Raw genomic sequence first — 57671 nt, forward strand, 5'->3', positions numbered from 1 at the left:
GCGACGAATGATGCAAGTGTGCGAATGCCACAGGTCCGCTTGACAACGGATTTAAAATAGCTTCGGATGATAGCTATTAATAGTGATGACCGGCACGCGGCCGGCAGCAGGTGACGGAGAAAAGTGATGAACAAGGCATTTGGATCCGGGGCGGCAGTTGCCGGCGTCAAGACTGGCGCCCAGCATGTCGCCGCTGTGCGCGACGGCCGTGCGGTCTATCTCGACGGCAAGAAGGTCGATGACGTCTCGACCCATCCGGCCTATCGCCATGCGGTCGCCTCGGCTGGCGCGCTGTATGACTATCAGGCCGACCCCGCCAATATCGAACGCATGACCTTCGATATCGGTGGCGGCCGCCGCGTCAATCGCGCCTGGCAATTGCCGACGAGCTACGCGGAACTGGTCGAACGCCGCAAGGCGCTGGTGGAATGGGCCGAACTGTCCGGCGGCTTCCTCGGCCGCTCGCCCGATCACGTGGCCTCGTCCATGTCCGGCATGATGATGGGCATCGAGGTGTTCGACAATTACGATCCGAAACGCGCGCAGGCGTTCCGCGACTGGTACGACTACGCCCGCAAGAGCGACCTGTTCCTGACCTATGTGATCAACAACGTGCAGGGCGATCGCTCCAAGGCGTTCGGCGATCAGGGCAAGAATGCGCAGGACATGGTGGCGCGCATCGTCGACGAGGATGCGTCGGGCATCACCATCCGCGGCGCAAAACTGTTCGCCACGTCAGCCATCATGGCCAATGAGATCTTCGTCGGCTCCGGCCAGCCGCTGCGGCCGGGCGAGGAGCATCTGGCGTTCTCCTGCGCGCTGCCGATGGGGACCAAGGGCCTCAAGATGCTGTCGCGCAAGAGCTTCGAGGCGCATGCCTTGAGCGAATACGACAACCCGCTGGCCTATCGCTATGACGAGAACGACGCGCTGGTGTTCTTCGACGACGTGAAAGTGCCGTGGGAGCGCGTGTTCCTGCTGCGCAACACCGATATGTGCCGCGCCCAGCTCCATGACACACCGGCGCATGTGTATCAGAACTATCAGGCGCAGATCCGCCTCTCGGTGAAGCTGCGTTTCCTGGTCGGCCTCGCGCGCGGCATCGCCAAGACCATCGGCACCATCAATTTCCCGCCCGTGGTCGATACGCTCGGCAAGCTCGCCTCGCAGGCGGCGCTGATCGAGGGCATGGTGCTCGGCATGGAAGCCGGCGGCGCGATGCGCGGCGATTATTTCCTCCCCAACAAGCATCTGCTCTATGCGGCGCAGGTGCAGTCGCAGGAGATGTATCCGCAGATCATCAGCGCCATCCGCGAACTTGCCGGTGGCGCGCTGTTGATGTTGCCGTCCTCGGTGGATGACTTCAGCAATCCGGAGATCGCGGACATTATCGGGCTGACCCAAATCTCGCCGGCGATGTCGGGCCAGGACCGCGTCAAGCTGTTGAAGCTGACCTGGGACGCCGTCGGCTCCGAATTCGCCTCGCGCCATCTGCAATATGAGATGTTCTATGCCGGTGCCCAGTTCGTCACCCGCGGCCACAGCTACCGCACCTATGACTGGGAGCGCGCGGCGGGCATGGCGGAGAAGATGACGGCGAAATACGATCTGCCGGAGTTCAAGGGCAGCAACTAAAGCGCAGTCGCTTCCTTAACCTCTCCCCGTCCTTTACGGGGAGAGGTCGCCGCGTCTTCGCGGCGGGTGAGGGGCCATTCTCGGTGTTCAATGCAAGCGCAGTATGTGCAGTTCGGAGAACGTGCCGATCTGCGAGGGATTAATTGCGGCGAGTCTTGTGCCCTGCCCCTCACCCTACCCCTCTCCCCGTGCAGAACGGGGAGAGGGAGCTTGCAGCGCTTGTCGCGACTCCAGCGTAAATCCAATCAATGCGCCGCCGCGCCCGAGAAATCCCGCGGCAATCTCGTCTCTGCCACGCGCACATTCCGCATACCCGCTGGCGTGTTCCGGCTGCGGCCGACAAAGCGCGGCACGGCGTCGGTGATCACGGCGCTGACGGCGGGCACGTCGCCATTCACGAGCGCCGACAGCGCATCGTCCTGCGAGCCGCCGGCACAGGCGTCGATCAGCACCACGTCGGCATCCTTGCCGGGTTTCAGGAACCCACTGTTGAGCCGGTAGACCGTTGCATTGTTCCCCGTCGCCGCGGCGATCGCCTGTTCCGGCGGCATGCCGCCGAGACTCGCCAGATGGCTGATGGTGTAGAACATGCCGAGCGGCATGATCCCGCTGCCGGTCGGCGTATCCGTCGCGATCAGCAGGCGCTCCGGCTGTTTGGCCTCGTCGAGCAGCTTCGCCGTCAGAAGGGCGGTGCGCAGATTGCCGGCGGTGCAGAGCTGTAGCGCGATGTCGCTCTCATTGACGAGCCGCGCAAAGCCGGCTTCCGGCATCGCCACCGGTCCGCCATTGACGTGAAACGACACGCTCGGATTCGATTTCAGCACATGTTCGGCCCAGATGCCGGACGAGCCGGGGATCGATGAGCCGCCGGTATGCATGGTGGTGACCATGCCGAGCTTGCGTGCGGCGAGCATCAAGGGCGCATAGTCGAACGGTGTCTCGAATGCGCCGAAGCCGGCCTTGGCAAGCCACAAGCCGGCCTTCACCAGTTCTTCCAGATCGGCCTCTGTCAGTCCCGGCTCGAGGATGATCGAGCCGGCATGCACGCGCATGCCGCCGGGGCGATAGTCGAGGAAACAGGCACGTGCGGCGAGCGCCAGCGCCTTGACGCCCGCAGGATCCTTGGGGCGGCCGGGCACGTGCACTTCCGACGCCGTGATGGACGTTGTCGTGCCGCCATGCACGTAGCTTTCGAGATAGCCGACCACGCGCTGCCTTGGCGTGTAATCGCCGAAGGTGATGTGGACGTGGCTGTCGATCAGGCCGGGGATCGCCGTGGTGCCGGCGGCGTCGATCACCACATCGGCCGATGACACCTGGTCCGATGACAGCGTGCCGATCGCGCTGATGCGGCCGTCCTGCATCAGGATGCCGTCGCCGTCGGCGAACGGCGCCTTGAGATCACCGGTGACGATGGTGCCGATATTGACGATGGCCGTTTTCATACCCGTCTCCGCAATCTCAAGGCCGTCCAAGGCCGCACAAAGCCGCAGCCTAGCGCAAGCCGTCCTTGCCGCCGATATCCCTGGCATTCAACCCGCCGACCCGCGCATTGAGCCGCCCGCGATTGGCGAGACAGACGATCAGCGCGACTTCATCAGTGGCAGGCGCATCGGGTGGCAGCGTCACCGAGATGCCGTCGTAATGCGAGCGGACATAGAGCGCGTCCTTGTGCGCCAGGGGAACGTCGATCAGGCAGCCGGGAGCGGCGAGCTTGGTGAAGGAGGGGATCCACGCTTCGGCGCCGCCCACGGCCTCGCGCAGCGGCGTCGCGAAAGTCGTGGTCAGCATCGCATTGGCATGTTCGAGTTCGCCGCCGAGGCCAACGACGCCGCCTTTGCCGTAGCTCTCCACCTTGTACGATCCCATCGCCTCGACGGCGAGCTTCGCCAGCACGGCGCCGACATCGACGCTGGCGGCAATTGCCTCGGCGAGGTCTTCGACATAGCGTCCGGCATAGGGATTGGCGACGATGGCCACGGCGGCGACGCGGCGCAGCGGCTGGTCATGCCGGTGGCCGGCCTCGACCTCCTTGTGGTCGGTGAAGCAGAGCAGGCGCCTGATATCGAGTTTCATGATGTTCTCCCGTCAGATTTGGCGCCGATCCTGACCCAGTAAATGCATTTGATCAATAGCTTCGTTAAGAAGGTATGCAGAATCGCTTGACGAAGCAGGGGGCGCCAGCCAATCCTGTAGCGGATCGTTCACTGGGAAGCGGTATGTCTCGTTCCAAGGTTGCGCCGCTCTCCAAGACGCCGGCACTGCGTAAATCCGAAAAGCCCGCGGTGAAGACGGGAGCCAAAGCCGCGCTCAAGGCCAAACTTCCGGCCCCGGCGCTGACCACCTCGCGCAAGGCGCTGCTGGTCGATGGCTCCGATCATGCATTCCGGCAACTCGTGCACACATTGCTGGCGTTCCTCGCGCGTCACGAGACCGTGCGTGAGGGGCATGCCGCCGCGATCGGCTTGGCGGGGATCGAATACACCGTGCTGATCTCGGTCAAATATCTGGCCGCTGAAGGCGACGTCAGCGTGCGCGAACTCGCAGCGCATCTGCATCTCAGCGGCGCTTTCGTCACCACGGTGTCCAACAAGCTGCAGCAGATGGGATTGCTCGACAAGCTCGTCGATCCCGCCGATCGCCGGCGTCTGCGTCTCATGGTGACACAGGCCGGCGATGCGCTGCTCGCAAGCCTCAATCCGACGCAGCGTCAGGTCAACGACGTGCAATTCGATTGTCTCAACGCGGACGAATTTCATCAATTGCTGGGGAGCGTCGAGCGACTCGTCGAATCCAGCGAGCGCGCCATTGCGCTGCAACGCTATCTGCAGCCGCGTGGTCTGGATACTCCGGCGCCATCTGATGGCGGCGACAAACCGGCACGCCGCAAAAAGATATAAATCTGCGGTCTTTGGTACGAATCGAACCCGAATGCTGCGGCACCGGTATGGATTGCCGATATCGGGCGATTGAATCGGGTGCGACGACATGAGACATAATGTCACTCAGTCGCTGCGAGGAAGACATGTCCCAGCTTGATGCATCCCCAACGCCGCAACCGGCGCCGTCACAACCTGTTGCACCGACACCTGCGCAACCGGCTGCGCAACCGCCCGCACAGCCTGCGGCGTTGACGCCAGCACAGCAGGCGTGGCGTCGTCTTGCGATTCCGCTGCTGGCCGTTGCTGCCGCGGTTGTCTTCATCGTTCTGGCCACCACCCGCTGGGACATCTGGATGGGCAACCGCGCGGTGCAAACCACCAACGATGCCTATATCCGCGCGCAGACGACGCGGCTGTCGAGCCGCGTGGCCGGTGCCGTGAAAGCCGTGCCGGTGAACGACTTCCAGCACGTCAAAGCCGGCGATCTGCTGATCCAGATCGATCCCGCGGATTACGAGGCGCAGGTAGCGCAAGCCGAAGCCGGCGTCGCCGGTGCGCAGGCGGCGCTGGACAATCTCGCCAACCAGGTCGAGCTGCAATACGCCACCATCGCGCAGGCCGAGGCGCAGCGCGTGTCGGCGCAGGCGATGGAAGTGCAGGCGCAACAGGAGCGGGAACGTCAGGCTTCGCTGACGCAGACCGAAGCCGGCACGCGGCAGCGCTTCGAGCAGGCGACCGCCGCCTATGCCAAGGCGCAGGCCGATGTAAAGGCGAGCGGGGCCGTCATCGCCGCCCAGAAGCATCAGCTCGAAGTCCTTGCCGGCACGCGCAAGCAGCGCGCCGCCGATCTGCTCGGCGCCAAGGCGACCCTCGATGCCGCCAGACTACGCCTCGGTTATACGAAGATCGTCGCGCCCTTCGATGGCGTGGTCAGCGAGCGTCAGGTGCAGCCGGGCGATTATGTGAATATCGGCTCCAGCCTGATCAGCATCGTGCCGCTGCCCGACGTCTATGTCATCGCCAATTTCAAGGAAACGCAGCTCACGCGTGTGAAGCCCGGCCAGCCCGTCGATATCGTGGTCGATACGTTCTCGGCGGAGACCCTGCGCGGCCGTGTCGAGCGGGTCTCGCCGGCGTCGGGATCGCAATTCGCTTTGCTGCCGCCGGATAACGCCACCGGCAACTTCACCAAGGTCGTGCAGCGCGTGCCGGTCCGCATCACGCTCGACAAGGGACAGCCGCTGCTCGACCGGTTGCTGCCGGGCATGTCGGTAACCGCCAGCATCAACACCGACGCGCCGGCGGCCGGCAATGGCGGAAAGTAAGGTCATCGAAAGCGGCCCGGTCTCGACCGGGGGCGTTTCGCACCATCCGATCTTTGCGGTCGGCGCGGTGCTGCTCGGCGCATTCCTCGCCAATTTCGATACGCGTATCTTCTCCATCGGCCTCGCCGATCTGCGCGGGGCGCTGGGGCTGAGTTTCGACGAAGGCGCGTGGCTCTCCACCGCCGGCACCGCGTCGCAGATCTTCATCGCGCCGGCGGTGGCCTGGATGGCCACCGTGTTCGGGCTCCGCCGCGTGCTCGGCATTCCCGCTCTGGTCTATGCGGCGATCTCGCTGGTGATCCCGCTGGTGCGCGACTACAATCTGCTGCTGGTGCTGAACATCGTGCACGGCATGCTGCTTGGCACCTTCGTGCCGGCAACGCTGCTGATCATCTTTCGCAATCTGCCGATGAAGTGGTGGCTACCGGCCATTGCGATCTATTCCATTCGCGTCGGCTTCTCGCTCAATTCCGGCACCGCGCTGGTCGGCTTCTATGTCAGCCACATCGGCTGGCAATGGATGTTCTGGCAGGATGTCATCATCGCGCCGCTGCTGGCGCTGTTCGTCTGGCTCGGCACACCGCGCGAGCCGATCAACCGCTTCGTGCTGTGCGAGGCGGATTGGGGCGGCATGCTCTTGCTCGGCACCGGCATGGCGATGATCTATGCCGGGCTCGATCAGGGCAACCGGCTGGACTGGCTGGGTTCGGGTACCGTGGTGGCGCTGCTTGGCGGCGGCACGGTCCTGACCGTCGGCTTCTTCATCAATGAGTCGGTGGTCAAACGGCCATGGGCGCATGCCGAGGTGCTGCTGTCGCGCAATATCGGTCTCGCGCTGCTGACGATCATTCTCTACACCATGACCAGCCTGTCCAATTCATCGTTGGCGCCGAATTTTCTCACCAACATCGCGCTGTTGCGGCCGGAGCAGTCCGGCATGTTGTTTCTGCTCTATGCCGTCGTGCCGATGATCGTGCTGGTGCCGCTGTCGATCTGGCTCATTCGCTACTACGACGTGAAGCTGACGCTGATCATTGGCCTTGCGGCATTCGCCGCCGCCGCCCTCCTGGGCACGCAGCTCACCCATGAATGGGCGCTTGGCGATTTCATCCCGATGGTGATGTTGCAGTCGCTTGGGCAGAGCTTCACGCTGCTGCCCATCGTGATCATCGCACTGTCGAATTCCGATCCGTCGCGTGCCACCGCCTTTGCGGCCTATATCCAGGTCTTCCGACTCGGCGGCGCCGAGATCGGCATCGCGCTGATGGGCACCTGGCTGCGCGTGCGCGAGCAGATCCATTCGAATCTGCTCGGCCAGCATGTCGCCAGCGGCGATGCCGATGTCGTCGGCATTCTTGCCAAACTCACCGGCCGCTTCGCCAGCCATGGTGAGGGTCTCGCACAAGCGCGCGGCATCGGCACGCTCGCAAGCCTCGTGCAGCGCGAGGCCAATACGCTGGCCTATATCGACGGCTTTTGGCTCACCTTCTGGTTCGCGATGGCAGCGCTGATCGTCGTGTCGCTGATCGGTAATGCGCCGAAGGGCCCGTTCACGCCGAAGCCGCGGGGGTGAGGGGACGAGGCGACCTCACTCGTCATTCCGGGGCGTGCGTCGCCGGCGAAGCCGGCAGAGCACGAACCCGGAATCTCGGACTGTTTTGCGCTGAACATGCTGGGATTCCGGGTTCGCCTGCGCGAAGGCGCGCAGTCGCCCCGGAATGACGTGTGTGGGGCGGCAAGACAGCGCCAAACATTTTTTCCTATATCCCGTTGACACCATCCCTATCAGGTTTATATTCCCCTTCGTCCTGCCCCACCGAGAGGGGCGATCGCGATCGTCACGTTCGCGGGGCAGGATGCGGTGGACGCCGGAGATGCGGCGTCACGCGGTTCATGGGTGACGTCTGTCTTCGGGCAGGACGGATCTGCGCCAGCACTGCCACTGGCAAGGAGACGGCCGACCTTCGGATGGAAAGACCCCTGGACAGTGTGACGGACGACCAAATCGAAACGCGTTCGGCCAAGTGCTTTGCGGCTACCCTGTCCCTCCGCCCGGGACATTAATTTTGGTGATGGGACCGTTCGCCATGGCAGATGTGCAGGCAACCGAAAAAACACCGTAGGCGGAACGTCGGGCACTTGCTCGGCGCCTCCGAAAGTCCTGATGCACTCTAAATTGCGGAGTACCGCATTCGCATCAGGCCCAAGGGTGCAACGGGCACCCGGCGTTCCGCACGCCCTCTCACAAGGGGGCGGGAATGCAAACCACGACGGCGCCCCCGCGCCGCAAACAATGGGGGCGATGACGCATGTCTGGAGAGAAGTGGCTGTTTGACAGTTGAATCTGTGAATGACGCGCAGGCGTTTGTGGCATCCCTCCCCCTTGCGGGGAGGGTCGGCCGAACGAGGCGATGCGCAGCATCGACGAAGTGGAGGCCGGGGTGGGGGTGCCACGAGCGACGCCCTCACGTGGGGCACCCCACCCGTCACGTTTGTTCGCTTCGCTCTCAAACGCGCCACCCTCCCCGCTGCGCGCGGCTTCGCCGCGCTTGAGGGAGGGAGAAGAATCAATCCTGCAGCTCGTTCACCTTGCTCACCCAGATACGCACGTCAGTGAGCACCTGCGGCAGCACGTCCTTGACCTCCTGCACGGTCATGCCGGCCTTGATGCGGGGATCGTAGAGGATGTTGAGGATGTACTGGTCGTAGACGTCGAAGAAGCCCATCTGGACGTTGTCGTTGAACATCGTCCACGGCACCGTACTGGTATCGTTGATCGGGCCCAGCGACTGCAGCAATTCCTCATAGGCGCAATCGAGAAAGACGAAGTCGCCATTGTCGACGGTGAGGATCACGTCGGAGCGTTCGATCTCAAAGGCCTCGTTCTTGCGGAAGCCGGACAGGCATTGCGGGTCCAGGGAGTCGCGGATCTCGTTGGCCCGGTCGGTGCCATAGAAGGTCGAGATGGTGCGATAGAGATCGCGGTCGCGCACCAGCTTCACCAGTACATTGGCGTCGTCGCGGTTGTCCGCCATGGCGATGTTGAGATGCTGCACCCGGCGCGCGATGTCGGTCACAACCTTGGCGATTTGAGCCTTGCGGTCGGCACGGCCCTCGGCGAAGACCCGCACCGGAAGCTCATATTTGCGGATGCGGTCGACGCGGCCGGCGAGGTGATACTCGGCGCCAAAGGCGGTCTTGAAAAAACCGTCGATGATCTCGCTGTCGGTAAAGGTCTTCTTCTCGGTGCGCTGGCGCGCGGTAACGGCGGGCGGCTCGCTCGCACCGGCATAAGACGGCTGCGGCACGAAGGCGGTCAAAGACGCTAGCGCCAGCAGCGCGGCAATCGTCCGGACGAGGAATCGATCTGGTGTCGGGGCGGGCATTATTACTCAAGTTCTCGCAATGCGCGTATTTGCGCAAGCGTTCAGTGCCGCCCCCGCGGACAATTCGAAGGCTTCCCGCAGGAAGCCTTCGTTCTCAGGTCAAGCTCAGTTCTTGACGATGACCGTCGCGCCGACCGAGACGCGGTTATAGAGATCGGTGACATCGTCATTGGTCATGCGGAAGCATCCCGAGGACACGGCCTGCCCGATGGTCTCCGGCTCGTTCGAGCCGTGGATGCGATACAGCGTCGAGCCGAGATACATGGCGCGGGCGCCGAGCGGGTTGTCGATGCCGCCGGGCATGTGGCGGGGCAGGTCGGGCCGGCGGGCGAGCATCTGGGCCGGCGGGGTCCAGCTCGGCCATTCCTTCTTGGCGGTGACGCGGTGGACGCCGCCCCAGCGGAAGCCGTCGCGGCCGACGCCGATGCCGTAGCGCAGCGCCTGGCCGCCCGGCTGCACGAGATAGAGCCGGCGCTCGGCGGTGTTCACGACGATGGTCCCCGGGGCGTAATTGCTGTGGAAGCCGACGGTCTGGCGCTGGATCGGGCCGGAGCTATTGCCGCCGCCATTGCCGAAATTGGAGAAGAAGTTGGAGAGCGACGGGCCGTCGTCGACCTCGAAGTCCTGCGCCGGCGGTTGGTTGCGAACGCGTGCATCGGCAGGAAACGCAATTGTGGTGAACGCGGCTGCGGCAAAAAAGAGAGCAAAAAGGCGCTTCATCATGGTCCTCGCCAGAAAAAATTGAGGCCCAAGACAGGCCATAAATCGCCCCGATCCGCAACCCACGGCCGTGTGAGGACAGCCCGGATGGAGCGATAATAACCGGCGTTCAGCCCGCCCCGCGGCCCTCACAACGAAGCCTTGCGTTCCGACCCTTTGACGGGCCCTCCGAACAATGGTTCATCAGCCCCCGAGATCAAGAAACCGAGATACGACCCTGAATCAAACGGAGTGAGACGATGAACGGTGCGGAAAGCCTGGTGCGGACATTGGTGGCGGGCAATGTGGATGTCTGCTTTGCCAATCCGGGAACGTCGGAAATGCATTTCGTTGCGGCGCTCGACCGCGTCGAAGGCATGCGCTGCGTGCTCGGCCTGTTCGAAGGCGTCGTCACCGGCGCGGCGGATGGCTACTTCCGTATGAAGGGCACCCCGGCCTCGACGCTGCTGCATCTCGGTCCCGGCCTCGCCAATGGCCTTGCCAACCTGCACAATGCCAAGAAGGCCAATTCGGGCATCGTCAACATCGTCGGCCAGCATGCCGTCTATCACATCGAATACAACGCGCCGCTGACCTCGGACATCGAGGGCCTCGCCCGTCCGATGTCGCAGTGGGTGCACACCTCGCCGGATTCCAAGTCGGTGGCCAAGGACGGCGCCGCAGCAATTGCTGCCGCCAAGGATCGCCAGATCGCGACGCTGATCCTGCCCGCTGACACCGCATGGGGCGCGGCCGATGGTGTGGCGCCGGTGCCTGCCGAGAAGCAGAGCGCCGGCTATTCGGCACAGGCCGTCGAGACTGCCGCCAGGATCATGAAGGACGGTGGCGCCTCGACCCTGCTGCTGATGACCGGCCAGGGGCTGACCGAAAAGGGCCTGGCGCTGGCCGAGCAGATCGCCGGCAAGACCGGCTGCAAGGTGATGGGCCAGACCTACAATCCGCGCATGGCGCGCGGCCGTGGCCGCTTCTCCATCGATCGCATTCCCTATGTGATCGAAGCCGCACTTCCGCTGCTGAAGGACTTCAAGAACATCGTGCTGGTGGAAGCCAACGATCCCGTCGCCTTCTTCGCCTATCCGAACAAGCCGAGCATGCTGAAGCCGGAAGGCTGCGAAGTGCATCGCATCACCGCCGGCGGCGAGAACTCGATCGCTGCGCTCGAAGCACTGGCCGGCGCGCTCGGCGCCAAGCCGTCGGATGTGAAGCCGCAGAAGCTCGCCGAACTGGTGAAGCCGACCGGCGCGCTGAACCACACCACGATTGCGCAGGCGATTGCCTATGCGATCCCGGAAAACGCCATCATGGTCGATGAGTCGTTGACCACCGGTCGCGGATTCTTCCCGCCGACCGCAGCGGCCGCGCCGCATGACTGGCTGCAGAACATGGGTGGCTCGATCGGCTTCTCGACCCCGGTCGCCACCGGCGCCGCCGTGGCCTGCCCGGACCGCAAGGTGATCTGCATGGTCGGTGACGGCAGCGCGATGTACACGCTGCAGTCGCTGTGGACCCAGGCCCGCGAAGAGCTCGACATCACCACCATCGTGTTCGCCAACCGCAAATATCAAATCCTGCTCGGCGAATTCGCCGGCGTCGATGCCGGCGAGCCCGGCCAGCGCGCCCTCGATATGCTCAACCTCGATCGCCCGACGCTCGACTGGGTGTCGCTCGCCAAGGGCATGGGCGTCCCCGGCGTCTCGGTGTCGAACGTCGACGACTTCAACAAGGCGCTCGCCAACGCGATCGCTGCGAAGGGTCCGAAGCTGATCGAAGTGGTGATGTGAGCAGCGGCTGAGCCGTAGCTGGCAAAATACCCCGCTACCAAGTGGGGTCCCTGCCAAATAGAGAAAGGCTCCGGATCACTCCGGAGCCTTTTTTCGGCGCAACTCCACGCAGCGCTTTCTCCGGTAGGGATTGTGCTCTGCAACCTGGGCGCATCGGGAACAATAGTTGTGAACATCGCGTTGCAGAGGGACAGCTACCGCACAGACAAGTTATTTCAGCGCACTCATAAGATCAGATGGCAAAAAATCGTTGGGACGACGAACAGATTGAAATTTTGAAAGGGCTTATCGCGCGTAAAGTATCGCTGGCCAGAGCCGCGGTGATCATGAAACGACCGCAGAGTTCCGTACAGATCCAGGCGCGCCGACTGGGAGCACCGTTCCCCGGTGTTCGAGCGACCAAGGCGCGGTTGAAGGCCCAAATCGATGAAGCCGAGAAGAAAGCGTTGCGGTGAAAAGCGCGATTGAGCTTGTGGTTGCCGCCTATGTCGACACAAACCAGCTAAGTGCGTTGCAAGATCTCAAGGTGCATCGCGAAACGCTGGCGGCGTCCGTCCGCAACAGAATGGACTTCAATTTCGGCGTACTGCTCGGGCAGCTCGACGACGACATCCGCGAAATCGAAGCCGGTATTCGCCGATTGCGTGCTTCGATGGAAGCGCGGCCAGCGGTCGAGTCCTAAGCTGGTGCGCGTCGGTTACGTTGCCAAGTCCTCCGTCTGTTCGCTCCAGCGCAGATAGTCGCGTGGTGAAATTCCCATCGAGCGACGGAACATGGCGCTGAAGGCACTTGGACTATCATAGCCGAGATCGAGCGCTACATTGGTCACCGGTTCGCGCATGGTCAGGCGCGACAGCGCTTCCATCAATCGCACCTGCTGGCGCCATTCGGCGAAGCTCATGCCGGTCTCGCGGCGAAACAGCCGTGTCAGCGTCCGTCGGCCGAGGCCGCCGATCTGCGACCAGGATTCCAGATCCTGATTGTTGCCGGGCTCGCGCAGGATCGCTTCACAGATACGCGCGAGGCGGCGGTCCTGCGGCATTGGCGCGCGCAGCGGTACGGCGGGCATGCGCCCGATTTCGGCAAGCATCAAATTCATGATTTGCCCTTCGCGGCCATCCATATCGTATTCGGTCGGGAAGGTGACGGCCTCGTTGAGCAGCGCGCGTACCAGCGACGACACTTCCATCAATTGACACGAGGTCGGCAGGCCGACCGTCGCGTCGGGTTCGACATAGAGCGTACGCAGCTGCACGGTGCCCCAGCAGCGGCTTTGATGGACAACGCCGGGCGGGATCCACAGCGCGTGCTGCGGCGATACGGTCCAGCTGCCGGTCTCGGTGATCACGGTCATGACCCCGGTCAGGCCGTGGAGAAATTGCGCGCGGCGGTGGCTGTGCCGGACGCCGACGCCGCCCGAGGAGAATTCAGCGGCCATCGCAACCACCGGGCGCTGTGCGGCCTGGAGTGCGTCGGCGCGGCGGCCGCTGGCCTCGAAGCCGGAAAAACTCACCATGGCCGGCGGCGCGACGCGCTGGCGCGGCGTGTTGCACGAAATTGAAGAGATATGGCCCATACGCGACAAATCCTGACCCTGTGAAGACGGAGATGATGCGCCGACATCGTACCCTAGGATAGAGGTTTTGAGCGCATCGTTCCGGACGTTGCCATTCTCAAAGCAGGCTTCATGCCACTAGCAGAAACACACGCAGGAATTTGATGACCCGCATTACTCTCATGACAACCCTGTCCAACACGATGGGCTTCCTAGAGGACCATCTGAAGCGGGCGGTTCCCGGCGCAGTCGTGACCACTTGGCCGGAAAACGGCGCGCTGGACGGGGAAGTCGTGGTCTGCTGGAAGCCGCCCGCGGGCGTGATGGCGACCATGCCGAACTTGCGGCTGATCCATTCGATTGCGGCTGGCGTGGACAATGTGCTGTCAGACACGGCACTGCCGAAGCTGCCGCTCTGCCGGATCGTCGATCCGCTGCTGGGCAAGGCGATGGCCGAATATGTGCTGTGGGGCACGCTGTATTTTCATCGCGAATTCGACCGCGTCTCCATCAATGCCCGCAATGGGCACTGGCATCGCTACGATCAGGTCGCGGCCGCCGACAAGCGCGTCGGCATTCTCGGCCTCGGCACCCTCGGAATCCAGGCTGCCACGCTGCTGAAATCGGTCGGCTACAAGGTCTCCGGCTGGTCGCGCTCCGCAAAACAGGTCGAGGGTGTGGACGTCTTCGCCGGAGACGCCGCGCTCGACGATTTCCTGGCGCAGACCGACATCCTGGTCTGCCTGCTGCCGCTAACGCAGAGCACGATGGGAATCCTGAATGCCGACCGCTTCGCCCGCCTCCCGAAAGGGGCGGCACTTATTCTCTGCAGCCGAGGCGAGCATCTGAACGTTCCAGACCTCGTTGCCTCATTGCGATCGGGTCATCTGCGCGGCGCGATTCTTGACGTGTTCGACAAAGAGCCACTGCAGCCCGACAATCCGCTGTGGACGGAGCCGGGTATTCTGGTGACGCCGCATATGGCCGGATTGGCCAAACCGCGCGTCATTGCCGACCAGATTGCCGAGAATATCCGCCGTCTCAAGGCCGGAGAGATTCTACTCAACCGCGTCGATCCGGCACTGGGATACTGAATGCCTGCTCATTCACGGAACATGTTCGGTTCTCAGACAATGCCGGCCCGATCGCGATGATGATCGGCCCGGCGACGGCGGCGGCTTGAATTTTGCAAGCTCATCCTTGCGCGTCAGTGCAACCCTGACGTTCAACCCTCTGGATCCATCGGGAGAGCTGAATGAATCGACGTGAGTTTGCGAAATTGCTGGGTCTGAGCGCTACGGCGCTGTCGGGCATCCCGCTCGGCATCACCCGCGCCACGGGGCAGACCAGAGGCGGTACGCTCAATACGATCATTCAGCCCGAACCGCCGATCCTGGTCACGGCGATCAATCAGCAACAGCCGACCCTCACCGTCGGCGGCAAACTCTATGAGAGCCTGCTGCGTTACGATTTCGATCTCAAGCCGATTCCCGGCCTCGCCAAATCCTGGGAGGTTTCGCCGGACGGGCTGACCTACACATTCAAGCTGTTCCCGAACATCACGTTTCACGACGGCAAGCCGCTGACGTCGGAAGACGTGATTTTCACCATGACCAAGGTGCTGATGGAAACCCATGCGCGCGGTCGCGTGACATTTGCGCGTATTGCGAAGGCGGAAGCGCCCGATCCACTGACGGTGATCTTCACGCTGAAGTCGCCCTTCGCGCCGTTCCTGACGTCGCTGGATTGCACCACGGCGCCGATCCTGCCGAAGCACATCTATGAGGGGACCGACTATCGCAAGAATCCCGCCAATGCGCAGGCAATCGGCTGCGGTCCGTTCAAGCTCAAGGAATGGGTCAAGGGATCGCACATTCATTTTGTCCGGCACGAAGGTTATCATCGGCCGGGCGAGCCCTGTCTCGACGAAATCATCTATCGCGCGATCCCCGATGGTGCGTCGCGTACCGTGGCGCTCGAGCAGGGCAAGGTGCAGCTGACGCAGTGGGGCGATATCGAATTCTTCGAGGTGCCGCGGCTGTCGAAACTGCCGAATTACGAGGTGTCCACCAAGGGCTACGAGTTCTTTGCGCCGCATCAATGGATTGAACTCAATAATCGCATCAAGCCGATGGACGACAAGCGTTTTCGTCAGGCCGTGATGCATGCGATAGACCGCAAGGCGATGCTGCAGCGAATCTATTTCGGGCTTGGCAAGCTGGCGACCGGCCCCATCTCGTCGAAGACACGGTTCTACGACAAGAACGTCAAAACTTACGACTACTCCGTCGACAAGGCGAAAGCGCTGCTCGACGAGATGGGCCTGAAGCCGGGCTCTGACGGCAAGCGCGTCACGCTGCGCTATCTGATCTCGCCGGTCAGCGAGGCCAATACGCGCGCCGCCGAGTTCCTGCGCCAGTCACTCGGGCGCGTCGGCATCGATCTGCAATTGCAGACAACCGATATCGCCGGCTGGGCGCAAAAGTTCGCCGATTGGGATTACGATATGACCGCCAACCTGGTCTACCAGTTCGGCGATCCCGCACTCGGTGTGGCGCGCACTTACATCACATCGAATATCAAGAAGGGCATCCTGTTCTCGAACACCGCCGGTTATTCCAATCCGGAAGTTGATCGCCTGTTCGAAGAAGCAGCCGTGGCGACATCCGATGACAAGCGGCAGGAGCTTTATAGTCAGGTCCAGAGAATTCTCGTTGAGGATGTTCCGGTGGTCTGGACGTTCGAGCAGGACTATCCGAACTTCATCGACAAGCGGCTGAAGAACGTGTTGTCGACGGCGATCGGGGTGCACGAGACATTCGGGGCGGTGAGTTTCGGATGACGTTGAACGCTTTAAATATCTTTGCTACAAAGGAATTAAGATGAACAGACGTGAATTCGCGAAGCTATTGGGTTTGAGTGCGACGGCGCTTTCGGGAATTCCTCTCGGCGTCACCCGCGCCGTCGGTCAGACCAAGGGCGGCACGCTCAATACGATCATCCAGCCCGAGCCGCCGATCCTGGTGACGGCGCTCAACCAGCAGCAGCCGACACTGACGCTGGGCGGCAAGATCTATGAGAGCCTGCTCCGCTACGGCGCCGATCTCAAGCCGCTGCCTGGTCTCGCTGAGTCCTGGACCGTTTCACCCGATGGCCTCGTCTATACGTTCAAGCTGTTTCCAGGCATCACCTTCCATGACGGCAAGCCGCTGACCTCGGAAGACGTGGTGTTCTCGGTGACCAAGGTCCTCGTTGAAACCCATGCGCGTGCGCGCGGCACCTTCCTGCGCATCGAAAAGGCTGAAGCGCCCGATCCACTCACAGTGGTGTTCACGCTGAAGGCGCCGTTCGCGCCGTTCCTCAATTCGTTCGATTGCACCACAGCGCCGATCGTGCCGAAGCACATCTATGACGGCACCGATTTTCGCAAGAACCCTGCCAATGCGCAGGCGATCGGCTCGGGCCCGTTCAAGCTCAAGGAATGGGTCAAGGGCTCACACGTTCATCTCGTCAAGCACGAGGGTTATTACCGCAAGGGCGAGCCGCACCTCGACGAAATTATCTACCGCGTCATTCCGGACGGCGCATCGCGCGCCGTCGCGCTCGAACAGGGCAAAGTCCAATTGACGCAGTGGACCGACGTCGAACTGTTCGACGTCGCGCGTCTCTCGAAGCTGCCCAATGTCGAAATGACCACCAAGGGCTACGAGTTCTTTGCGCCGCATTTCTGGCTAGAGTTCAATCTTCGCACTAAGCCGATGGACGACAAGCGCTTCCGTCAGGCTGTGATGTTCGCGGTCGATCGCAAAGCGCTGCTGCAACGCGTGTTCTTCAATCTCGGGAAGGTGGCGACCGGACCCGTTTCGTCGAAGACCCGGTTCTACGAAAAAGATGTCAAGCAGTACGACTACTCGCTGGACAAGGCGAAAGCCCTGCTCGACGAGATGGGCCTGAAGCCCGGTGCTGACGGCAAGCGTGTCAGCATCAAATTCCTGGTTCCGCCCTATGGCGAAATCTGGCAGCGCTCGGCCGAATTCTTCAAGCAATCGCTCGGTCGTGTCGGCATCGATCTGCAACTGGAAAATCTCGATCTCGCCGGCTGGGCCGAGCGTACCAGCAACTGGAATTACGAGATGACCTGTAATCTGCTTTACCAATTCGGCGATCCGGCGCTGGGCGTGTCGCGCAGTTACATCACGGCGAATATCCGCAAGGGTATTCTGTTCTCAAATATCGCGGGCTATTCCAATCCGGAAGTAGACCGGCTATTCGAGGAAGCCGCCGTGGCGACCTCTGACGCAAAACGTCAGGAACTCTACACGGCCGTGCAGAAAATTGTCGTAGAAGAAGTCCCGATCGCATGGATGGTCGAGCAAGACTTCCCCAACTTCATCGACAAGCGGTTGAAGAACGTCATCACCACCGGCATCGGTGTGCACGAGACTTTTGGAGCCGTGACGCTCGGTTGAAGCCGAAGTTACTGAAAGTCGCTTGATGGCTTGGCTGTAGCCGGACGTGCAAGCGTCCGGCTACAGCCACTGTCAGGCGTCAATGTTTAAAGGAAGAGGCTATGAATAGACGTGAATTCGCGAAGCTGATGGGCGTGAGCGCGGTTGCGCTCTCGGGTATCCCCCTCGGCATCACCCGTGCCGCTGGCCAGACCAAAGGCGGCACGTTGAACACGATCATTCAGCCAGAGCCTCCGATTCTCGTCACTGCACTGAACCAGCAGCAGCCAACGCTGACCCTGGGCGGCAAGATCTATGAGAGCCTGCTGCGTTACAGCCCCGATCTCAAGCCGCTTCCCGGTCTCGCACAGTCGTGGGAAGTGTCGCCGGACGGCCTGACCTATACGTTCAAGCTGTTTCCGGGCATCACCTTCCACGACGGCAAGCCGCTGACGGCGGACGACGTCATCTTCTCGATGACCAAGCTGCTGCCGGAGACCCATGCGCGTGCGCGCGGGATTTACTCGCGTATCGAAAAAGCAGACGCGCCGGATCCGCTCACCGTGGTGTTCAAGTTGAAGTCGACCTTTGCACCGTTCCTGACCGCGCTCGACTGCACCACCGGTCCAATCGTGCCCAAGCATATCTATGACGGCACCGAATATCGCAAGAACCCGGCCAATGCACAGGCGATCGGCTCAGGCCCGTTCAAGCTCAAGGAATGGGTGAAGGGCTCGCATGTTCATCTCATCAAGCACGAAGGCTATTACCGCAAGGATCAGCCGTATCTCGACGAAATCATCTATCGCATCATTCCCGACTCAGCTTCGCGCGCTGTCGCGCTGGAACAGGGCAAGATCCAGCTGACGCAGTGGAACGACATCGAAATGTTCGATGTCGCGCGGCTGTCGAAGCTGCCGAATTTCGAGATGACCACCAAGGGCTACGAATATTTCGCCCCGCACCAGTGGCTCGAGCTCAACAACCGCATCAAGCCGATGGACGACAAACGTTTCCGTCAGGCTATTGCCTATGCGCTCGATCTGAAATCGATGGCACAGCGCGTTTACTTTGGTCTGCCCAAGGTTGCGACCGGTCCGGTGTCGTCGGCGACCAGGTTCTACGAGAAAGACGTCAAGCGTTACGATTACTCGCTGGACAAGGCGAAGGCGCTGCTCGACGAGATGGGGCTCAAGCCGGGTGCCGGCGGCAAACGCGTCACCATCAAGTATCTCACCCCGCCTTATGGTGAAATCTATCAGCGCGCGGCCGAGTTCATTCGCCAGTCGCTCGGCCGCGTCGGCATCGATGTGCAGATCGAGAACACCGACGTCGGTGGCTGGGCGGAGAAGTTCAGCAACTGGGACTACGAGATGACCGGCAATCTGGTCTATCAGTTCGGCGATCCCGCGCTCGGCGTGTCGCGCACCTACATCTCGTCGAATATCAAGAAGGGCATCCTATTCTCGAACACGGCAGGCTATTCCAATCCGGAAGTCGACCGTCTGTTCGAAGAGGCTGCAACCTCGACCTCCGAGGCCAAGCGTCAGGAACTCTACAGCCAGGTGCAGAAGATCCTGGTCGAGGACGTGCCGGTGGTCTGGATGTTCGAGCAGGCCTATCCCACCTTCATCGACAAGCGCCTCAAGAACGTGACTACAACAGCGATCGGCGTGCATGAATCGTTCAGCGACGTGAGCTTCGGATGACGGTGGTATCGGTCAATGCAAAAGGCGGTCGCGTGTTCGCGATCGCCCTCGCGCTTGCGGGGTGGTTTGTCAAATTCGTAGCCGTCGTCTTGGTCATTGCGACCTTCAACTTTATTCTCGTTCATGCCGCACCTGGCGATCCCGCGCAGGTGATTGCCGGCCAGAGCGGCGCCTCCGACGAAAAGCTTCTGGCGCAGCTGCGCGCTGAATATGGGCTCGATAAACCCTATCCAATTCAGCTCGCCACCTATCTGAAGCGCGTCGTGACGCTCGACCTGGGCTATTCCTATCGCCAGCAGCGCACCGTAGCATCGCTCATTCTCGAGCGCTTGCCAGCGACGCTGCTGCTGACAGCGACGGCTTTCACCCTCGCGTTGCTGTCCGGGATCATTCTGGGCACACTGGCCGGTGTTCGTGCTGGCAAGTGGTCAGATACGTTGCTGACGATCGTGTCGTTGCTCCTGTATGCGACGCCGGTGTTCTGGCTTGGCCTGATGCTGGTGTTGCTGTTCTCGGTGCAACTCGATTGGCTGCCGGCCTTCGGCTATGTCACCATCGGCGTGCCGATGACGACACTGCAGCGCATGGGCGATATCGGGATGCATCTGATCCTGCCGGCAGTGTCGCTCGCAGCGGTGTATCTCGCGATCTACACGCGCCTGATGCGTTCGTCGGTGCTCGATGTGACCCATCAGGATTTCATCAAGACCGCCAAGGCCAAGGGCCTGAAGCAGGGCCGCATCATCATTCGCCATATCCTGCGCAATGCGATGCTGCCCATCGTGACTGTCGCAGGTATGCAGGCCGGTGCGCTGGTTGGCGGTGCGGTGGTGATCGAGACCGTGTTCGCCTGGCCGGGTCTCGGCCGTCTCATCTATGACGCGCTGTTGCAGCGCGACTATCCGGTGTTGCTGGGCGTGTTCCTGGTGATGTCGGTGATCGTGATTGCGCTCAATCTTCTCACCGATGCGATCTACCGGGTGATCGATCCACGCGTCTCCGTGCGTGCGGCATCGTGAACGGGATTATATGATGTCTACGCTCAAATCGTTTCTCCGCCATCCCACCGGGATGATTGGTCTGATCGTCCTCCTCGCGGTGGTCCTCCTCGCGGTGTCGGCCCCGTGGCTGTTTCCCGACGACCCTTGGGACATGGTTGGCGCGCCGTTCCAGCCGCCGTTCAGCGAAGGGCTTTGGCTTGGCTCCGACATGCTTGGCCGTGACGTGGCTGCCGGCATCGCGCATGGCGCCCGCATCTCGCTGATCATCGGCGTCATCTCGACGCTAACCTCCCTGGTCATCGGTGTCACCATCGGCGCAACCGCCGGCTATTTCGGCGGCAAGGTTGATGAGGTGATGATGCGTATCACCGAGCTGTTCCAGACCATTCCGGGCTTCATTCTCGCAATCCTGCTGGTCGCGACCATCGGGCCGAAAATCTCCAATATCATCTTCGCGATCGGCATCGTCAGCTGGCCGCCACTGGCACGCCTGACGCGCGCCGAGTTCATGCGGCTGCGTGGGCGTGAATTCGTTCAGGCTGCGGTCTGCCAGGGCCAGCGTCCGCTGACCGTGGTGCTGCGCCGCATCCTGCCGAACGCGATCTCGCCGATTATCGTCACCGGATCGCTTGCGGTCGCCAGCGCCATCCTGATCGAGAGCGCGTTGAGCTTCATGGGTCTCGGCGATCCCAATCTGATGTCGTGGGGCTTCATGATCGGCGCTGCGCGCACCGTGATCCGGCAGGCGTGGTGGATGAGCGTGTTTCCCGGTCTAGCCATCCTGCTCACGGTGCTCGCCATCAATCTCGTGGGTGAAGGTCTCAATGACACGCTGAACCCCCGTATCTCACGCAAGCGATAGTATCCATGACCGACAAAACACTGCTTGCCATCGAGAACGTCTCTATCAGCCTGCCGCCGGGCGCAGATCGTCCTTTTGCCATCGAAGACGTATCGCTCACCGTCAACCGCAACGAAATCGTCTGTCTGGTCGGCGAGTCCGGCTCCGGCAAGTCGATGACCGCGCATGCGATCCTGCGACTGCTGCCCGACCGAACGGGCGTTGCGCAGGGCAGCATCAGCTTCAATGGTAACGACATCGCCAAGGCCGATGAGCCGACAATGCGCAAGCTGCGCGGCGGCGCGATCTCGATGATTTTCCAGGAGCCACTCAGCGCGCTCAATCCGCTGGCCCGTGTCGGCCAGCAGATTGCGGAATCGATCATCACACACACCAAGCCGACGCCGTCCAAGGAGGCGGTGGATGCGCGCGTGCAGGAACTGATCCGCGACGTCGGTTTGCCGGATCCGGTGGCGCTCGCGCGCAGCTTTCCGTTCCAGCTCTCGGGTGGCCAGCGCCAGCGCATCATGATCGCGATGGCAATGGCCAACAATCCGGCGCTGCTGCTGGCCGACGAGCCGACCACCGCGCTCGACGTGACCACGCAGAAGCAGATTCTGGCGCTGGTGAAGAAGCTGCAGTCGGAGCGCGGCATGGGCGTGCTGCTGATCACCCACGATTTTGGCGTTGTTGCCGATGTCGCTGATCGCGTCGTGGTCATGCGCAACGGCCGTGTCGTTGAGCAGGGCACCGTCGACGAGGTCCTGCGTAATCCGAAGGACGATTACACCAAGAGCCTGATCGCCGCCGTCCCCGGCGCGCGCTCGCTGACCAAAGCCGATCGCAAGATCACCGGTGAGCCGTTGCTCGATGCGGTCGGGCTGAACAAGACCTTCATCACCAAGCAGGGCATGTTCCTGCCGCCGCGCCGGACCGATGCAGTACAGAATATCTCGCTCGGTCTGAAGGCGCGCGAGACCGTGGCCATCGTCGGCGAGTCCGGTTCGGGCAAGTCCACGCTGGGTCGGTTGATCATGCGGCTGATCGAGCCTGATACCGGCTCGGTGCATTTCGATGGCAAGGATCTGCTATCACAGCGCGGGGAGAAATTGCGCCAGATGCGCCGCAAGATTCAGATCGTGTTCCAGGATCCCTTCGCGGCTCTCGATCCGCGGCAGAAGGTCGGCGACGCGATTGCCGGCGGCCCGATTGCCTATGGCACGCCCTCCAAGGAAGCCATGGCCGATGCCAAGCGCCTGTTGGCCCGCGTTGGCCTACAGGAGAGCGCAGCCAACCGCTATCCGCACGAATTCTCCGGCGGTCAGCGCCAGCGCATCTGTATCGCGCGTGCGCTGGCCCTGAAGCCTTCGGTGCTGGTCGCAGATGAAGCCGTCTCGGCGCTCGACGTGTCGGTGCAGGCGCAGGTGCTGCAGCTTCTCGCCGAACTGCGCGAGGAGATGAACCTCGCCATGATCTTCATCACTCATGACTTGCGTGTCGCCGCTGAAATCGCCGACCGCATCGTGGTGATGCGGCGCGGCGAGATCGTCGAGCAGGGCGAGACGCAGAAGATCTTCCAGAACCCCAGCGACGCCTATACGCGCGCACTGCTGGATGCGATCCCCGGCCGCGCGATGTTCGCCGGTCCGGGTGCCAGGCAGGCGGAAGTCGTTTCCGTATAAAATCAAGCCCGCCAGACTCTGCGTCTGGCGGGCTTCGTAATTCTACCAGGTCAATCCAGCTTGACGTTGGCCTCGGTCACGACCTTGCGCCAGCGCGCCACCTCGGCCGACACCATCTTGCCGAAGTCGGCACCGGCCACATCGGGCACATCGGAGCCGTTGCGTTCCCACGCTTCCTTGATCGCCGGCACCTGCAATGCAGCTTTCAATTCCTTCGCCATGCGCTCGACCACGTCGGGCGGCGTGCCCTTGGGGGCGAACAGCCCGTACCAGGTGGCGACTTCATAATTCGGCAAACCGGCTTCCGCCGCGGTCGGCAGATCGGGGAAGGCTGCCACGCGCTTCGGAGCGGCAATCGCCAGCGCGCGGAGTTGCCCCGCGCGGATTGGCGCGGCGGACGAGCCGAGACCGTCGAACACGACGGGGACGTGACCGGCGATCAGGTCCTGCATTGCCGGTCCGGCGCCGCGATAGGGCACGTGCTGGATCTTGGTCTGGGTCAGGATCTTGAACAGCTCGCCGGCCAGGTGATGCGTCGTGCCGGCGCCGGCCGATCCATAAGAGAGCTTGTCCGGGTTGGCCTTCGCATAGGCGATGAATTCACCCAGTGTCTTGGCGGCGACCTTGTCTGGATTGACCACGATAACCTGCGGTGGTCGTGCGATCAGCGCCACCGGGATGAAGTCTTTCTCGATGTCATAATCGAGGGTGGGATAGAGCGACGGGGCGATCGCGTGATGCGCGGCGCCCATGAAGAAGGTGTAGCCGTCAGGCGCCGCCTTGGCAGCCGCCGAAGCGCCAACCGTGCCCCCGGCACCGGCGCGGTTTTCGATGATGACGCGCTTGCCGAGCTGGGTGTCGAGCTGCGCCGCCAGCGGCCGCGCAAAGGCATCGGTGCCACCACCGGCGGCGAAGGGAACGATGAAGGTGACTTGTTTCTGCGGCCACTGGGCGTGCGCGCCGGTCGTGATCGCAGAACAGCTCGCCATGACGGCAAGCAAGGCAACGTGAACGGCTTTGATCCGCACGGAATCCTCCCGATTTTATTGCGTCATTGGGGACGCTTGGTCTTATGTTCTGCGAGATAAGGCGCGGATGCAAGGTATCCGGCGCCGGTACAACTCACACTATAGTCGGTATGGTTACGCCAATGGAACCGGACAAGGCCGACAGTTGGGGCCTTTCGCCGCTGGCCACCCGCGGCTAGGCGCCGGCGGCCATTTTTTCCGCGGCGATCATCTCGATATGCGGAACTGCATCGACGAGCTCGCGGGTATAGGAGGTTTTCGGGCTGTCGAACAGCTGATGACTCTCGCCTTCTTCGACGATGGCGCCGTTGCGCAGCACGATGGTCCGCTGACACATCATGCGCACGACGTTGAGATCGTGGCTGACGAACAGGAAGGCGAGATTGTCTTCGCGGCGCAGACGGTCAAGGAGCTGCAACACCACCGCCTGAACGGAGACGTCGAGCGCGGCCGTCGGCTCGTCCAGCACCAGAAGCTTCGGCCGGCAGGCAATCGCGCGCGCGATGCCGATGCGGGCTTTCTGGCCGCCCGATAGCTGGTGCGGAAACCGTTCCAGCAGATTGGCGGGGAGGCCGACGCGGTGAGCGCATTCGCCGACGCGTTGGCGCAGCTCCGCCCCATTGCGCATGCCGAGCAGGCGGATCAGCGGATGCGCGATACAATCGAAGGCGTTGAAACGCGGATTAAGGCTGTCGTTCGGATCCTGGAAGACAATCTGGATCTCGCGGCGCTGCGGCGCCTGGTGGAATTCGCGCGCGGGAATATGGCTGATTGACTGCCCATTGAAATTGATGACGCCTTCGGTCTGATCGAGCAAACGGCAGATCATGCGCGAGGTCGTACTCTTGCCGGAGCCGGATTCGCCGACAAGTCCAACGCTTTCGCCAGGCGCAATCGCCATCGAGAAATTCTCGACGCCAACAGTGCCGTCGTCGAAACGTTTGACGAGATCGAGAACTTCCAGCAGCGGCGGCGTGCCATGCGCCGGCTTTGGCGGCGGAGCGAGGGGGACGGCCGGTACCAGCAGCTTCTCGTCGTCGGTCACGAGATCCTCGACCCGCGAGGTTGCGGTTGGCGACGCTGCGACGAGCCGCTTGGTGTAGGGATGCTGCGGCGACCGGAACAGCGTCAGGGCGTCGGCCTCCTCGACCAGTCTGCCCTGTTCCATCACCACGACGCGGCGGCAATAGCGGGCGGCGAGGCCGAGATCGTGGGTGATGAGGATCGTCGCCATACCCCGCTCGGCGGCGATGCTGGCGAGGAGATCCATCACTACCTTTTGCGTGGTGACATCGAGGCCGGTGGTCGGCTCGTCGGCGATCAGCAGCGCCGGATTGCTGGAGATCGCCATGGCGATCATGACGCGTTGGCACATGCCGCCAGAGAGCTCGTGCGGATACGCGTTCATCCGCTTCTCTGGATCGCGGATTTTCACCGCCCGCAGCAATTCGAGGGATTGCGCGCGTGCCTCGGAGGCGGAGATCTTGCGATGCGCCAGAATGGCATCGGCGATCTGCTGGCCGATGGCGCGGATCGGGTTCAGCGCGCCGCGCGGATTCTGGAAGATCATGGCCATCGCCGAGCCGTGCATCTCGCGCAGGCTGGCGCTGGTCATCTTGGTGATGTCGCGATCACGGAAACTGATGCGGCCGCCGGAAATTTTACCCGATGTATCCAGCAGGCGCGTCATCGCAAAACCCGTGACGGATTTTCCGGAGCCGCTCTCACCGACGATCCCCAGCGTTTCGCCCTCGGCAAGCGACAACGAAATTCCGCGCACGGCCTCAACCGGGCCGCGGCGCGTTGAAAAGGTGACCTGAAGATTCTCGATATCGAGCAGCGGTTTTGGTGTCGTCATCACGTTCGCTGTCTCGGATCAAGAATATCACGCAGCCCGTCGCCGAGCAGATTGAAGCAAAGCACGGCGAGCATCAGCGCCAGGCCGGGAAACGCGACCAGCCACCATTTGCCGGTGGAGATGAAACGCGCGCCTTCAGCGACCATAATGCCCCATTCAGGCGTCGGCGGCTTGACGCCGAGCCCGATAAACGAGAGGCCGGCAGCATTGATGATGGCCCAGCCGAGATTGAGCGACATCTGCACTACCATCGCAGGCAGCACATTGGGCAACAGAAAGCGCAGCACCACCGAGACATGGCTGTCGCCGCAAGCGCGAGCGGCCTCGACCCAGCCGAGGTTGCGGCGCACGTTCACTTCTGCGCGTGCAAAGCGGATATAGAACGGCAGGTTGATGATTGCGGTGGCGATCACGATGTTCTCGACGCGATTGCCGAGGGCAGCGACCATGGCCATGGCCAGCACGAATAGCGGGAATGCCATCAGCACGTCGACGAAGCGGCCAACAGCGCGATCCAGCTTGCCGCCCGAATAGCCGCAGAGGGCGCCGATGACAGCGCCCAGCGCAAAGGAGATGCCAACCGCAGAGACGGCGATGGCGAGGTCGAGCTGTGCGGCGACGATGATGCGGCTGAACACATCGCGGCCAAGCTGGTCGGTGCCGGCCCAATGCGCAGCACTCGGCGGCATCAGCGCATTCTGAACGTTCGATGCGATGGGATCATAGGGTACGATCCACGGACCGAAGATGCCGACAAAGATCAGCAGCGCGGCGCCGATGGCGGCGATGCCGGTAATGGGATTGCCGCGCAGGATGAAGGCGGCGTGTTGAAGTGTTGCGCTGCTCATCCGATGGAAATCCTGGGGTCGGCGATGCCATAGAGCACATCGACGACGAGATTGACGATAACGAAGACCGACGCCATCAACAGCACGAAGCCCTGCACCGGTGCATAGTCCGACGACAGCAGCGCATCGAGCGCGTAGGAGGCGACGCCTGGCCAGGAAAACACTTTCTCCACCAGCACATTGGCGCCGAGCATGGTCGAGAACACGATGCCGGCAATGGTGATGACAGGCAGGATCGCATTACGCAGCGCATAGGTGACGATGATGCGCCACCATGACAGCCCGACAGAACGCGCAGTGCGAACGAAGTCGCTGCCGAGCGAGGCCAGCATCGAGGCGCGGGTGATACGCGCCAATGGCGCGATAACAAACAGCGCCATTGTACAGGCCGGCAGGATCAATTGCTTGAATGCGGCCCACCAGCCATCGAAGTCGCCGGCGAGCGCAAAGTCGATCAACAGGAAGCCGGTATGTGCGGGCGGCAGCGTCGTGAAGATATCGACGCGCCCGGTCGGATCGGGCGACACGCCGAACAGATAATAGAAGATATAGATCAGCAGCAGGCCCGACACGAAGGTCGGGACACAGACCCCGAGAGCGCAGAAGAGCCTCACGCCGTGATCGACCAGCGATCCTGGTTTCAGCGCTGCAAGGACACCCAGCGGGATTGCGAGAACAAGTGCGATCAGGAGTGCCGAGAAGGTCAGTTCGAGGGAGGCGGGCAGGCGCTCACGCAGGTCCTTGGTCACGTTCTGGCCCGTCATCAGCGAACGGCCGAGATTGCCGCGGCCGACGTCATAGAGATACAGGAAAAGTTGCTGCGGTACCGGCTTGTCGAGACCCATCTCCTTGCGGATCGTCTCGATCTCTTCCTTGCCGGAATTGGGCCCGGAAGCAAAGAATACTGCGGGGTCGCCGGGCAATACGCGCATCAGCAGGAAGGTGAAGATCAGCACGCCGAACAATGCAGGAAGCGAGGATGCGAAGCGTCGCGCTGCACGGATGGCCGTTGCGCCCAGTGTCGTCATGATCGGTTACTCGAAGCCAAGGGCAGCTCGCTGCAGTTAAGTTCGCAAGCTGCGTAGATCCGAAGCGCCGCTGAGGGGCGCTTCGGGATTCGCTCGCATGGTGCTGCTCGGAAAATCACTTCCGGCTGAGGTCGCGGTAATCGACCTGGCGATGGAACTGATAGGTGTAGCCCGTCAGGTTCGAGGCCATCACCGCGTCCTGGCTCGGCTGCCACAGCGGAATCTGGGGCATCAGGTCGAAATTCATCGCGTTCAGCACCTTGCCGTCGGCTTCGTACTTGGCCTTGTCAGCCTCGAAACGAGCCTTCTGCGCGACCGCGGTCAGTTCGGCATTGTCGATAGAGCTGTAGTTCCAGCGCTGATTGCCGGTGTAGAAGTTGCGGTAGAAGTAGTCGGTCGACGGCAGCCAGGCGACGATGCCTTCGGTGAAGAAGGGCAGCTTCTTCTCGGTGATCTGCGTCGACATCTGCGCATCTGGCAGCTTCTGGATATCGACCTTGATACCGATCTTGGCGAGCGATTCCTTCAGCAGTGCGGCCATCGGCTCAGCCGTGGCCGACTGGCCGACATTGAAGCTGAACGTGGTCGAGAAACCGTCCGGATAGCCTGCAGCCTTCAGATAGGCCTTGGCCTTTTCGAGGTCGAGCTTGATCGGCTGCTTGATCGGAAATGCACCGCTCGGCGGCTTGCCGTCGGCCCAGGTCGCGCCGGCCAGCAAATCACCGCGTCCGAATAGAGCGGCCTTGAACATATCGTCATAAGGCAGCGCATAGGCCACGGCGCGACGCACGTCCGGCTTGTCGAAGGGCGGCATCTGGTTGTTCATGGAGATGAAGGTGATGGCGTTATACTGCGGCGTCGAGATCACCTGCAGCTTGCCCTTGGCCTCTAACGCCTGCGCATCGCTGGCCTGCAGGTCGATGACGATATCGGCGTCACCCTTTTCAACCAGGTTGGCGCGCGTTGCCGGCTCCGGCACCGACTGGATGATCAGGCGCTTGAAGAAGGCCTGCTTACTGCCGGGCGCACGATTCCAGGCGTCATTACGCTTGAGGATGACCTGCTCGCCGGGCTTGAAGGTCTCGACGATATAGGCGCCGGATCCGGCGGTGTTTTCCTTGAGCCAGGCCTGTGCCCACGGATCTTCCTCGGTGGCGTGGGCCTTGGCGAGTTTCGAATTGATGATGATCGGATAGACGGTTGCGAGGTTTGGCAGGGCCAGTTTGTCCGGCTGCGGCAGTGTTACTTCGAATGTCGTGGGATCGATCACCTTGAACTGGCTGGCATCGGTGAGCGAACCGGTCAGCAGCTGCGCCTTGCCAAGGATCTTGGCGGTGACGGCGCGGTCGAGCGACCACTTCACGTCTTCGGCCGTGACCGGCGAACCGTCCTGGAATTTCGCATCGCTGCGCAGCTTGAAGGTGATTTTCAGGCCATCCGGGCTGACCGTGTAGGACTCTGCGAGTTCGCCGCGGATGGTGTCCAGATCGAACACCCATTTGCCATTCAGTTGCTTGCGGCCGAACGACACCAGACGATCATAGGTCGAGAGGCTGACAGCGAAGGCTTCGCGGGTCGAGCCGGGAATATTGGGATCGAGCGTGTTGACGGCGGCGCCGGTCACGTAACGCAGCGTCTCGGCGCGGGTCTGCGCCTTGGCAGGAACGGCAGCGGTGAAAAATGCCAGCGCTGCGGCGGCGCCGAGCATCTGCTTGGAATAGATCAGTCCCATAACCCTATCCTCTGAATTCGACGGAAACTCTGAACGGACTCGTCAGTGCCTGACCTGTCGAGCGACGCATCCACTGAAGCAAGGAACGCGCCAAACGATGGTCGATAGGTGCCAAGCGGAGAACTTTCCCCGTCGGGATAATTTGGTCCTTTAGCTTTTTGCCGCAGCTTCCGTCGCCCTTGCAATGGTCACTTGTGGAACGTCGTAGGCCTCGAACGCGGTCCAGTATCGCTCGATATCCGCGCGGAACAAGCCGCGCGTCAGACCATGCACCAGTTTCGGGATCGCGGTGGTCATCGCATTGATCGATGACCCCGACGGACCGAAGCTCATGGTGGACGCAATTGCGAAAAGATGGATGTCGGCGATCCACGGCGTGGTGCCGGGAAAGCGTTCCATCAGCGCGTAATCATCGCCGAGATATGGAAAACGGCCGAGGCGCGGGCTGAACTCGGTATCCGGCGGCTGGTAGCGATCAGACCAGATCGCGATATTGCCGGCGCAGCTCTGTAGCTCACGACGGCCTGCGAAATCCATGTCGATTCCGGTTCCGCAGATCACGAAGTCCGCGGTGAAGGTACCCTGTGGCGTCTGCAATGTAACTTGGTTGCCTATTTTTTGTGCCGACTGAACGGGCGCGTTTTCGTGGAGATGGAAGCCGGCATGCCGTGCACAGCGATCCCAGGTCGGCTGTGGGAAGCCTTCGCGCAAATCCATGAGCCGGCGCATGAAGCGCCAGCGCCAGGCATCGTCGAGTTCGCTGAAGTGACGCAGCAACCCGCGGAAGGTCAGCCAGTGATAGGGTTGCACGATCTGGATTTCCGCGCGGCGGCACAACAGGTGCACCTCAGCGCCGGCTTCGAGCGCGGTTGCCGCATTGTCGAAGGCGGATGCGCCGGCGCCGATCACGGCGACGGTCTTGCCGCGCAGGGCTTCGAAATCGATATCGGCGGATGCGTTCACACAAAGCGATGAGGGGAGGTGCCGAAGCTGCTCCGGAATCATCCAGTCGCCCATGCCTTCTTGGCCGGTGGCCAGTACGATCTTCCGCGCATGGATGGTTTCGATGCCGCCGGCGCTCTGTACGGTTGCTGCAAGCAAGCCGTTCGCGGCAGGTGCAATGTCGAGGACTTCGCAGCCATTGCGCACGGGCACGCCGGTAACGCGCCTGAACCACAGCAGATAGTCCGCCCAGTGGCCGCGCGGGATGCGGTCGAGGGCCTGCCAGTGATCCCTCCCGAACACGGCTTCGTGCCATGACTGATAGGTGAGAGCGGGGATATCCAGATCAGGGCCGGTGAAGTGTTTGGGGCTACGCAGCGTCGGCATGCGGGCGTAGGTGAGCCAGGGGCCTTCGCGGCCTTCGGCGCTTTTGTCGACAACGAGTATATTGGTGACCTGCGATCGTAGCAGGCCAAAGGCCGCTGTGACGCCGCCCTGGCCGGCGCCGACGATCAGCACGTCCAGCGCGGCTGTGCCGTCCGGCGCGGATTTCGGCTGCAGCCACGGCATGTTCGGATGGGCGATCTTGTGGAGATCGTCGCGGACCTGCGCTTCCAGCGCTGCGAGAGCGTCGCTCATGCTGCGAGCCATCCGCCATCGACCGGCATGACCGTGCCGGTCGTGAACGAGGATGCATCGCTCGCCAGATGCAGCGCGGTCTGCGCGACTTCTTCGGCCAGACCGAAACGCTTCATGGCGTGACGATTGCGCGAGGCATCGCGCACGGGTTCGGGGTCCGCATGGCGCGCGAAACTGCGGCGCAGCAGCGGCGTGTCGATCGCGCCCGGTGCGATCGCGTTGACGCGAATGCCGTCGGTGGCGAAATCCACAGCCATGGTGCGTGTCAGGCTGATGATCGCGCCTTTGGCTGCGATATAGGCGCTATTGCCCTTGCCACCGGCGATGGCGAGTTGTGAGGCCAGCGTGATGATCGAACCCTTGCCCTGTTTCTGCATCTGCGGGACGGCCGCGCGCGCCCATAGCCAGGTGCCGCCGACATTGGTGCGAAACACGGCGTCCCAATCTTCTGGCGCTGTCGTCACCACGGTGCCGCCGCAGGAAAAGCCGGCCGAGGTCATCAACACGTCGAGCTGACCGCGCCGCGCGACGATCTTCCCGACCACGGTCTGCGCAAAATCGCCGTCGCCGACATCGCCGACATGCATCGATGCCTCGTTTGCATTGGGCAGCATCGCCAGTGTTTCTTTCAACGCCGCCTCGTCGCGATCGACCAGTGCGACAAACGCGCCTTCCTGCGCGAACAGCCTGGCACTGGCCTGGCCGATGCCAGAGCCTCCGCCGGTGATGATTGCCGTACGCCCCTGAAGTCTCATGTCATCATCCTATGCTGTGCCGCGCCGACCAGTCGATCAGATCCGCGGCTGAGTCGGCGCAGCCGAATTTAGCGCGCCATCCGAATTCCTGCTCCAATCGCGCGACCGATAGCGGCGCCCTGTCGCTGTCACTGTGCAGATCGATGGTTGGGGTTTCGCCGACGCTGGCCAGGCGGCAAACAAAGCCCGGATGGGATTCCGCCAATTGCTGCCCCCACTCCAGCGCTGACCACGGCGTGGCGGTTGAGATGTTGTAGAGGCGATGCTGCGTCTTCGGCGCCTCAATCAGCAAAGTCATGGCATCGGCGACATCGGGCGCATAGATCCAGTCCCGCACGCCGGAACGGACCAGAATGGCGGCGCTCTGCTTCGCGTGCGCCGCGAAAATCTGCATCAGCGGGCTGAGCGTATCCCGTACGCCTGTTGCGCGCTCCCATGGTCCAAACACGGCGCTGAGCCGCACGCTGATGAAATCGGTCTGCCAGAGCGCGGCGAGGCGCGCGGCGACTTTTTCCGATGCAAATTTGGTGATCGCGTAGAGCGAGACGGGATCGCAGGGCAGCTCTTCATCGAGCAGGGGATATTTGAACGCCGAGGCGCCGTAGGCGCCGGCGGACGACAGATTGATCACGCGTTTGACGCCATGGCGGCGCGCTACTGCGAGAATCGGCGTTTGCGCCATCAGGTTGACTTGCAGGATGCTTTCCGGATCGGCGGCATCGCGCTCTGTGCTTGCCGTGATCGCAGCGCCGAGAACAATGGCATCGAAGCCGGTGGTGACGACACTGTCGATCAATGTCCGGTCGAGCACATCGCCGATGATCACCGAAAGCCTATCGCCATAGTCAGCGAAGGCAAGCTGCGCCGCCGGTGGCAGGCCCGAACGGTCGAACAGGGTCACCACATGGCCGCGCTTCAACAGGGCTTCCGCGATATTCAGCCCGACAAAGCCGGTGCCGCCAAAAACGAGAATCTTCATCGATCAGCCTATGAACCGCGGAGCGGTCCTTCGCCCCTGTTTGGACCATTGCGCTCCATGCCCCAAGCACGTTTTGCAGGCGCTTGGCGATTATGCGGTGTGCAGCGATACGGGCCCAGGCTTTATTCGTCGTGATAGAGGCCTGCTAGGTCTTCGCGTCGGTCGCAATCTGCAATGTCGCAAGAACGGCATCGCCGGTCTTGCGCGTATGCGCGCTGAGGGAGGCTGCAAATCCTTGCGCGTCGCGCGCGCGAAGCAGAGCCATGAAAGCCTCGTGTTCCCTTACGGATTCCGTCCACCGTGCCGCGTCATAATTGGCGGTGGCCCGTGCCCGATAGATATTCGCGTTCAACGTCGTCCAGATATTGAGGAGCACGGGATTCTTGGCGAGCCTGGTAATCTCGATATGGATGTCCTGGTTCAGCCTGAAATAGGCCGGGCGCGATGCTTCGCGATGAAGGGTAACAAGCTGGTCGTGCATCGCACTGAGCCGGGCAATATCTTCATCCGTCGCGCGCATTGCGGCCTCGGCGCCGGCAACGCCGTCCAGTGCGACCATGATCGCAAAGCTGTTTGCGATTTCTTCCCTGTCGACCGGGGTGACGACAGGGGTGCGGTGAGGGCGCAGTTCGATCAGCCCTTCGGAGGCTAGTATCTTGAATGCTTCGCGCAACGGTGTGCGCGATACGCCGAACGTTTCGCACAACATCTTTTCTGGCAAAGGGGCTCCGGCCTGGAGTTCGCCATCGACAATCATTTCGCGCACCTTCGCGACGAGTTGATCGTGCAGCGACATACGGTCCAGCGGCCGTTTTGAATGATCCGAGGAGAGCTTCAGCCGTGTCGGCTTGAAGCGCGTCCGAAGCTTCGCGCGTGGGGCAATCTCACTCATGGTTCAGTCTCTCGGGTGGCGAGGTTGCCTCCAAACGACATTCTTCGCCCAAAAATGCAGCATCGAAGTCAAGATAATAGTAATTCGTAGTTATTGATATTACTATATAATTTTATAATTGTATATCGTATCCGGATTGGCATGAGGCTTGCTGAGTGGTCGACGTATCGTGAATTCACCGCCACCCGCTCCGGAGATTGCGACGATGAAGAAAAATCTGCTCGGCATTCTGATTGCGCTTTGTTTGGCATCGATTGCCCCGACCGCGATGGCCCAGTCCGAGTCGGTGATCAAGCTCGGCTATGCGAAATGTGCGCATTGCACACCGATGTCACTCACCCCGCAATACGCCAAGGGCGTTCAGATCGATGCGGTTGGATTTAACACAGGCACGGATGCGCTGACTGCGCTTGTCTCGAAGAACATCGACGTCGCGCAGGTGACCTATCTTCATTATGCGATCGCGCTCGACAAGGGTTTCGACGTGGTCGCTATTTCCGGGCAGGTCAATGGCGGTTCGGCAATGTTGGTCGGTAATGATCTGTCGATCGTTCCGAATGACTGGGCTTCGCTCAAGAAAGTCATCGCCGACTACAAGGCAGCGGGAAAGCCATTCCGCGTCGCGGCGTCCCGCGGCAACGCGCAGGACATTCATATGCGCGGCGCCTTTGCCAAGCAGGGCATCGACATCAACAAGGATGTGCAGTTCGTCAACATTCCCAATCCCTCCGATCACCTTCAGGCTCTGCGTCGCGGTGAAATCGAATTGATCTGCACCGTGGAGCCCTTCGCCACCCAGATCCTTCAGGCCAAGGCCGCCAAGATGTTCGGCCTTCCCTACGATCAGGCTGCAGGAAAGCTCACCAACCTGATTCTGACGCGGTCGGATGTCGTCAAGGATAAGCCGAAGCAGCTCGAAGAGACCGTGCGTGCGGTTGTGAAAGTCGATGAATTCGTCGCGGTGGACAAGGGGGCTTTGATCGATGTGATCTCCAAGATCACCGGCCTCGACAAGGCCATCGCCACAGGCGCTGTCGAAAACCTCGATCCGGATCCGAAGATGTACCGTGCATCGGCGCTCGCCATCGCCGCGATGATGCGCGACCTGAAATACATCAATTCCGACGTCACCGCCGCGGTTGAGAAGAACATGGACTACCGCTTCCTGGAGGCTGCCACCGGCAAGCCGAAATCCGAACTCGGCTACTGAGCCCGGTCATGCCCCAGGCCCTCGCAATGTACAGGCGACTGGATCGGTATATCGTGCCGGTCCTGATCCTCGCCGGCTGGGAAGCGTTTTCCCGGTCCGGCGCACTGCCTGCGGCGCTGTTGCCGGCGCCTTCCACCGTGGCCTGGGCTTGGGCGGATTGGGTGTTCGGCACCGACGGCAATACCCAGACCTATAGCGGCAACTGGCTGTTCGACATGCTCGCCAGCCTGTCGCGCGTTCTCGCGGGTTTCGCCATCGCCACGGCGCTGGCCGTGTCGATCGGAGTCGCCATCGGATGGTCCCGCACTGTCGAGGTGATCATCGAGCCGACGCTGCAGACGCTCCGGCCGATCCCGCCGGTGTCGTGGATTCCGCTCGCCATCATCTGGTTCGGCATCGCCAACAAGCCGGCGATTTTCCTGGTGTTTCTCGGTGCGTTTTTTCCGATCCTGCTCAATACGATTCACGGCGTGAAGACCTGCGATCGCAATCTGATCCGCGCCGGCGCGATGGTCGGCGGCGGCAATCGCCAACTGCTGCGCTTCATCGTGCTGCCGGCCGCACTGCCCAGCATCTTTGCCGGTCTGCGGATCGGCATCGGCTCGGCCTGGATGCTGACGGTGACGGCGGAGATGGTCGCTGTGAAAAGCGGTCTCGGCTATGTGCTGTGGGATTCCTATTATTTCCTGCGCTACGACCTTGTGCTGGCTGCGATGGCCAGCATCGGTCTGCTCGGTTTTCTCAGCGACTTCGGCATCCGTCTCGTGATGGCGCGCGTGCTGCACTGGCAGCGCAACACGACGATCCAGAGCGGGGAGAGCTAGGTCATGGCGACGATCGAAATCTCCGGTGTCTCCAAAATCTTCAAGGACGCGAAACGCAAGGCCGATGTCACGGCTCTCGACGACATCAATATCAAGGTGGAGAAGAACCAGTTTCTCTGTCTGCTCGGCCCCAGCGGATGCGGCAAGTCCACGCTTCTCAATATGATCGCAGGCTTCGAGAAGCCGTCATCCGGCACCGTCACCGTCGATGGTCAATTGATCACGGCGCCCGGTTCGGAGCGCGGCGTGGTGTTTCAGCAGGCCAACCTGATGCCGTGGCTCCCGGTCTGGGAGAATGTCGGCTTCCACCTGCTGCTGCGCGGTGGCCAGAAGGCCGTGCGCCGCGAAACAGCACAGCGCTATATTGACATGGTCGGGCTCACGGGATTTGAAAATCATTATCCGTCCGAACTGTCAGGCGGCATGAATCAGCGTGTCGGCATCGCCCGTGCATTGCTGATGAATCCGCAGGTCATCCTGATGGATGAGCCGTTCGGCGCGCTCGATGAGCAGACCCGGATGGATATGCAGAATGAACTCGTCCGGATCTGGCAGGAACACCAGGGCACGATCGTTTTCGTCACGCATGGCATCGACGAAGCACTGACGCTGGGCACGCATGTTGCCGTGATGAGCGCCCGTCCGGGGCGTATCCGCGAAATCATCCCGTTGGACCTGCCGCGGCCACGCGACATCACTAGCCCGCAGTTCAACGAAATCAAACGTCACGTTCTCGATCTGCTTCGATCTGAACGGACGAAACCATCCCTCGAAACTCTGGATCATTCATGACCAACCGTGTGCTTCTCGGAATGCTGACGCCTTCGTCGAACACGGCGCTGGAGCCGATCACGACTGCTATGCTTGGCGAATTGCCCGAAGTCTCGGCGCATTTCTCGCGTTTCAAGGTCACGGAGATCGCGCTGTCGAACAAGGCGCTCGCCCAATTCGACAATTCGGAAATCCTGCGGGCCGCAGAATTGCTGGCTCATGCGAAGGTCGATGTCATCGGCTGGAATGGAACATCCTCTGGCTGGCTCGGCTTTGAGGCGGATGTCCGCCTGTGTGAGCAGATCACCGCAGCAACCGGGATTCCTGCGACGACGTCGATGTTGGCTCTCAATGAGATTCTTGAACATCAAAAGGTGAAGCGTCTGGGGTACGTGACGCCATATCTGGACGACGTTCAGGCCAGGATTCTGGAGAATTATGAAAAGCTGGGCTTTGCGTGCCAGGGTGAACGCCATCTCGGCCTGCAGGATAATTTCTCGTTCTCCGAAGTGCCCGTTGTGCAACTTGAGGATATGACGCGGGACGTGGCCAAGGAAAAGCCAGACGCTATCACGATCATCTGCACCAATTTGAGAGTTGCACCATCCGCGGCGAAACTGGAAAGGGAGACGGGCATTCCGGTCTATGACACCATTGCCACGGTGGTCTGGAAATGCCTGAAGATGGCTGGCGTCGATACCAAACGCGTCACCCAATGGGGATCGCTGTTTCAGCAAGTCTAGTATTTGTCTGTATGCAACCTGCGTTGCTGAATTGATGAGGTTTTGCTCATGACCGCTTTCGATACCGTCATTCGTCATGGCACCATTGCAACCGCGAGCGAAACCTACAAAGCCGATGTCGGTATCAGGAACGGCCGCATCGTTGCCATCGGCGAAGCGCTGACCGACGCGAACGAGACGGTCGATGCAACCGGTCTGCTGGTGCTGCCCGGCGGTATCGACAGCCACGTTCATATTGCGCAACCATCCGGCCCCGGCATCGTGATGGCCGACGATTTCGAAAGCGCCACGCGCGCCGCAGCCTTCGGCGGCAACACTTTCGTGATGCCTTACTGTCTGCAGGCGAAGGGCCAACCGATCCGCGAGGCGTTGAAGAATTATCACACGCTTGCCGATCAGAATTGCCATATCGATCATTCCTTCCACCTGATCATCGCCGATCCCAGTGAAGCGGTACTCGGGCAGGAGCTGCCAGCCTTGATCGCCGATGGATACACCTCGCTCAAGGTCTTCATGACCTATGAAGACCTTGCACTGAGCGATCTGCAGATCCTGCAGGTACTGGCCGTGGCGCGTGAATCCGGTGCACTGGTTCAGGTTCATGCGGAGAATTACGACGCCATCCGCTTTCTGGTCGACAAGCTCGAACGCGACGGCAATGTCGGCCCGTATTTTCACGCCAAGTCGCGGCCTATCGTCGTTGAGCGCGAGGCCACGCACCGGGCTATCTCGCTGGCGGAACTGGTCGATGTGTCGATGGTGGTGGTTCATGTCTCCAATCGGGAGTCCATGGAAGAGATCCGCCGCGCTCAGATGCGCGGGTTGACGATCCATGGCGAGACCTGCCCGCAATATCTCGTGCTGACCGAAGAGGATCTGAAGGATCTGGGTATGGAGGGCGCGAAATATGTCTGCTCGCCGCCACCGCGCGATCTCGCCAGCCAGCAGGCATGCTGGGAAGGTTTGCAGCAGGGCGTATTCTCCCTGTTCTCGTCGGATCATTGCCCGTTTCGCTATGACGACGTGCAGGGCAAGCAACCACCCAACGCGCGTACCAGCTTCCGCTGGATTCCGAACGGCATTCCCGGTGTCGAGACGCGCCTTCCGATCCTGTTCTCGGAAGGTGTCAGCAAGGGCCGCATCACGCTCAACCAGTTTGTGGCACTGACCTCGACCAATCATGCGAAGACCTATGGCCTCACCGGCAAGGGCTCCATCGCCATCGGCTACGATGCCGATATCGCGCTGTGGGATCCGAAGCGCCAAGCAACGCTCACCCAGGCGAACCTGCATCACGGCGCCGATTACACACCTTATGAAGGTCTGGAGATCACGGGCTGGCCGGTGGCAACGATGCTGCGCGGGAAATTCGTGACGCGTGGCGGCAAGCTCGTCGGCGGAAAAGGCGAGGGACGCTATGTCAGTCGTGCGGCGCCATTTCCCGGAAAGGGTGCGACATCAACGGCCGCGTAGCAGCGCGCGGTCGTCGCGCGCGCAGGCCGTGATGAATTCCAGCACGGCGCGCACCGACGGCTGATCGACGAGGTCCGGATGGGCCAGCAGCCAGATGTCTGAGAGGCTGGCCAGCTTCTGCGGTGCGACGCGGACCAGATCCGGATGGGCGTCGCCGACGATGCATGACAGCACGCAGATGCCGATCCCTGCGCGGACCGCTGCGAGCATGTCGGCCTGCGACGAGCAGCGGATGGCGACGGTGGCGTCCTTGGTGATGTGGTCGCTCCAGCGTCCGAGTTCGGAATTCGACGATTTGTCGGCGAAGCCGATGACAGTGTGGTCCTTCCAAGCGGCCCGCTGTTCGGGCAGCGGGCATCGCGCTGCGTAATCGCGCGAGGCGTAGAAGCCAACGCCGAGCTTGGCAATTTTCCGCCCGGTGAGATTTTCGTCGCCGGTCTGATACAGCCGGAGCACGATGTCGGCCTCGCGCTTGCGCACGCTGACCGGGAAGGGATGCGTCACCAGCTGGATCTCGACATGCGGATGCTGGCGGATGAAGGCGCCGATATGCGGCATCAGCCAGAAATTCGCGAGCGTCGGCCCGATGGACACCTTGACCACGCCGCGTGCGTTCTGGCCCGACGCGCCGGCGGCGGCTTCCGCTTTCAGCGCCGCCTCGGCCATCGCTTTGGTGCTCTCATGAAAGCGCCGGCCACGCGCCGTCAGCACCAGCCCTTCGTCGGAGCGCACAAACAGCTTGGTGCCAAGTTGCTTCTCCAGCGCCGCGACCTCGCGGCTGACGGTCGGGTGGCTGGTGCGCAACTGCCTGGACGCGCCGAGATAGCTTCCGGCGTCGACCACGGCATTGAAGGTGCGACAGAGATCCCAGTCCATGTGATCAAATCCGGAAGGCTTATTGTTCAAATTCGAACAACACGCGCGGGCCGTCAACCCCTATAGTTCGATTATAAAAATATAAGGAAACGCCTATGTCGCTCCCCAAAGCTCTCGATGGCACCCTCGAGCTGCCTGTGCTCGGTTCCCCGCTGTTCATCGTCTCCGGTCCTGAACTCGTCATTGCGCAATGCAAGGCCGGTATCGTCGGTTCGTTTCCAGCGCTGAATGCGCGGCCGGTGGAAGTGCTCGATCAGTGGCTGACGCGCATCGAGGATGAGCTCGGCGAATACAAAGCGAAGAATCCCGGCAAGAAGGTCGCGCCCTATGCGGTGAACCAGATCTGCCACGCGTCCAACGACCGGTTGATGAAGGACATGGAAACCTGTGTGAAGCACAAGGTTCCGATCATCATCACCTCGTTGCGCCCGCCCTCGGAGATCGTCGAGGCCGCGCATTCCTATGGCGGCGTCGTGTTTCATGACGTTATCAACGTCAAGCATGCGCGCAAGGCAGCCGAGCAGGGCGTCGATGGCCTGATCCTGGTCTGCGCCGGTGCGGGTGGCCATGCCGGCACGCTGTCGCCCTTTGCGCTGGTGCGCGAAGTGAAGCAGTGGTTCAAGGGGACTGTGCTGGTATCTGGTGCAATCTCCGACGGCTACGGGATTGCGTCGGCGCTCGCGCTCGGCGCAGACCTCGCTTATATGGGCACGCGCTTCATTGCGACCGAAGAAGCCAATGCCGACCCGGCCTACAAGAAGGCGCTGACCGAATTCGCCGCGCATGACACGGTCTACACCAACCTGTTCACCGGTATTCACGGCAACTATCTCGGCCCGTCCATCGCAGCCGCCGGCCTCGATCCCGACAATCTTCCGGTGGCTGACAAGACCAAGATGAACTTCGGCTCCGGCGGTAACATGAAGGTCAAGGCCTGGAAGGACATCTGGGGTTGCGGCCAGGGTATCGGCCAGATCGTTGATGCTCCCCCGGTGGCAGAACTCGTGGATCGCCTGAAGCGCGAATATGCGGAAGCGACCGGAGACTTTGCGAGACGGGCACGCGCATAAGCGCGGCCCGATAAAAATATAACGGGGAGAAGACAATCATGACATCGGTCATGCTGAGGACGCTTGGGCTGTTCGCTTTTGCCGTCTGCGTGAATGCGCCGACGCAAGCTGTGGCCAACAGCAAGGAAGAGATCAAGATCGGGCAGACGCTTCCCTATAGCGGTCCGCTCTCGGGCTTCGGCGTGATCGGCCGCGCGCAGGAAGCCTATTTTGCCAAGCTCAACGCCGAAGGCGGCATCAACGGGCGCAAGATCAAGTTCATCAGTCTCGATGACGCCTATTCGCCGCCGAAGACCGTGGAGCAGACCCGCAAACTGGTGGAGCAGGATGAGGTTCTGATGATGTTCGGGACGCTCGGCACCGCGACCAACAACGCGGTGCATCGCTATTTGAACAGCAAGAAAATCCCGCAGCTGTTCGTGCTATCAGGGGCGACCAAATGGGCGGATCCGAAAGGTTTTCCGTGGACCATGCCGGGCATGGCCGCCTATGAATCGGAAGGCGTTGTCTACGCCAAGCACGTGTTGAAGACCAAGCCGGATGCCAAGATCGCCATTCTCGCGCAGAACGACGATCTCGGCAAAGACTATGTGGCTGGCTTTAAACGTGCGCTGGGCGACAAGGCCGCCAGTATGATCGTATCCGAAGCGACCTATGAGACCAGTGCGCCGACGATCTCGTCGCAGCTTGCGGCGCTCAAGTCGTCCGGCGCGAATGTGCTGTTTGGCGCGGTGGTTGGCAAATTCTCGTCGCAGATGATCAAGGGCGTTGCGGAAATCGGCTGGAAGCCGGACCTGATGTTCGTCCCCACGTCCGCCTCGTCGATCACCTTTCTGGAGCCGGCAGGTCTGGATAACGCCACTGGCCTGATCACGTCGAGTTATCAGAAAGACATCAACGACGCGTCATGGGCCAACGACGAGGACGTGAAGGCCTATTTCGCTTTCATGAAAGAGAGCCTGCCGTCAGCCGATCCGCGCAACACCAATTATGCGACCGGCTTCCTGAATGCGCATCTCATCACGCATATCCTGAAAGCGTGCGGCGATGACGTCAGCCGGGAGAATATCCTGCGTCAGGCGACGTCGATGAAGAACGTCAAGCTGCCGCTGTTGCTGTCGGGCGTCACGGTCAATACCGACAAGGATGATTATCTTTCGTTCCAGCAACTGCGGCTGCGCCGTTTCAACGGCAAGAACTGGGAAGGCTTCGGCGAATTGCTCGACGACCAGTGAGCATCTGTACCATCACATCGACAGAACAAGGATCGAAGCCAGCGATGGCTTCGATCGATTCAAGAACAATATAAGGGCGGACAATGATTATCAGCGGCGACCGGGCGATCAGCTATCCGGACATCATGCAGCGCATCGCCAAGGTGGCGACCGGGTTCAAGAGCCTCGGCGCAGGCGCCGATGCGCCGGTCGGCATGATGCTGCGCAACGATTTCGCGCTGTTCGAGACGGCGTTCGGCGCAGGTGCGCTCGGCGCGCGTGTGGTCCCGATCAACTGGCACCTTAAAGGTGAGGAGGTCAGCTACATCCTCGCCGACAGCGGTGCGAAACTGCTGGTCTGCCACGCTGATCTTTTGCCGCAGATCAAAGATAATTTGCCCGCGGGATTTCCGATCCTGATCGTCCGCACGCCGCCGGAGATCGCAGTCGCCTATGGTGTTGCCGAAGCTGCGACCGAGGTGCCTGCAGGCGCCACGGACTTCGATGTCTGGCGCGAGTTGCATGCGCCGATGGAGAACGTTCCCAAGCGCGCGCTGACCATGTTCTACACGTCGGGCACCACGGGCCGTCCCAAGGGCGTGACCCGCGCGGCCATGACGCCGGAACAGGCTGCGGCATCCGAGCGCGTCGGCGGCATCGCCTATGGGCTGAAGCCGAACGAGGATCAGATCATCCTGATGAACGGGCCGATGTATCACTCGGCGCCAAGCTCCTACGGGCTGATGGCATTCCGTCATGGCAGCACGATCGTGCTCGAACCGCGTTTCGATCCCGAGGATCTGCTGCAGCTCACCGAGAAGCACCGCATCACCAACATGCATATGGTGCCGACTATGTTCGTGCGGCTGCTGCGTCTGCCGGACGAGGTGAAGTCGCGCTACGACCTGTCGTCGCTGCGCTTCATCATCCATGGCGCAGCGCCGTGCCCGATCCATGTCAAGCAGGCGATGATTGCGTGGTGGGGACCGGTGATCAACGAATATCTCGGTTCCACCGAAACCGGGGTACCGATCTGGCATTCATCGGAGGAGGCGCTGAGGAAGCCGGGCACCGTCGGTCGCACCATCGAGGGGGGCATGGTTAAGATCTTCGATGCGGACGGCAAGGAATGTCCGGTCAATGTGCCCGGTGAAATCTTCATGCGGCAGACCTCGGTGCCGGATTTCGACTATCAGGGCCGCCCCGACGCACGGGCCGAAGCCGGCCGCGAGGGCCTGATCAGCGTCGGTGACGTCGGCTATCTCGACGAGGACGGCTATCTCTTCATGTGTGATCGCAAGCGCGACATGGTCATCTCCGGCGGCGTCAACATCTATCCCGCCGAGATCGAGAACACGCTGATCGGCATGAACGGCGTGCGGGACTGCGCGGTGTTCGGCGTGCCCGACGACGAATTCGGCGAACGACTGGTGGGCTGCGTCGAACTCGAAGATGATACGCAGCTCTCCTCGTCCGAGATCCAAGCCTATCTCAAGCAGCGGCTTGCCAACTTCAAGGTGCCGAAGGAAATCCACTTCCACACGGCGCTGCCGCGCGAGTCGACCGGCAAGATCTTCAAGCGCAAGCTGCGCGATCGATACGGTGCCGCGCCGGCTGCTTAATCGCCAATGTTCGTCGCAACGGCTCCTTGCAATGACGGCGCAAAGAAAAGGCGCCGAGCTCGTTGCTCGGCGCCTTTTCTCTTTCGAGGACAGCGGCGATCAGGTGTTGATCCAGACCGCCTTGATGTTCAGATATTCGTTGATGTGATGGACGCCGGACTCGCGGCCATAGCCGCTCATCTTGTAGCCGCCGAACGGCACGGCAGGATCCATCGCCTGATAGCAATTGATCCAGACCGAGCCGGCCTGCAGGGACTTCGCGAGGCGATGCGCCTTGCTGACATCCCTGGTCCAGACGCCACTGCCGAGACCGAAGGTCGTGTTGTTGGCGCGCTGCACTAGCTCGTCCATGTCGGTGAACGAGATCGCGGAGATCACCGGCCCGAAGATCTCTTCCTGCGCGATCTTCATGCTGTCCTGGACGTTGGCGAACACGGTCGGCTGCACGAAGAAGCCCTTCGACAGTTCGCCGTCCATCAGGCGGCCACCGCCGGACAGCGCCTTGGCGCCTTCGCCGCTTCCGGTGGTGAGATAGCCGGTGACGCGGTCGAGCTGTTCCTTGGAGACCAATGGCCCGAGCTGGGTGTCGGGGTTGGCACCATTACCGACCTTTAACTTCCCAGCGAATTCGGCGACGCGGCCAACGAATTCGTCATAGATCCTCTTTTCGACGAACAGGCGGGTGCCGGCGCTGCAGATCTGTCCGGAATTTGCGAACACCGCCATGGCAGCGCCAGGAACAGCCGCATCGAGATCGGCATCGGAGAACACGATGTTCGGCGACTTGCCGCCGAGCTCGAGCGACACGCGCTTGAGGTTGCCGGCCGAGGCGCGGATGATCGACTGGCCGGTGAAGTGGGAACCGGTGAAAGCGACCTTGTTGACGTCCATATGCGAGGCCAGCGCGGCGCCGGCGGTTTCGCCATAGCCCGGCACGACGTTGATGACGCCAGCCGGGAAGCCGGCTTCCAAGGCCAGCTCACCGAGGCGTAGCGAGGTCAGCGGGGCTTCTTCAGCTGGCTTCAGCACGATGGTGCAGCCGGTGGCGATAGCAGGGCCGATCTTCCAGATGCTGGCTGACAGCGGCGAGTTCCACGGAATGATCGCGCCGACGACGCCGACTGGCTCCTTCAGCGTGTAGGAGAAGATTTCGCCCGGCAGCGAATTCTCGATGGTTTCGCCATAGATCAGCGTGGCCTGGCCGGCATAGAAGCGCAGCATGCCGAGGATGCGCTGCTTGCCCGCGAAGGTGCGCATGACAGGCGCGCCCATATCGAGCGTATCGAGCAAAGCGAGTTCGTCAAAATGCTTCTCGACGAGCTCGGCGAATTTCAGCAGCAGCGCCTGGCGCTCATAGGGCTTGGCCTTGCTCCACGGACCTTCGAAGGCGCGGCGGGCGGCGGCGACCGCAAGGTCGATATCCCCAGCATCGCCTTCGGCGACGGTGGCTAGCAGCTCACCGGTAGCGGGGTTATGCGTCTCGAATTTCTTGCCCGACTTCGCATCGACCCATTTGCCGTCGATCAGCATCTGCTTGTAGGAGCCGTTCGCGTAAGGGTGCGCGGTGGCTGAGATTGGCTGCATCAAGCCCATAATGTGATCCTCCCGGACGTTTGTTTGAAGTGTCGTTGTAGCGCGCGAAATATATCGTTTTCACGAAACGGGTAAAGGCGGGGAATCTGCAGCGTTCTGCATGGGTGATCTTCGCGACCAATTCACGATCGTGAATTCGCGTCTGGAATCGTTCAACCGATCTCGCGGATCCAGCGCGTGAAAATGCGATCGGCCTGAACTGGCAGTCGGTTGGCGACGGCAGCGGTGTTTGAACGCAGCTGCGCGATGGGAATGCCGGCGGCGGCCAATTCGACCGCGTGACCGACATACCATTCCTCGAGCTGCCGTGGATCGGCTTCGAGATGGAACTGCAGCGCCAGTGCATGGCGACCATAGGCAAAGGCCTGGTTGTCATAGGCGTCGTTCGAGGCGAGGCGAATGGCGCCCTCCGGCAGATCGAAGGTGTCGCCATGCCAATGCAGAACGCTGGCGCCATCCTCCGCCAGCGGCGCGAGGCATGAGGCCGCGCCCTGCTTGGTCGGGGATACTTGGCCCCAGCCGATCTCCTTGATATCGCCGGCATAGACGCGGGCGCCGAGTGCGCGGGCCATCAATTGTGCGCCAAGGCAGATGCCGAGCGTCGGGCGCCCCTGCGCGAGACGCCGTTCCAGCAGGGCGATCTCACGTGTCAGGAACGGGTAGGCGTCGGCCTCATAGACGCCGATGGGGCCGCCCAGCACGATCAGGAGGTCGGCATCTTCGATGGAGCGGTGGGAGACGTCATCAATGGCGGCATCGCAGAACGAGACGTCCCATCCCTCACGATCCAGTACCGACGACAGCAGGCCCAGGTCCTCGAAAGCGACATGACGCAGGGCGACGGCAGAACGCCGGTGACGGTTCATGAAGAAGGGCTCACACGCAATTGACCGGCAATCGTTATATCCATAAGAATATAACGATCAACAGCCAATTGTGTGGCGCAAGGATGCGCTGGGTGCCTCAGACGTTGAGATTCATCCAGACGGCCTTCGGCTCGGTAAAGTTCTCAAGCGCCGCATCGCCATGCTCGCGGCCGAAGCCGGAATCGCGTGAGCCGCCCCAGGGGAGCCGGACATCCGTATAGCCATAGGTGTTGATCCAGACTGTGCCTGCCTTCACCTGTTTGGCGAAGCGCTGCACGCGGCCGATATCCGAGCTCCAGACACCGGCGGCGAGGCTGTATTTCGTGCCATTGGCCTTGCTGATGGCATCAGCCTCATCGAAGAATCTGATGATGCTGACGACGGGACCGAAGATCTCTTCCTGCGAGACGCGCATTTCGTGTTCGACATTGGCGAACACCGTAGGCGCGACGAAATAGCCGCGATCGCCGATGCGTGTACCGCCGATCGTCACGATGGCGCCTTCCTTGGTGCCGATATCGACATAGTCCAGCACCCGCTTCATCTGCAGTTCCGAGACGATCGGTCCCATCGTCGTGCCGGACTGCGTGGGATCGCCGACGCGGATGGCCTTGGCGCGGGTCGTCATGCGCTCCACGACCTCGTCATAGACCGACGCATGCGCGAGAATGCGCGAACCGGCCGAGCAGACCTGGCCGGAATTGAAGAAGATGCCGGAAGCGGCGGCCTTGGTGGCGGAATCCAGATCGGCGTCGTCGAAGATCACATTGGCCGATTTGCCCCCGAGTTCGAGCGTGACGCGCTTCAGATTGCCGGCAGCGCCGGCGAGGATTTCTCGGCCGACGGTCGGCGATCCCGTGAAGGTGATCTTGTCAATGTCGGGGTGATCGACCATGGCACGGCCGGCGGTCTTGCCAAATCCCGGCACGATATTCAGCGTGCCCGGCGGCAGGCCGGCGTCCAGTGCCAGTTCGCCAATCCGCAGTGCCGAAAGCGGCGTGATCTCGGCCGGCTTCAGCACGACGGTGCAGCCACAGGCCAGCGCCGGTGCGATCTTCCACATCCCGATCATCAGCGGGAAATTCCATGGCACGATGGCGCCGACGACGCCGATCGGCTCACGCACCGTATAGGTCAGTGCATCATGGCGCGCCGGGATCACCTGTCCGTTGATCTTGTCGGCCCAGCCCGCATAGTAGCGCAGCGTGTCGATGGCGGCAGGCAGGTCCTGGCGCTGCACGGCGGCGAGCGGCTTGCCGGTGTCGAGACTTTCCAGCGCGATCAGTTCCTGCGCGTGATCTTCCAGCAGTTGTGCGAAACGCTGCAGCACGAGGCCGCGATCGGCCGCGCGCATGCGGCCCCACGGACCCTCGAGCGCCCTGCGCGCCGCGCGGACCGCACGGTCGATATCGCCGCTGTCGGCTTCGGCGACGACGGCGATGATCTCGCCCGTCGCGGGATTGAGGACATCGAAATATCGGCCGGACAACGGCTCGACCTGCTGGCCGTCGATGAGGAGCCGTTTGCGCGTCAGTTTCGACGATGCAGAAATGGCAAGATCAGCATGTGAGATCTCTGGCATAGTGTATACCTCCCGATGTTTCGACGATCGGATCAGGAGGGGCATTGACAGTAAATATGAGAACGTGAGTCACGGCGCGGCGGCACATATGCAATCGCGAACATAGGTGGCAGGGCGATAGGAAGCACGATGCGCATCGATATCGAAACCATCTGGCGATTCCGCAAGCCGGGTTCGCGCCAGCCGACATCGGTGATGCTCGGCTTTCTCAAGGACATCAACGAAACCGGCAAGCTGACGCTCGCGGCCAGCAGCAACCAGCTGTCCTACCGCCATGCGTGGAGCCTGGTGAATGACTGGTCGGCCTTCTTCGGCGTGCCGGTGGTCGAGCGGAGCAAGGGCAAGGGCACCAAGCTGACGGCATTTGGCGAGAAACTGGTCTGGGCCGGCGAACGGCTGGAAGCGCGGCTCGGACCGCAGCTCGACAATCTGGCGCAGGAACTGGCGACCGAACTCAAGGAGCTGCTGCCCAACCATCCTGCGGTCATCCGCGTTCATGCCAGTCACGGTTTTGCCGTGTCGAAATTGCGCGAGATGCTGAACACCACGGCGGGCACGGGCATCGATCTACGCTATGTCAGCAACCAGACCTCGCTGGTGTCGCTGGCGCATAACACCTGCGATCTCGCCGGCGTGCATCTGCCGCGCGGCGAATTGCGCAAGCGCAGCGTCAATGCCTGCAAGGAGTGGGTCGACAACCGCGTCCATCGCGTCGTCGGTTTCGCGACCCGCGAAATGGGCCTCATGGTGAAGCCCGGCAATCCGCTGCGCATCACATCGATGGAAGCGCTGATCAATCCCGCGATCCGCTTCGTCAATCGCGATCAGGATTCCGGTACGGGGTTGCTGTTCGATCAGCTGCTTCGCCAACACAAGATCGATCCTGAGCAGATCAATGGTTATCAGCAGGTGGAGTTCACTCATGCGGCAGTCGCCGCTTATGTTGCCAGTGACATGGCCGACGTGGCCTTCGGCGTCGAGGCTGCGGCGCGGCAATTCGGGCTGGATTTCGTGCGGCTGCTGACCGAGGATTACTATTTCGTCTGCCGCGAGACATTGCTCGATCAGGAACCGATGCAGCATATCCTCGCATTGCTGCGCAGCGCAGAGTTTCATGACGTGGTGGTCAAGCTGCCCGGCTATGCCGCGTCGGACACCGGCGCGATCAAGACCGTGAACGAGGTGTTTCACGGGAAGAAATCGTAGTCATGCGCGGATGGACGCCGATCGCTAGCGATCATGTGAAATGCGAAGATGCGCGTTGATGCTATATGCATGGACGCAACCTCCCGGTACCGGAGAACATCATGTCCCATCCCGCTCTGTCCCCAGGTTCTGTTGCCGTCATCACCGGAGGCGCCTCGGGCATCGGCCTTGCCGCGGCGACGGCCTTTACGCGGCTGGGCCTGCGCATTTGCATTGTCGATCTCGGCGAGGATCGCCTGACGGACGCGGCCGGCAAAATCGCCAGCGTGGCGCGCGGCGGACGTGACGATGTGATGACAGCCGCGGTCGATGTCAGTGATGTCGCCGCGATGACCGGCCTCGCGGCCGATGTGCAGGCCCGTTTCGGCAGCTGCGATGTGCTGATGAACAATGCCGGCATTCAGGTGCCGACCTCGGCGCTCGGTCCGCGCGAGAATTGGGAGCGGCTGCTCGGCGTCAATCTGTGGGGCATCGTCAATGGTTGTCAGGCCTTCGCTGTGGACATGATCGCGCGCAAGCGGCCGGGCCTGATCATCAATACGGGCTCCAAGCAGGGCATTACAACGCCGCCCGGCAATCCCGCCTACAATGTCTCCAAGGCCGGCGTGAAAGCCTATACCGAAGCGCTGGCGCACGAGCTGCGCAACACCGTGGGATGTCAGGTCTCCGCACATCTGCTGATCCCCGGCTTTGTCTTCACGCCGCTCGCAGTTGGCGGGCGCAGCGAGAAGCCGGATGCAGCGTGGACAGCCGAGCAGACCGTGGACTTCATGATGCAACGACTCGACGCCGGCGACTTCTATATCCTGTGTCCGGACAACGACGTGCCGCGCGCACTCGACGAACGCCGCATGTTGTGGGCCATCGGCGACGTCGTGGAAAATCGACCGGCGCTGTCGCGCTGGCATCCCGATTATGCCGATGCCTTCGCCGAATTCGTGAAACACAAATAGAATAACAAGGGAGAAACGCAGTGGATTACGTGAAATTTGGAAACACCGGCCTGGACGTCTCGCGTCTGTGTCTGGGCTGCATGACCTATGGCGTCTCCGATCGCGGCGCGCATGCATGGACGCTGGACGAGGACAAGAGCCGGCCGCTGATCAAGCAGGCGATTGAGCTCGGCATCAATTTCTTCGACACGGCGAATGTCTATTCGGATGGCACCTCGGAAGAGATCGTCGGTCGCGCGCTGAAGGACTTCACGCGCCGTGACGATGTGGTGCTGGCGACCAAGGTCTTCAACCGGATGCGGCCGGGACCGAACGGGGCAGGCCTGTCGCGCAAGGCGATCATGACCGAGGTCGATCACAGCCTGCGCCGGCTCGGCACCGATTATATCGATCTCTACCAGATCCATCGCCTCGACAAGAACACGCCCCTCGAGGAGACGCTTGAAGCGCTGCATGACCTCGTGAAAGCCGGCAAGGTCCGCTATATCGGCGCGTCCAGCATGTATGCATGGCAATTCTCCAAGGCGCTCTATACCTCGCGGCTGAACGGTTGGACTGAATTTGTCAGCATGCAGAACCATGTCAATCTGCTGAACCGCGAGGAAGAGCGCGAGATGCTGCCGCTCTGCGCCGACCAGAAGATCGCGGTCATGCCGTGGAGCCCGCTGGCGCGCGGGCGCCTGACGCGGGCCTGGGACGAGACCAGCGAGCGTCAAAATACCGATGAATTCGGCAAGACGCTCTATGTGCAGTCCGAGGAGTCCGATCGCAAGATCGTCGAGCAGGTTGCTGCCGTCGCCAAGGCGCGCGGCGTTCCGCAGGCGCAGGTCGCGATGGCCTGGCTGCTGCAGAAAAAAGGCATCACCTCACCGATCATCGGTGCATCGAAGCCGGCGCATCTGACCGATGCGGTGGCGGCGCTGTCGTTGAAGCTGACGAGTGAGGAGATCGCCTCGCTCGAAGCGCCCTATGTGCCGCATGCGGTGGCAGGGTTCGGTTAGTGTTGGCTTAGAAAGCTAGAATCGATGGTGATGCGCTCGCACCCCTCCTCACGTCATTGCCGGGCTTGACCCGGCAATCCAACTTCAGGCCGCATGTTCGAGCGTTGGGCGAGGATGGATATGCGGGTCAAGCCCGCGTATGACGACCGAGTGGAGGGGCGCCTTGCCTGTCTAATGAAACGACGTTCGTCTCAGCTATACCGCTTCTCCTGCCCATCATCGGCATACCAGTCGAACGGCTCGTCCGAGAGATTGACGATCACGTTCTGGATCTGGGTGTATTCCTCATAGGCGACAATGCCGTTCTCGCGGCCGATGCCGCTCATCTTGAAGCCGCCCCAGGGCGAGCAGGGATCGATGCGGTGGTGGTCGTTGATCCAGACGATGCCGCTCTCGAGCTGATGTGCCACGCGGTGCGCGCGGGTGACGTCGCGGGTCCAGATCGAGGTGGCCAACCCGAACTCGGTGCCGTTGGACAGCGCGATGGCTTCCTCTTCGGTGTCGAACGGGATCACAACGACGACCGGCCCGAAGATCTCTTCCTGCGCAATGCGCATGCTGCCAGTCACGTTCGTGAAGATCGTCGGCTGATGATAATAGCCGTTCTCGAAGGCCTTGCCGTCCGGCCGCTTGCCGCCCGCGGCGAGCGTCGCACCTTCCTCGAGTCCGATCTTGACGTAGCGTTCGGTCAGCTCGCGCTGCTTGGCCGAGACCAGCGGGCCCATCTGCGTCGCCATGTCCTGCGGATCGCCGATCCGGATCGCGTTAGTGCGCTTCACCAGTTCGGCGACCACGGTGTCATGCACGGAACGTTGCACTAGCAGCCGCGCACCCTGGACGCAGGTCTGACCGGTTGCGATGAACGAGGCGAACAGGGCCGCCGCGACGCCGCGCTCGATGGGTGTATCATCGAACAGGATGACCGCGGCCTTGCCGCCAAGCTCGGCTGCGACCTTGGTGAGGTTGGCGCCAGCCATGGACGCCACCATCTTGCCGGTCTCGGTGCCGCCGGTGAGGTCGATCTTCTTGATGCGCTTGCTGGTGGTCAGCGCCTTGCCGGCGGTGGCTCCATAGCCGGGCACGACATTGTAGACGCCGTCGGGCACGCCGGCTTCCTTGAAGATATCACCGAGCAGCAGAGGTGTGATCGGCGCCAATTCGCTCGGCTTCACCACCATCGTATTGCCCGCCGCCATCGACGGCGCGATCTTCTTGGTGAGGATCAGCAACGGATGATTCCATGGCGTCACATGGCCGACGACGCCGAGCGGGACCCGGCGGGTATAATTCAGGAAGTTGCCGCCGAACGGCGGCACGGTGTCCTCATGAGTGCGCGCCAGAGCGCCGAAATAGCGAAACCATTCCGGCAGCCGGCCTAGCTGGGCGGTCATTTCGCGGCGGGCGCGGCCGATCTGATCGACCTCGATGGTCACCAGTTCGGGGAGCTTTTTGGCCAGAAGTTCGCCGGCCCGGTGCATGATGTCGCCGCGGACCGCGCCCGGTGTCGCCGCCCAGATTTTGCCGGCGCGTTCGGCGGCGTCGATGGCCAGATCGATATCCTTTTCGTCCCCCTCGGCGACATCGGCCAGATGGCTGCAGTCCTTCGGGTTCTCGATCTTGATGGTACGGCCGGTCGAGGCTGGCTGAAACCGGCCATTGATATAAAGCCCGAACGGGCGACCATCGTTCATCATTGGCATGTCCTTGAATTTGCATCGTGATCGGCCTGACGGCGGTAGCCGGTTCGGCGGACTATGACTAATCAGAAACAGGTGATTTTGCGATCAACGCGCGGTTGCAGCGCGGTGATTGAAACGGGTCGCTTAAACCGATTGCAGAAAGTCGCTTGTGGATTCTTTGAGCCCGGAAAGGCGCTCTTAACCGGTATTCATGCACGTTGGCGATGACGCCAACGACTCCGGTATCGTTTAATATTGATGCAACGCTCAGCCGATTATTGAAGGCAACCGAAAGCGCGGCAGGAGATTTTTTCAATGACCAAGTTAGACGCGGAAGTCGACGATCTCATCGCCGCCTGCCACGGCGACACCCGCGGTACCGTGGCAGCACTCATTCTTGTCAATCAGCAACTCGAGACCGAACTGGCCGAGCTGCGTGCGCAGATGGCCGCACGGCCGTTCGATGAGCAGATGGCGCACGCCGTTCTGCACTGATTGGTGACTTGATGCAGCGCAAGTGCGCCACAAGATTCGCGGTGTATAAATTCAATCTCGGCTGGGATTCGGAGCGCCCTTTTGGCGTAATCGAAATTCCGGGATGGAGGTTTGAATGCCCAGACAATTTGGATTGAAGTCGACATCGATTGCAGCGTCGACGCCCGCGACGGCGTGCAAAACAACGCTTGGCCTGATCGGATGGATGTTTGCGCCGAAGAACCGCGTGTCGCGTGGCGCCGCACCGGTGAGGCGCTCATCGGCATACACGGCGCTGCCCTATGCGCCAGCAAGCTGGCGCGGCTCCCGTGGCCGGCGATCGGTCTCGGTCAACTGAAATCCGTGTGACGTCGCGCTAGCGTGTCGAGCGTTTGTCCGGTGTGGCTCGTTCCTTAATTGGCGGCTCTTCCAGAAATTTGTTGGTCGGGGATGGGTCGTCCGTCAGCCAGTCCACGAAGTGGACGGCATTCTCGATCCAGTCCATCAATCTCGTCCAGGCGCGTGTCAGGGCATGTGGCATACCGATTAGTCGCAGATAGCGCGGCTCGGGTTCAGTGGAGCAGCAAGAGCAGTGGATTGGGCTGTCAGGCGGCCTTCATCATTGTCGGCTTATCGTTTCCAGTTGTGCAGTCGGCAGCGATCCGATCGTCACCCAGTTGCCTGCGACGCAGGGCGGACTGCATCTTGCCGAACACCTCGACGACAGTACGGAGCTCCTTGCGCAGCTCTTCGATCTGCGTCGGCTTCGGTCTCTCGTGATATCACAAATACCCGGCCGCGGCGACGATCTCCGGCGAAAGCGGCGCCTTCAGCTTGATGGCGAGCACCAGTCCTTCTCCGATCGCCTGTTACGTTTTCGCTGATGAATTGCGGTAGCTGCCGTCTGAGCCTGCCGACCCGTCGAATTTCATCCGCGCGGAGCAGGCGCAATCTCAGCCGGCATAATATCGTGCCCATCGCTATGTGTTAGCGCACTCAGGTCGAATGTCTCTCCGCGAATGCGCGATAGGGTGGACAAGGCGCGGTCGCGATCACTTTCCAGAAGCTGACCGAGATGTGTGACAGCAGCGTTTGGCTTGCGCTGCCGGATCGCCTTCAATGTCGACGCCATTAGGTCGGCGCTGAGTCGGCGGATGTCGCGGGTCTGATAGTCCAGCGGCGTCTTCCATATGGTTTCCCATACGGTTTGATTGGCAAGGTCGGTGAGCAGTTCGACGAGCAGTTCGTTGCCCGAGCCGCGCGCAATGGTCTTTACCGCGCGCGTCGTGGTGTGTGCGAAAGCCATTGGATCATCGACCTCGACTGCGACTCTCAACTCGTCGCAGCGGCGCGCCAGTGTGTCGATGAAGCTTTCGACCGGCGTGGTCGCCATGGTGCGCACCGCCAGCATCGACAGTGCGGTGCGGACATTAAACAGGTCAGCCACCGATTTGAGTGACAGCGGTCTGATATAGGCGCCGCGCCGCGGAAAGATGTCGACCAGGCGCCGGCGCTCGAGAATGCGGATCGCTTCACGGATTGGGCCACGGCTGACGCCGAAATCGCGCGCGAGGTCGAGTTCGACAAGACGCTCGCCCGCTTTGCGACGGCCGGAGACGATTTCGGCACCGAGTTCCTCCGCAACCTGGTCGGGGATCGTACGCGGTGCAAATCTCCGTTCGACGTCGTGCTGGTTATCGTTGAATGGCCTGCGAAGTGTCGCTGCCATGGCTGCCTCCTGTCGATGCACGCTTGCCGCGTCATACGGTCCTGTCTACCGCAGAAGTCAATTGTTGACAATTGACAGTCGATGACCTTTCATTGGGTTACTGTCGCTTCAATACATACCGGCTCAAGCCGGACCGCGATGGAACGTCCCGATGCAAGATCTGCAGAACAGGGATGGCAAGGGAGGTGAACATGGCGGCTCTGTTTGCGTCGGCGCATGTCCGACTGACAACAGCCCAACAGACACGCGTCTGCGGCTTTCATCCGTATGTGCAAGTGCAGCACCGGCAAACCCTGCAGCAGCGGATGAGGCGCGGCGTCATTGGTCGTGTTCTGGCTGGCGAAGCGCAATGACAGGTGCGATCGACATCTCCGCTCCCACGGCAACGCGCGTTGCTGGAATGCCCGACGCGGGCGTTTCGCCGCAGCCGCTGCTGGAAGTACGCGATCTCTCGCTGTCATTCGCGACGGCGCGTGGCGCATTGCCGATCACCCGGAACGTAAATTTCACCATCGCGCCGGGCGAGCGCGTCGGTCTGGTCGGAGAGAGCGGATGCGGCAAGACCGTTACCGGACTCTCGCTGCTGCGACTGTTGCCGCCGCAATCGGCGCGGATCGAAGGTGATATTCTGTTCAACGGAACCAATCTGGCCACGCTGTCGCCGCGGCGCATGCGCGCCGTGCGCGGGCGCGAGATTGCGATGATCTTCCAGGAGCCTATGAGCGCGCTTGATCCTGTCTTCACGGTTGGCGACCAGATCAGCGAAGCCTATCGCATCCATTTTCCGGTCAGTCGCGCGGAGGGGCGCGAGCGCGCCATCGCTGCGTTGCGTGAAGTCGGTATCCCCGCGCCGGAACGCCGCTGCGACGAATATCCGCATCAACTCTCGGGCGGTATGCGCCAGCGCGTGATGATCGCGATGGCGTTGATCTGCAAGCCGAAGCTGCTGGTCGCCGACGAGCCGACCACGGCGCTCGATGTCACGGTGCAGGCACAGATCACCGATCTCTTGCGTTCGTTGAGCGAGCGCACCGGTACGGCATTGATCTTCATTACCCATGATCTTGGCGTCGTCGCCGAAACCTGCACCCGCATGATCACCATGTATGCCGGTGAGGTCGTCGAGGACGCGCCGGTGGATGACGTGCTGACGCGGCCACGTCATCCCTATACATCCGGACTGCTGCGCTCGCTGCCTAGCCTCAGCCCGCGCCGCGGCGTGCTGGCCTCGATCCCAGGTCGTGTGCCATCGCCGAATGCGATGCCGGCCGGCTGCCGCTTCCGATCACGTTGCACGCATGCCGTGGCAGGCTGCGAGCAGAGCCAGCCGATGGTCGAGATCGAAAGCGGTCGTACTGCGCGCTGCTGGCGTGCTCCCGAACTCGTGCTGCCGGGAGCGGTGAATTAATGTCAGGCATGCGGAGCCACAAGCGGGACAGCGGCGGGATTCTCGCAGTGCGTGACTTGCGGATCCTGTTTCCGACCCGCGATGGCCGCGACACAGTCAAGGCGATCGACGGCATGGATTTCGAGGTCCGCGCTGGCGAGACCTTCGGCATTATCGGCGAGTCTGGCTCGGGCAAGACCACGCTCGGCCGTGCGCTGGTGTCGCTGCTGCCGCCGAGCCACGGCCAAATTCTGCATGACGGCACCGATCCGGCTGCCCTCAGCACAAGCGCATTCCGCAAGCACCGCCGCGATTACCAGATTATCTTCCAGGATCCGAATGCCGCGCTCAATCCGCGCATGACGATCATCGACAGCGTGGTCGAGCCGCTGGAGATCATGGGCGAAGGCGATCATGTCTCGCGCCATCGCCGTGGCATCGAGGTGCTGGAGCGCGTCGGCCTTGCCGCCGAAGCCGCCGATCGCTATCCGCATCAGCTGTCCGGCGGCCAGAAGCAGCGCGTTAACATCGCGCGCGTGCTGACGTTGCGGCCCAAGGTCATCGTTTGCGACGAGGTGGTGGCGGCGCTCGACGTCTCCATCCGCGGCGACGTGCTCAATCTGTTTGCCGATCTGCAGCGCGAATTCGGCCTGACCTATGTGTTTATCACCCATGACATCTCGGTGGTCTCGCACATCTCCGACCGTATCGCCGTCACCTATCTCGGCAAGCTGATGGAGCTCGGTCCGACCGAGGACGTGGTCGAGCGGCCACTGCATCCCTATACGCGTGCGCTGTTGTCGGCCGAGCCGATCCCGTTGCCGTCGCATTTGCGGGTCGACCGCCGCATCATTCTCGAAGGTGAAATTCCGAGCCCGGTGGCACCACCATCGGGTTGCCGTTTCCGCACGCGCTGCCCGTCGGTGCAACCGCGTTGCGCCAAAGAAGTGCCAGCCTGGCGCGACGTCAAGCCGGGACATCGCGTGGCCTGTCATTTCGCCACGGCGGACGGGCCACCACCAGACAATCAAAAAGCGCAACGCGCATCATAATCATCGGGAGATTTTCAAATGAAGACAATTGATCTGGGCAAGCAAACATTGCGCCGCCGTGACATGCTGGCGCTGATGGGCGGCGCTGCCGCCACCGGCGCGCTCGGCCTGCCTGCTTGGGCGCTGGAGGCCAAGAAAGGCGGCGTGCTGAAGGTCGCCGCGCCGGCCAATCCGTCGTCGCTCGATCCCGCCACCGGCGGCGCCGGCTCCGACCACAGCATCCTCTGGACCATGTATGACACGCTGGTGGAGTGGGATTACGAGACGCTGAAGCCGAAGCCGGGGATGGCGAAATGGGCGTTCCCCGATCCGAAGACCATGGTGCTCGACATCAGCGCCGGCATCAAATTCCACGATGGCACACCGATGGATGCCGAGGCCGTCAAATTCAACCTCGAGCGCAACCGCACCGATCAGCGCTCCAACGTCAAGCCCGATCTCTCCAGCGTGGAAGCGGTTGAGGTGACCGGTTCGCTGCAGGTCACGCTGAAGCTTAAGAATCCCGACACCGCGCTGCCGGCCATTCTGTCGGACCGTGCTGGCATGATGGTGTCGCCGACCAATATCAAGGCGCTCGGCAATGAGACCGACCGCAAGCCGGTCGGCGCCGGGCCGTGGAAATTCGTACGCTGGAACGACAACGAGATCATCGTCGTCACCCGCCATGATCAGTACTGGCG

The 57671-nt window shown here is 61.7% G+C and carries 50 protein-coding genes (1 of these 50 cut by a window edge); 30 read left to right on the plus strand and 20 right to left on the minus strand.

The window, feature by feature from the left end:
* Positions 1–126 precede the first annotated feature (126 nt).
* Positions 127–1635, plus strand: a complete 1509-nt coding sequence (locus AB8B02_RS03755) for a 4-hydroxyphenylacetate 3-hydroxylase family protein (RefSeq protein WP_439063146.1) — start codon at positions 127–129, stop codon at positions 1633–1635.
* 245 nt (positions 1636–1880) lie between these two features.
* Here AB8B02_RS03755 and AB8B02_RS03760 read toward each other — a convergent pair whose 3' ends face one another.
* Together AB8B02_RS03760 and AB8B02_RS03765 are read right to left on the minus strand one after the other, a co-directional pair.
* Positions 1881–3080, minus strand: coding sequence for an amidohydrolase family protein (locus AB8B02_RS03760; RefSeq protein ID WP_439063147.1), 1200 nt, complete (start codon positions 3078–3080; stop codon positions 1881–1883).
* Between the two features lie 49 nt (positions 3081–3129).
* A complete protein-coding gene (locus tag AB8B02_RS03765) occupies positions 3130–3711 on the minus strand; it encodes an amino acid synthesis family protein (RefSeq protein ID WP_439063148.1) in 582 nt (193 codons plus the stop codon).
* A 143-nt stretch (positions 3712–3854) separates the two neighbouring features.
* On the opposite strand from AB8B02_RS03765, the gene AB8B02_RS03770 reads away from it, so the two are divergent.
* The 3 genes from AB8B02_RS03770 (at position 3855) to AB8B02_RS03780 (ending at position 7415) form a co-directional block, all read left to right on the plus strand.
* Positions 3855–4535, plus strand: coding sequence for a MarR family winged helix-turn-helix transcriptional regulator (locus AB8B02_RS03770; protein ID WP_439063149.1), 681 nt, complete (start codon positions 3855–3857; stop codon positions 4533–4535).
* A gap of 125 nt (positions 4536–4660) precedes the next feature.
* Entirely contained in the window at positions 4661–5842 is a 1182-nt protein-coding gene (locus AB8B02_RS03775) for an HlyD family secretion protein (protein WP_089268096.1), read from the plus strand.
* Positions 5829–7415 carry an MFS transporter gene (locus tag AB8B02_RS03780; RefSeq protein WP_089268035.1) on the plus strand — a complete coding sequence of 529 codons (1587 nt, stop codon included), beginning with the start codon at positions 5829–5831 and terminating at the stop codon, positions 7413–7415. The genes AB8B02_RS03775 and AB8B02_RS03780 overlap by 14 nt, the downstream gene beginning before the upstream one ends.
* A gap of 994 nt (positions 7416–8409) precedes the next feature.
* Here the strand turns inward: AB8B02_RS03780 and AB8B02_RS03785 are convergent.
* Both AB8B02_RS03785 and AB8B02_RS03790 read right to left on the minus strand, forming a co-directional pair.
* A complete protein-coding gene (locus tag AB8B02_RS03785) occupies positions 8410–9228 on the minus strand; it encodes a DUF2927 domain-containing protein (protein WP_439063150.1) in 819 nt (272 codons plus the stop codon).
* Between the two features lie 105 nt (positions 9229–9333).
* Entirely contained in the window at positions 9334–9948 is a 615-nt protein-coding gene (locus AB8B02_RS03790; protein ID WP_081422064.1) for a L,D-transpeptidase, read from the minus strand.
* 239 nt (positions 9949–10187) lie between these two features.
* Here AB8B02_RS03790 and AB8B02_RS03795 point away from each other — a divergent pair, with 239 nt between their 5' ends.
* The 3 genes from AB8B02_RS03795 to AB8B02_RS03805 all read left to right on the plus strand — a co-directional run bounded on the left by AB8B02_RS03795 (position 10188) and on the right by AB8B02_RS03805 (position 12411).
* Complete coding sequence (locus AB8B02_RS03795) at positions 10188–11729, plus strand: acetolactate synthase large subunit (RefSeq protein WP_089268028.1); 1542 nt, start codon at positions 10188–10190, stop codon at positions 11727–11729.
* A gap of 236 nt (positions 11730–11965) precedes the next feature.
* Positions 11966–12184 (plus strand): hypothetical protein, encoded by a 219-nt coding sequence (locus AB8B02_RS03800; protein ID WP_068737424.1) that lies wholly within the window; start codon positions 11966–11968, stop codon positions 12182–12184.
* 17 nt (positions 12185–12201) lie between these two features.
* Positions 12202–12411 (plus strand): hypothetical protein, encoded by a 210-nt coding sequence (locus AB8B02_RS03805; RefSeq protein WP_139285955.1) that lies wholly within the window; start codon positions 12202–12204, stop codon positions 12409–12411.
* A gap of 15 nt (positions 12412–12426) precedes the next feature.
* Here AB8B02_RS03805 and AB8B02_RS03810 read toward each other — a convergent pair whose 3' ends face one another.
* Entirely contained in the window at positions 12427–13305 is an 879-nt protein-coding gene (locus AB8B02_RS03810) for an AraC family transcriptional regulator (RefSeq protein WP_210269248.1), read from the minus strand.
* Positions 13306–13448: 143 nt separating this feature from the next.
* Between AB8B02_RS03810 and AB8B02_RS03815 the strand changes: the two genes are divergently transcribed.
* The 7 genes from AB8B02_RS03815 to AB8B02_RS03845 all read left to right on the plus strand — a co-directional run bounded on the left by AB8B02_RS03815 (position 13449) and on the right by AB8B02_RS03845 (position 22965).
* Complete coding sequence (locus AB8B02_RS03815; protein WP_439063151.1) at positions 13449–14378, plus strand: 2-hydroxyacid dehydrogenase; 930 nt, start codon at positions 13449–13451, stop codon at positions 14376–14378.
* A gap of 161 nt (positions 14379–14539) precedes the next feature.
* Positions 14540–16126, plus strand: a complete 1587-nt coding sequence (locus AB8B02_RS03820) for an ABC transporter substrate-binding protein (RefSeq protein WP_439063152.1) — start codon at positions 14540–14542, stop codon at positions 16124–16126.
* A gap of 40 nt (positions 16127–16166) precedes the next feature.
* Entirely contained in the window at positions 16167–17753 is a 1587-nt protein-coding gene (locus AB8B02_RS03825; protein ID WP_093761080.1) for an ABC transporter substrate-binding protein, read from the plus strand.
* 101 nt (positions 17754–17854) lie between these two features.
* A complete protein-coding gene (locus tag AB8B02_RS03830) occupies positions 17855–19441 on the plus strand; it encodes an ABC transporter substrate-binding protein (RefSeq protein WP_093761078.1) in 1587 nt (528 codons plus the stop codon).
* Positions 19438–20460, plus strand: coding sequence for an ABC transporter permease (locus AB8B02_RS03835; protein ID WP_439063153.1), 1023 nt, complete (start codon positions 19438–19440; stop codon positions 20458–20460). Before AB8B02_RS03830 ends, AB8B02_RS03835 begins: the two co-directional genes overlap by 4 nt.
* 13 nt (positions 20461–20473) lie before the next feature.
* Positions 20474–21304 carry an ABC transporter permease gene (locus tag AB8B02_RS03840; protein ID WP_439063154.1) on the plus strand — a complete coding sequence of 277 codons (831 nt, stop codon included), beginning with the start codon at positions 20474–20476 and terminating at the stop codon, positions 21302–21304.
* Positions 21305–21309: 5 nt separating this feature from the next.
* On the plus strand, positions 21310–22965 hold the full coding sequence (locus tag AB8B02_RS03845; RefSeq protein WP_439063155.1) for a dipeptide ABC transporter ATP-binding protein: 1656 nt from the start codon (positions 21310–21312) through the stop codon (positions 22963–22965).
* Positions 22966–23015: 50 nt separating this feature from the next.
* Here AB8B02_RS03845 and AB8B02_RS03850 read toward each other — a convergent pair whose 3' ends face one another.
* From AB8B02_RS03850 to AB8B02_RS03890, 9 genes are all read right to left on the minus strand, one after another.
* A complete protein-coding gene (locus AB8B02_RS03850) occupies positions 23016–23993 on the minus strand; it encodes a Bug family tripartite tricarboxylate transporter substrate binding protein (protein ID WP_231077759.1) in 978 nt (325 codons plus the stop codon).
* Positions 23994–24168: 175 nt separating this feature from the next.
* Entirely contained in the window at positions 24169–25851 is a 1683-nt protein-coding gene (gene nikE, locus AB8B02_RS03855) for a nickel ABC transporter ATP-binding protein NikE (RefSeq protein WP_439063156.1), read from the minus strand.
* A complete protein-coding gene (locus tag AB8B02_RS03860; RefSeq protein ID WP_068737405.1) occupies positions 25851–26699 on the minus strand; it encodes an ABC transporter permease in 849 nt (282 codons plus the stop codon). The genes nikE and AB8B02_RS03860 overlap by 1 nt, the downstream gene beginning before the upstream one ends.
* A complete protein-coding gene (locus tag AB8B02_RS03865; protein ID WP_439063157.1) occupies positions 26696–27727 on the minus strand; it encodes an ABC transporter permease in 1032 nt (343 codons plus the stop codon). Before AB8B02_RS03865 ends, AB8B02_RS03860 begins: the two co-directional genes overlap by 4 nt.
* A 115-nt stretch (positions 27728–27842) precedes the next feature.
* Positions 27843–29459 carry an ABC transporter substrate-binding protein gene (locus AB8B02_RS03870; RefSeq protein ID WP_439063158.1) on the minus strand — a complete coding sequence of 539 codons (1617 nt, stop codon included), beginning with the start codon at positions 29457–29459 and terminating at the stop codon, positions 27843–27845.
* Between the two features lie 150 nt (positions 29460–29609).
* Positions 29610–31040: an NAD(P)-binding domain-containing protein gene (locus tag AB8B02_RS03875; RefSeq protein ID WP_439063159.1), complete on the minus strand. Its 1431-nt coding sequence runs from the start codon at positions 31038–31040 to the stop codon at positions 29610–29612.
* Entirely contained in the window at positions 31037–31795 is a 759-nt protein-coding gene (locus AB8B02_RS03880; protein WP_439063160.1) for an SDR family oxidoreductase, read from the minus strand. Before AB8B02_RS03880 ends, AB8B02_RS03875 begins: the two co-directional genes overlap by 4 nt.
* A gap of 4 nt (positions 31796–31799) precedes the next feature.
* A complete protein-coding gene (locus AB8B02_RS03885; protein WP_439063161.1) occupies positions 31800–32774 on the minus strand; it encodes an NAD-dependent epimerase/dehydratase family protein in 975 nt (324 codons plus the stop codon).
* Positions 32775–32919: 145 nt separating this feature from the next.
* Entirely contained in the window at positions 32920–33666 is a 747-nt protein-coding gene (locus AB8B02_RS03890) for a GntR family transcriptional regulator (protein ID WP_231077753.1), read from the minus strand.
* A gap of 205 nt (positions 33667–33871) precedes the next feature.
* Here AB8B02_RS03890 and AB8B02_RS03895 point away from each other — a divergent pair, with 205 nt between their 5' ends.
* Genes AB8B02_RS03895 through hydA form a run of 5 tightly spaced genes read left to right on the plus strand, consistent with a single transcriptional unit; the run spans position 33872 to position 38687 of the window.
* Positions 33872–34876, plus strand: coding sequence for an ABC transporter substrate-binding protein (locus AB8B02_RS03895; RefSeq protein ID WP_439063162.1), 1005 nt, complete (start codon positions 33872–33874; stop codon positions 34874–34876).
* Between the two features lie 8 nt (positions 34877–34884).
* Complete coding sequence (locus AB8B02_RS03900; RefSeq protein WP_231077751.1) at positions 34885–35700, plus strand: ABC transporter permease; 816 nt, start codon at positions 34885–34887, stop codon at positions 35698–35700.
* 3 nt (positions 35701–35703) lie between these two features.
* Entirely contained in the window at positions 35704–36492 is a 789-nt protein-coding gene (locus tag AB8B02_RS03905) for an ABC transporter ATP-binding protein (RefSeq protein ID WP_175368171.1), read from the plus strand.
* The gene (locus AB8B02_RS03910; protein ID WP_439063163.1) at positions 36489–37214 is read left to right on the plus strand and encodes a maleate cis-trans isomerase family protein; all 726 of its coding nucleotides are present in this window, start codon (positions 36489–36491) and stop codon (positions 37212–37214) included. Before AB8B02_RS03905 ends, AB8B02_RS03910 begins: the two co-directional genes overlap by 4 nt.
* A 48-nt stretch (positions 37215–37262) precedes the next feature.
* Positions 37263–38687: a dihydropyrimidinase gene (gene hydA / locus AB8B02_RS03915; RefSeq protein WP_439063164.1), complete on the plus strand. Its 1425-nt coding sequence runs from the start codon at positions 37263–37265 to the stop codon at positions 38685–38687.
* Here hydA and AB8B02_RS03920 read toward each other — a convergent pair.
* Positions 38673–39563, minus strand: a complete 891-nt coding sequence (locus tag AB8B02_RS03920; protein ID WP_175368174.1) for a LysR family transcriptional regulator — start codon at positions 39561–39563, stop codon at positions 38673–38675. The genes hydA and AB8B02_RS03920 overlap by 15 nt on opposite strands.
* A gap of 95 nt (positions 39564–39658) precedes the next feature.
* Between AB8B02_RS03920 and AB8B02_RS03925 the strand changes: the two genes are divergently transcribed.
* The 3 genes from AB8B02_RS03925 (at position 39659) to AB8B02_RS03935 (ending at position 43469) form a co-directional block, all read left to right on the plus strand.
* A complete protein-coding gene (locus tag AB8B02_RS03925) occupies positions 39659–40633 on the plus strand; it encodes an NAD(P)H-dependent flavin oxidoreductase (protein ID WP_089268011.1) in 975 nt (324 codons plus the stop codon).
* A 50-nt stretch (positions 40634–40683) separates the two neighbouring features.
* The gene (locus tag AB8B02_RS03930) at positions 40684–41868 is read left to right on the plus strand and encodes an ABC transporter substrate-binding protein (protein ID WP_439064580.1); all 1185 of its coding nucleotides are present in this window, start codon (positions 40684–40686) and stop codon (positions 41866–41868) included.
* 83 nt (positions 41869–41951) lie between these two features.
* Positions 41952–43469 carry an acyl-CoA synthetase gene (locus tag AB8B02_RS03935; protein WP_439063165.1) on the plus strand — a complete coding sequence of 506 codons (1518 nt, stop codon included), beginning with the start codon at positions 41952–41954 and terminating at the stop codon, positions 43467–43469.
* 99 nt (positions 43470–43568) lie between these two features.
* On the opposite strand, the gene AB8B02_RS03940 is transcribed toward AB8B02_RS03935, so the two are convergent.
* The 3 genes from AB8B02_RS03940 to AB8B02_RS03950 all read right to left on the minus strand — a co-directional run bounded on the left by AB8B02_RS03940 (position 43569) and on the right by AB8B02_RS03950 (position 47510).
* Positions 43569–45053: an aldehyde dehydrogenase family protein gene (locus tag AB8B02_RS03940; RefSeq protein WP_439063166.1), complete on the minus strand. Its 1485-nt coding sequence runs from the start codon at positions 45051–45053 to the stop codon at positions 43569–43571.
* 161 nt (positions 45054–45214) lie between these two features.
* Positions 45215–45928 (minus strand): glutamine amidotransferase, encoded by a 714-nt coding sequence (locus AB8B02_RS03945; RefSeq protein WP_439063167.1) that lies wholly within the window; start codon positions 45926–45928, stop codon positions 45215–45217.
* 97 nt (positions 45929–46025) lie between these two features.
* The gene (locus AB8B02_RS03950; RefSeq protein ID WP_439063168.1) at positions 46026–47510 is read right to left on the minus strand and encodes an aldehyde dehydrogenase family protein; all 1485 of its coding nucleotides are present in this window, start codon (positions 47508–47510) and stop codon (positions 46026–46028) included.
* Positions 47511–47639: 129 nt separating this feature from the next.
* Between AB8B02_RS03950 and AB8B02_RS03955 the strand changes: the two genes are divergently transcribed.
* The 3 genes from AB8B02_RS03955 (at position 47640) to AB8B02_RS03965 (ending at position 50670) form a co-directional block, all read left to right on the plus strand.
* The gene (locus AB8B02_RS03955; RefSeq protein ID WP_439063169.1) at positions 47640–48716 is read left to right on the plus strand and encodes a substrate-binding domain-containing protein; all 1077 of its coding nucleotides are present in this window, start codon (positions 47640–47642) and stop codon (positions 48714–48716) included.
* A gap of 101 nt (positions 48717–48817) precedes the next feature.
* Complete coding sequence (locus tag AB8B02_RS03960; RefSeq protein WP_439063170.1) at positions 48818–49669, plus strand: SDR family NAD(P)-dependent oxidoreductase; 852 nt, start codon at positions 48818–48820, stop codon at positions 49667–49669.
* Between the two features lie 20 nt (positions 49670–49689).
* Positions 49690–50670, plus strand: coding sequence for an aldo/keto reductase (locus tag AB8B02_RS03965; RefSeq protein ID WP_439063171.1), 981 nt, complete (start codon positions 49690–49692; stop codon positions 50668–50670).
* 191 nt (positions 50671–50861) lie between these two features.
* On the opposite strand, the gene AB8B02_RS03970 is transcribed toward AB8B02_RS03965, so the two are convergent.
* On the minus strand, positions 50862–52364 hold the full coding sequence (locus AB8B02_RS03970; protein ID WP_439063172.1) for an aldehyde dehydrogenase: 1503 nt from the start codon (positions 52362–52364) through the stop codon (positions 50862–50864).
* A gap of 300 nt (positions 52365–52664) precedes the next feature.
* Between AB8B02_RS03970 and AB8B02_RS03975 the strand changes: the two genes are divergently transcribed.
* Both AB8B02_RS03975 and AB8B02_RS03980 read left to right on the plus strand, forming a co-directional pair.
* A complete protein-coding gene (locus tag AB8B02_RS03975; protein WP_089268001.1) occupies positions 52665–52844 on the plus strand; it encodes a hypothetical protein in 180 nt (59 codons plus the stop codon).
* Positions 52845–52955: 111 nt separating this feature from the next.
* A complete protein-coding gene (locus tag AB8B02_RS03980; RefSeq protein ID WP_439063173.1) occupies positions 52956–53192 on the plus strand; it encodes a hypothetical protein in 237 nt (78 codons plus the stop codon).
* A gap of 559 nt (positions 53193–53751) precedes the next feature.
* Here the strand turns inward: AB8B02_RS03980 and AB8B02_RS03985 are convergent.
* Positions 53752–54552 carry a GntR family transcriptional regulator gene (locus tag AB8B02_RS03985; protein WP_120288833.1) on the minus strand — a complete coding sequence of 267 codons (801 nt, stop codon included), beginning with the start codon at positions 54550–54552 and terminating at the stop codon, positions 53752–53754.
* A 349-nt stretch (positions 54553–54901) separates the two neighbouring features.
* Between AB8B02_RS03985 and AB8B02_RS03990 the strand changes: the two genes are divergently transcribed.
* The 3 genes in view from AB8B02_RS03990 to AB8B02_RS04000 are tightly spaced (at most 18 nt apart) and all read left to right on the plus strand, a layout consistent with a single transcriptional unit that may run on beyond the window.
* Positions 54902–55960, plus strand: a complete 1059-nt coding sequence (locus tag AB8B02_RS03990; protein WP_439063174.1) for an ABC transporter ATP-binding protein — start codon at positions 54902–54904, stop codon at positions 55958–55960.
* An 8-nt stretch (positions 55961–55968) separates the two neighbouring features.
* A complete protein-coding gene (locus AB8B02_RS03995; protein ID WP_439064581.1) occupies positions 55969–56991 on the plus strand; it encodes an ABC transporter ATP-binding protein in 1023 nt (340 codons plus the stop codon).
* An 18-nt stretch (positions 56992–57009) separates the two neighbouring features.
* On the plus strand, positions 57010–57671 hold the start of the coding sequence (locus AB8B02_RS04000; RefSeq protein WP_439063175.1) for an ABC transporter substrate-binding protein. Its footprint extends 892 nt past the window's final position; 662 of the gene's 1554 nt are visible here — the first part of the coding sequence; the start codon lies at positions 57010–57012; the stop codon falls past the right edge of the window.

Origin of the sequence: Tardiphaga sp. 862_B3_N4_1 (assembly GCF_051811085.1) — a bacterium.
Lineage (GTDB): Bacteria > Pseudomonadota > Alphaproteobacteria > Rhizobiales > Xanthobacteraceae > Tardiphaga > Tardiphaga robiniae.

Coding starts and splice junctions, on each gene's coding strand:
- AB8B02_RS03755 (WP_439063146.1), top strand. CDS start 127: ATGAACAAGGCATTTGGATCCGGGGCGGCAGTTGCCGGCGTCAAGACT.
- AB8B02_RS03895 (WP_439063162.1), top strand. CDS start 33,872: ATGAAGAAAAATCTGCTCGGCATTCTGATTGCGCTTTGTTTGGCATCG.
- nikE (WP_439063156.1), bottom strand. CDS start 25,851: ATGACGACACCAAAACCGCTGCTCGATATCGAGAATCTTCAGGTCACC.
- AB8B02_RS03940 (WP_439063166.1), bottom strand. CDS start 45,053: ATGCAGCCAATCTCAGCCACCGCGCACCCTTACGCGAACGGCTCCTAC.
- AB8B02_RS03840 (WP_439063154.1), top strand. CDS start 20,474: ATGTCTACGCTCAAATCGTTTCTCCGCCATCCCACCGGGATGATTGGT.
- AB8B02_RS03920 (WP_175368174.1), bottom strand. CDS start 39,563: ATGGACTGGGATCTCTGTCGCACCTTCAATGCCGTGGTCGACGCCGGA.
- AB8B02_RS03930 (WP_439064580.1), top strand. CDS start 40,684: ATGCTGAGGACGCTTGGGCTGTTCGCTTTTGCCGTCTGCGTGAATGCG.
- hydA (WP_439063164.1), top strand. CDS start 37,263: ATGACCGCTTTCGATACCGTCATTCGTCATGGCACCATTGCAACCGCG.
- AB8B02_RS03885 (WP_439063161.1), bottom strand. CDS start 32,774: ATGAAGATTCTCGTTTTTGGCGGCACCGGCTTTGTCGGGCTGAATATC.
- AB8B02_RS03865 (WP_439063157.1), bottom strand. CDS start 27,727: ATGACGACACTGGGCGCAACGGCCATCCGTGCAGCGCGACGCTTCGCA.
- AB8B02_RS03875 (WP_439063159.1), bottom strand. CDS start 31,040: ATGAGCGACGCTCTCGCAGCGCTGGAAGCGCAGGTCCGCGACGATCTC.
- AB8B02_RS03905 (WP_175368171.1), top strand. CDS start 35,704: ATGGCGACGATCGAAATCTCCGGTGTCTCCAAAATCTTCAAGGACGCG.
- AB8B02_RS03820 (WP_439063152.1), top strand. CDS start 14,540: ATGAATCGACGTGAGTTTGCGAAATTGCTGGGTCTGAGCGCTACGGCG.
- AB8B02_RS03955 (WP_439063169.1), top strand. CDS start 47,640: ATGCGCATCGATATCGAAACCATCTGGCGATTCCGCAAGCCGGGTTCG.
- AB8B02_RS03765 (WP_439063148.1), bottom strand. CDS start 3,711: ATGAAACTCGATATCAGGCGCCTGCTCTGCTTCACCGACCACAAGGAG.
- AB8B02_RS03890 (WP_231077753.1), bottom strand. CDS start 33,666: ATGAGTGAGATTGCCCCACGCGCGAAGCTTCGGACGCGCTTCAAGCCG.
- AB8B02_RS03950 (WP_439063168.1), bottom strand. CDS start 47,510: ATGCCAGAGATCTCACATGCTGATCTTGCCATTTCTGCATCGTCGAAA.
- AB8B02_RS03795 (WP_089268028.1), top strand. CDS start 10,188: ATGAACGGTGCGGAAAGCCTGGTGCGGACATTGGTGGCGGGCAATGTG.
- AB8B02_RS03985 (WP_120288833.1), bottom strand. CDS start 54,552: ATGGCAGCGACACTTCGCAGGCCATTCAACGATAACCAGCACGACGTC.
- AB8B02_RS03910 (WP_439063163.1), top strand. CDS start 36,489: ATGACCAACCGTGTGCTTCTCGGAATGCTGACGCCTTCGTCGAACACG.
- AB8B02_RS03835 (WP_439063153.1), top strand. CDS start 19,438: ATGACGGTGGTATCGGTCAATGCAAAAGGCGGTCGCGTGTTCGCGATC.
- AB8B02_RS03775 (WP_089268096.1), top strand. CDS start 4,661: ATGTCCCAGCTTGATGCATCCCCAACGCCGCAACCGGCGCCGTCACAA.
- AB8B02_RS03770 (WP_439063149.1), top strand. CDS start 3,855: ATGTCTCGTTCCAAGGTTGCGCCGCTCTCCAAGACGCCGGCACTGCGT.
- AB8B02_RS03860 (WP_068737405.1), bottom strand. CDS start 26,699: ATGAGCAGCGCAACACTTCAACACGCCGCCTTCATCCTGCGCGGCAAT.
- AB8B02_RS03825 (WP_093761080.1), top strand. CDS start 16,167: ATGAACAGACGTGAATTCGCGAAGCTATTGGGTTTGAGTGCGACGGCG.
- AB8B02_RS03870 (WP_439063158.1), bottom strand. CDS start 29,459: ATGGGACTGATCTATTCCAAGCAGATGCTCGGCGCCGCCGCAGCGCTG.
- AB8B02_RS03790 (WP_081422064.1), bottom strand. CDS start 9,948: ATGAAGCGCCTTTTTGCTCTCTTTTTTGCCGCAGCCGCGTTCACCACA.
- AB8B02_RS03800 (WP_068737424.1), top strand. CDS start 11,966: ATGGCAAAAAATCGTTGGGACGACGAACAGATTGAAATTTTGAAAGGG.
- AB8B02_RS03845 (WP_439063155.1), top strand. CDS start 21,310: ATGACCGACAAAACACTGCTTGCCATCGAGAACGTCTCTATCAGCCTG.
- AB8B02_RS03935 (WP_439063165.1), top strand. CDS start 41,952: ATGATTATCAGCGGCGACCGGGCGATCAGCTATCCGGACATCATGCAG.
- AB8B02_RS03760 (WP_439063147.1), bottom strand. CDS start 3,080: ATGAAAACGGCCATCGTCAATATCGGCACCATCGTCACCGGTGATCTC.
- AB8B02_RS03990 (WP_439063174.1), top strand. CDS start 54,902: ATGACAGGTGCGATCGACATCTCCGCTCCCACGGCAACGCGCGTTGCT.
- AB8B02_RS03945 (WP_439063167.1), bottom strand. CDS start 45,928: ATGAACCGTCACCGGCGTTCTGCCGTCGCCCTGCGTCATGTCGCTTTC.
- AB8B02_RS03995 (WP_439064581.1), top strand. CDS start 55,969: ATGCGGAGCCACAAGCGGGACAGCGGCGGGATTCTCGCAGTGCGTGAC.
- AB8B02_RS03830 (WP_093761078.1), top strand. CDS start 17,855: ATGAATAGACGTGAATTCGCGAAGCTGATGGGCGTGAGCGCGGTTGCG.
- AB8B02_RS03960 (WP_439063170.1), top strand. CDS start 48,818: ATGTCCCATCCCGCTCTGTCCCCAGGTTCTGTTGCCGTCATCACCGGA.
- AB8B02_RS03780 (WP_089268035.1), top strand. CDS start 5,829: ATGGCGGAAAGTAAGGTCATCGAAAGCGGCCCGGTCTCGACCGGGGGC.
- AB8B02_RS03810 (WP_210269248.1), bottom strand. CDS start 13,305: ATGGGCCATATCTCTTCAATTTCGTGCAACACGCCGCGCCAGCGCGTC.
- AB8B02_RS03925 (WP_089268011.1), top strand. CDS start 39,659: ATGTCGCTCCCCAAAGCTCTCGATGGCACCCTCGAGCTGCCTGTGCTC.
- AB8B02_RS03815 (WP_439063151.1), top strand. CDS start 13,449: ATGACCCGCATTACTCTCATGACAACCCTGTCCAACACGATGGGCTTC.
- AB8B02_RS03975 (WP_089268001.1), top strand. CDS start 52,665: ATGACCAAGTTAGACGCGGAAGTCGACGATCTCATCGCCGCCTGCCAC.
- AB8B02_RS03880 (WP_439063160.1), bottom strand. CDS start 31,795: ATGAGACTTCAGGGGCGTACGGCAATCATCACCGGCGGAGGCTCTGGC.
- AB8B02_RS03900 (WP_231077751.1), top strand. CDS start 34,885: ATGCCCCAGGCCCTCGCAATGTACAGGCGACTGGATCGGTATATCGTG.
- AB8B02_RS03785 (WP_439063150.1), bottom strand. CDS start 9,228: ATGCCCGCCCCGACACCAGATCGATTCCTCGTCCGGACGATTGCCGCG.
- AB8B02_RS03970 (WP_439063172.1), bottom strand. CDS start 52,364: ATGATGAACGATGGTCGCCCGTTCGGGCTTTATATCAATGGCCGGTTT.